The organism is Streptomyces sp. NPDC056580 (assembly GCF_042793175.1).
Classification (GTDB): Bacteria; Actinomycetota; Actinomycetes; order Streptomycetales; family Streptomycetaceae; genus Streptomyces.
This window is the reverse complement of sequence record NZ_JBHTVE010000008.1, coordinates 1-56148: the sequence shown is the minus strand read 5'-3', so window position 1 is coordinate 56148 and position 56148 is coordinate 1. Positions and strand designations below refer to the sequence as shown.

Sequence of the window (56148 nt, the reverse complement as noted above, 5' to 3'; positions counted from 1 at the left end):
AGAGCAGGAACTTCTTGAAGGCCGCCACCGGTGGCGTGTCCGGGCGGTCGGCCAGCCAGGCGACGCCGATCTCCCGGGCCGCCCTCGGCGCCGTGACCGACAGTTCCACCACACCCGGGCGCGGCACCGTGGGGGGCGGCAGCAGGGCGACCCCGAGGCCGGCCGCCACCAGGCCCCGCAGGGTCTCCGCCTCCTCGCCCTCGAAGGCGATGCGGGGCTTGAACCCGGCCTCGCGGCAGAGGTCGTCGGTGATGCGGCGCAGGCCGTAGCCCGGCTCCAGGGTGACGAACGTCTCCTCGGACGCCTCGGCCAGCCGGATGCGGCGGCGGGCGGCCAGGCGGTGGTCGGCCGGGACGACCAGGCGCAGCTTCTGCTCGTCCAGGCGGCGGGCGACGAGGTCGGGGGCGTCCGGCACCGGGGAGGTCAGGCAGAGGTCCAGTTCACCGGCGCGCAGCCGCTCCAGCATCGCCTCGCCGTAGTTCTGGACCAGGCTGAAGCGGATGCGCGGGTGGTCGGCGCGGAAGGCGTGCAGCAGGCCGGGGACGGTCTCGGCGCCCATGGTGTGCAGGAAGCCGAAGGCGACCTTGCCGGTGGCCGGGTCGGCGTCGGCGCGCACCTCCTCGGCGGCGCGCTCGACCTCGGCGAGGGCGCGTTCGACGGAGGCGAGGAAGGTGCGCCCGGCGGTGGTGAGGGAGACCGTGCGGCCGTGCCGGGCGAACAGGGTGACGCCGAGGTCCTGCTCCAGCCGGACCATGGCCCGCGAGAGCGTGGACTGGGGGACGTTCAACTCCTGCGCGGCCCGGGTGACGTGCTCGGTGCGGGCGACGCCGGCGAAGTACGCGAGGCGCGGCGCGAGCGACATCGCCATGTCTTCCATGTCACCGAACGATGACAGCCGACCCCGTGACCTCTGCTCATGCTCCACGGGAACGATTATGACGATTCCATGCATTGGACGGATCAGTGGGCCGTGCATAGCGTCGAGGCATGTCTCCCGCCAGTACCGGGGCGTCCGCCACCCTGGACGCCGTCACGCCCGTCCCCTCCCCCGACCCCGCGACCGACTCCCGGATGGCTCCGGGCGGCCCCGGCTACCGCCGGATGAGCTTCGCCCTGTTCCTCGCCGGGGTCGCGACCTTCGCCCTGCTCTACTCCACCCAGGCCCTGCTGCCGCTGATCTCCGGCGAGTTCGGGGTGGCGGCGAGCGAGGCGAGCTGGACGGTGGCGGCCGCCACCGGCGGTCTGGCCCTGTTCGTGCTGCCGATGAGCGCCCTGTCCGAGCGTTTCGGCCGCCGTACGGTGATGACGGCCTCGCTGGCGGTCGCGGTGGGCGTGGGTCTGCTGGTGCCCTTCGCGCCGTCGATCGGCGCGCTGGTCGTGCTGCGGGCGGTGCAGGGCGCGGCGCTGGCGGGTCTGCCCGCCTCGGCGACGGCGTACCTGGCCGAGGAGGTCCGGCCCAAGGCGCTGGTCACGGCGATCGGGCTGTTCGTGGCGGGCAACAGCGTGGGCGGGATGAGCGGCCGGGTGATCACCGGCTGGGTCGCGCAGGAGTGGGGCTGGCGGGTCGCCGTCGGTGTGATCGGCGCGGTCGCGGTGGCCTGCGCGGTGGCGTTCCGGCTGCTGCTGCCCGCCCCGAGGCACTTCCGCGCCGGTTCGCTGCGGCCCCGGGTGCTGCTCGGCACGGTGCGCGGTCACCTCGCCGACCCGCTGCTGCGCCGGCTGTACGCGATCGGCGCGCTGTTCATGACGGTGTTCGGCGGTGTGTACACGGTGATCGGCTACCGGCTGACGCAGGCGCCGTTCTCCCTGCCGCAGGGCATCGTCGGCTCGATCTTCCTGGTGTACCTGGTCGGCACGGTGTCGGCGTCGACGGCCGGCCGGCTGGTGGGCCGGCTGGGCCGCCGCGGCGCGCTCTACCTGGCGGGCGGTACGACGGCGGCGGGCCTGCTGCTGTCCCTGGCGCCCTCGCTGCCGCTGGTCCTGCTGGGCCTGGTGCTGATCACGGCGGGCTTCTTCGCCGGCCACGCGGTCGCCTCCTCGGCGGTCAGCAGGACGGCCGAGCACGGCCGCGCCCAGGCCTCCGCCCTGTACCAGTCCGCGTACTACATCGGCTCCAGCGTGGGCAGCACGGTGGGCGCGACGGCCTTCCACGCCGGCGGCTGGGCGGGCACGGTCGGCGTGGGCGTCCTGGCGGTCCTCGGCGTCGTGACCATCACCCTCCTGGGGTCCCGGGCGGCCCGGGTGTCGGCCCGGCGGGAGCCGGTGCCGGCGCACTGAGACGACGCGCGGGAGACCGGGCGGGCACCGGAGCCGGCGCCCGCCCGGTTCTGTGAGGGAACCGGTCCCGGCCGGGCATTTTCGTGCTCCGGGCGCCATTGTCAGTGGGCTGCGGTAGCTTCCGAAGTGCTGGGGCGCGAAGGCACGCCACGGGGACGGCCACAGGGGTGGGTGCGTGATGGGCAGCGGAACGGCGGCGACGGAACTCGACACCGCACTGGAGAAGCACCGGACCGAGCTGACCGGGTACTGCTACCGCATGCTCGGTTCCTCCTTCGAGGCCGAGGACGCGGTGCAGGACACGCTGGTGCGGGCCTGGCGGAGCTACGACAAGTTCGAGGGCCGTTCCTCCCTGCGCTCGTGGCTGTACCGGATCGCGACGAACGTGTGCCTGGACATGCTGACGGCAGGCAACAAGCGGGCCCGGCCGATGGACCTGACCGACTCGACGCCGCTCGCGCGGGCGGCGCTCTCCCCCCGCCCCGACAACACCTGGCTGGAGCCGATGCCGGACGCGCGCGTACTGCCGACGGTGGAGGACCCGGCGGAGGCGGCCGTCGCCAAGGAGTCGGTCCGGCTGGCGTTCATGGCGGCCCTGCAGCAACTGCCGCCGAAGCAGCGGGCGGTGCTGATCCTGCGCGAGGTGCTGGCCTGGCGGGCGAGTGAGGTCGCCGAGCTGCTGGGCACCACGGTCGCCTCCGTCAACAGCGCCCTGCAGCGGGCCCGGGCCACGCTCGCCGAGCGGGACTCCGAGGCCGCGGCCGGGGCAGTGTCCGACCCGCTCGACGAGGAGCAGCAAAGACTCCTCGAGCGCTATGTGAAGGCGTTCGAGGGCTACGACATGACGGCGCTCACGGCGCTGCTGCACGAGGACGCCGTCATGACGATGCCGCCGTTCGACCTGTGGCTGCGCGGCCCGCAGGACATCACCGGCTTCATGACCACCCTGGGCGCGTCCTGCGCCGGTTCCCGGCTGTTGCCGGTGCGGGCGAACGGCCTGCCGGGGTTCGCGCACTACAAGCCGGACGAGGAGAAAGGCGGCTTCACCCCCTGGGCGGTGCAGGTGCTGGAGGTGTCAGACGGCCGGATCACCGGCTTCCACTGCTTCCTGGACACCGCGCGCTGGTTCCCGCTCTTCGGTCTCCCCCTCCACCTGGAAGCGGAGTCCGACCAGGTCGAGAAGGGCGCGTAGCGCGGGGCCGGGCCCGCGCAGCCGTATCCGCCCGCCGGCCCGGCGGGCGGCGAGCTCCAGCCGGGCCAGCAGATCCACGGTCTGCAGCCCCGGCGGGCCGAGCCCGGCCACGTCGCACACCACGACCGCGGCGCCGCCGGCCTCCAGCAGCGTCCGCACATCGGCGCAGAGGCCCGGCACCTCGGCACGGGTGACGGGCCCGGGCAGTACGAGCACTGCGGGTGTCTTGGCGTCCACGTGCGGTAGACCGGTGGCACGCGCGCAACTCATCGCCGGGCCTTCGGCGGGCACGCCCGGACGGAGATCACATTGACCGGCGGTCGTGCCCCGGCGCAGGGTTGGGGCCGTGACGGGGGTGCTGAGCGGGTTCGCGGTGATCGCGGTCGTCATCGGGGTGGGCTATGTGCTCGGGTGGCGCGGCACCCTCGGTGATCCGGGCCGTGAGGTGCTGACCCGGCTGGCGTTCTCGGTGGCGGGACCGGCCCTGCTGTTCCGGACACTGGCCGGGGCCGACCTCTCCGTACTGTTCTCCAGCCGCCTGCTGGTGACGGCGCTGAGCACGGCCGCGGTCTCGGCGGCCTTCGTGGCGGTGGGCGCGCTGCGGCACTGGGGCGTGGGCCGCACGACGATCGGCGCCCTGTGCGCGGGGTACGTCAACTCGGGCAACCTCGGCATCCCGATCGCCGCCTACGTCCTGGGCGACGCGTCCCTGGTGGCCCCGGTCCTGCTGTTCCAGGTCGTCCTCGTCACGCCCGTCGCCCTGACCGTCCTGGACCTGACGGGCACCGGCGACAAGGGCACGGTGTGGCAGCGGGTTCTGACGCCGCTGCGCAATCCGATCGCGGTGGGCTCGCTGACGGGGGTGGTGGTCTCGGCGTCGGGCTGGCGGGTCCCGGGCCCCGTCATGGAGCCGGTCACCATGATCGGCGACATGTCGGTCCCGGCGGCGCTGCTGGTCTTCGGCATGTCCCTGCGCGGCAGCGCGGCTCCCGGCCGGGGACTCGACCGGCACCCGGTCCTGCTGTCGGTGGCGCTGAAGTCCCTGGGCCAGCCGCTGGTTGCCTGGGCGCTGGCCCGCGGCGTCTTCGGCCTGCACGGCGCGCCCCTGCTGGACGTCGTCGTCACCTCGGCCCTGCCGGCCGCCCAGAACCTGTTCACCTACGCCAGCCGCTACCAGGTCGCCGAATCCCTGGCCCGCGAGTCGGTCCTGCTGTCGACGGTGGTCTCGGTGCCGGTGCTGGTGGGGGTGGCGACGGTACTGGGCTGAGGGCGTGTCGGCCAGCGGGGACCCACCGGTGCCGACGGTGACGCCGGACCGTTCCGGCAGAGACGCGCCGAACGGGACCGGCGGAGGTCCACCGGTCCCGTTCACCCGAAAGAGCCGTCACGTCAGCGGTCCGCAACCGCTCGCCCTGGTCAGGCGATGCGCTCCAGCACCACAGGCGACGGCGTGAAGGCCGTGCCCGGGGCCGCGATGTCGTAGGTGCCCTCGACCGCCTGGAGCGCGTACTCGAAGCGCTCGGGGGTGTCGGTGTGCAGGGTCAGCAGCGGCTGTCCCTCGGTCACCGTGTCACCCGGCTTGGCGTGCATCTCCACGCCCGCCGCCGCCTGCACCGGGTCCTCCTTGCGGGCGCGGCCCGCGCCGAGACGCCAGGCGGCGACACCGATGCCGTAGGCGTCCAGACGGATAAGGACGCCGGAGGCGGAGGCCTTGATCACGTGCTGCTCCCTGGACGTGGGCAGCGCGGCGTCCGGGTCGCCGCCCTGGGCCGCGATCATCCGGCGCCACACGTCCATCGCCGAGCCGTCGGCCAGCGCCTTCGCCGGGTCGGCGTCCTTGATGCCGGCCGCGTCGAGCATCTCGCGGGCCAGGGCGACGGTCAGCTCGACCACGTCCGCCGGGCCGCCGCCCGCGAGGACCTCGACCGACTCGCGGACCTCGAGCGCGTTGCCGGCCGTGAGGCCGAGCGGGGTGGACATGTCGGTCAGCAGCGCGACCGTCCGCACCCCGTGGTCGGTGCCCAGGCCGACCATCGTGGAGGCCAGCTCACGGGCGTCCTCGATGGTCTTCATGAAGGCGCCGGAGCCCACCTTCACGTCCAGCACCAGGGAGCCGGTGCCCTCGGCGATCTTCTTCGACATGATGGAGGAGGCGATCAGCGGGATCGCCTCGACCGTGCCGGTCACGTCCCGCAGGGCGTACAGCTTCTTGTCGGCCGGGGCCAGTCCGTCGCCCGCCGCGCAGATCACCGCCCCGGTGGTGTCGAGGACGTGCAGCATCTCCTCGTTGGACAGCAGCGCGCGCCAGCCGGGGACCGACTCCAGCTTGTCCAGGGTGCCGCCGGTGTGGCCGAGGCCCCGGCCGGAGAGCTGCGGCACAGCCGCGCCGCAGGCCGCGACCAGCGGGGCCAGCGGGAGCGTGATCTTGTCGCCGACGCCGCCGGTGGAGTGCTTGTCGGCCGTCGGGCGGGACAGCGAGGAGAAGTCCATGCGCTCGCCGGAGGCGATCATGGCCGCGGTCCAGCGGGCGATCTCCCGGCGGTTCATCCCGTTCAGCAGGATCGCCATGGCGAGCGACGACATCTGCTCGTCGGCGACCTCGCCGCGGGTGTACGCGTCGATGACCCAGTCGATCTGCTCGTCGGTCAGCTCACCGCGGTCCCGCTTGGCGCGGATGACGGAGATGGCGTCCATGGCCATGGCTATGGCTTCCTTCCGGGGGGTGCGAAGTGCACGGCCCCCCTGAGCGGGTCAGGGGGGCCGTACGGGGAGTTACTTGGAGAGATGACCCGGGCCGAAGGCCTGGGGCAGCATCTCGGAGAGCGCCAGGACGCCCTCGGGGGTGTCCAGCAGCAGGCCGGGGCCGCCGAACTCGTACAGCAGCTGGCGGCAGCGGCCGCACGGCACCAGCAGGGCGCCCTCGCCGTCCACGCAGGTGAAGTGCGTGAGGCGCCCGCCGCCCGTGCGCTGGAGCTGCGAGACCAGCCCGCACTCGGCGCACAGGCCGAGCCCGTAGGAGGCGTTCTCCACGTTGCAGCCGGTGACCGTGCGCCCGTCGTCGACCAGCGCGGCCACTCCGACCGGATAGCCCGAGTAGGGGACGTAGGCGTGGGTCATGGCCTCCCGCGCCTCGGCGCGCAGCGGCTCCCAGTCGAAGCCGGCGTCCGGCGCGGCCGTCACTTGCCCTGCCCCTTCCGGTACCGCATGCCGTCCGCCTTGGGCATGCGCAGCCGCTGGGCGGAGAGCGAGAGCACCAGCAGCGTCACGACGTACGGCGTGGCGCCCACGAAGTCGCTCGGGACCTCGTCGGTGAGCAGGTACCACGCCAGGACCAGGCCGCCCACGAGGAGGCTGACGGCGCCCTGCCAGACGGCCGAGCGGTACAGCTTCCAGCCGGCCAGGACCACGAGCAGGACGACCAGCAGGAGCAGCAGCGCGTGCACGGTGGTGCCGCCGTTACGCAGCTGCAGCGCGTCGGAGTAGCCGAACAGGCCGGCGCCCATGGCCAGACCGCCCGGCCGCCAGTTGCCGAAGATCATCGCCGCGAGGCCGATGTAGCCGCGTCCGCCGGTCTGGCCCTCCAGGTAGGTGTGGGAGGTGACCAGGGCGAGGAACGCGCCGCCGAGCCCGGCGAGGCCGCCGGAGACGGCCACGGCCATGTACTTGTACCGGTAGACGTTGACGCCGAGCGACTCCGCGGCGACCGGGTTCTCACCGCAGGAGCGCAGCCGCAGGCCGAACGGGGTGCGCCACAGCAGCCACCAGCTGCCGGCGAACAGCAGCACGGCCAGGATCGTCACCACCGACAGGTCGGTGATCAGACCGCCGATGATGCCCGCAAGGTCGGAGACCAGGAACCAGTGGTGGTTCTGCACCGTCTGCAGGCCGTCGGACAGGCCCGGCACGGTGACGTGCGGCAGCGAGTCCACCGGCGGTGACTGCTTGGGGTTGCCGCCCGCCTCCGCCGGCTTGCCCTCGGCGAAGAAGAGCTTGGCGAGGTACTGGGTGGCGCCGAGCGCGAGCAGGTTGACCGCGACGCCGGAGACGATGTGGTCGACGCCGAAGGTGATGGTGGCGACGGCGTGCACCAGGCCGCCGAGGACACCGAAGCCGATGCCGCACAGCAGGCCCAGCCAGGGGTTGGTCTGCCAGCCGACCCAGCCGGCGCCGAAGGTGCCGAGGATCATCATGCCCTCGAGGCCGATGTTGACCACACCGGCCCGCTCGGACCACAGACCGGCGAGACCGGCGAGACCGATGGGCACGGCGAGGCCGAGGGCCGCGCCGACCTGCCCTTCGGAGGTGAGCTGGTCGGCGCCGGTGATGACGCGGACCGCGGCCACCAGCAGCAGCGCACCCGCGACGATCATGAGGATCTGGCCGAGCGACCGGCCCGAGCGCTTGCCGGCCTCGCCCTCCGCCTTGGGCGCCGCGGGCGGCGGCGCGTCGGTCATCGTGGCAGTCATCGCGCCACCTCCTGCTTCATCGTCGGGGCGGCGGCCTGGGCGGCGAGTTCGGCGCCGACCCGCTGCTGCTGGCGCTTGAGGCCGTAGCGGCGGACGACCTCGTAGGCGATCACGACGCACAGGACGATGACGCCCTGGATCACGCCGAGGATCTCCTTGTCGTAGCCCTGGAACTCCAGGTGGTTGGTGGTGCGCTCCAGGAAGCCCCACAGGAGGGCGCCGAGCGCGATGCCGATCGGGCTGTTGCGGCCGAGCAGCGCGATGGCGATGCCGGTGAAGCCGATGCCCGCCGGGAAGTCGTTGCTGAACTGGTGGCTGTCGTTGAGCAGGGTGGGCATGCCGATGAGGCCGGCCACCGCACCCGAGATGATCATGCTGGTGGCGACCATCTTCTTCACCCCGACACCGCTCGCGGCGGCGGCGGTGTCGGACTGGCCGACGGTGCGCAGGTCGAAGCCGAACCGGGTGCGGCCGAGCACGAACCAGTAGCCGATGCCGACGACCACGGCTATGACGATGAAGCCCCACAGGACGCCGGCCGGGCCGGTGTCGATGCTGAAGAAGTACGAGGACGACGGCAGCGGCTTGGTGGAGACGAGGGTGCCCGCCTGGTCGAGCTGGCCGAGCTTTCCGGGCTGCAGCAGGTAGGCGATGATCGCGGTGGCGATCGAGTTCAGCATGATCGTCGAGATGACCTCGCTGACGCCGCGGGTCACCTTGAGCACGCCGGCGATGGCCGCCCACAGGGCGCCGGTCGCCATCGCGCAGATGATGATCAGGGGGACGGCGATCCAGCCGGGGACGGTCAGCGCGCCGCCGAGGACGGCGGCGATGAACGCGGCGAGCCGGTACTGGCCGTCGACACCGATGTTGAACAGGTTCATGCGGAAGCCGACGGCCACCGCGACGCCCGCGAGGTAGTAGGTCGTCGCCTTGTTCAGGATGTAGACCTGGCTGTCGCTGGCGAAGCCGTAGGTCACCATGTCGCTGAACGCGTCGCCCGGGTTCTTGCCGGTGGCGAGGATCACCAGGGTGGTGACGACGAGCGCGGCGACGATCGCCAGCAGCGGCGCCGCGATCCCGAGGAGCAGCCGCTCCTTGTCGATCCGTGAGGTCAGCTTCTTCATCGCTCGTCGTCCTCTGTGTGCTCCAGGTGGCCGGAGGCCGCACCCGTCATGGCGGAGCCCAGCTCCTCGGGGGTGATGGTGGCGGGGTCGGCGTCGGCGACCAGACGGCCCCGGTACATCACCCGCAGGGTGTCGGAGAGCCCGATGAGCTCGTCCAGGTCGGCGGAGATCAGCAGCACGGCCAGACCCGCGCGGCGGGCCTGCCGGATGTGGTCCCAGATCGCCGCCTGCGCGCCGACGTCCACACCGCGGGTGGGGTGGGCGGCGATGAGCAGCTTGGGGTCGTGGCTCATCTCGCGGCCGACGATCAGCTTCTGCTGGTTGCCGCCGGACAGCGAGGCGGCGGTCACCTCGATGCCGGGCGTGCGGACGTCGTAGTCGCGGACGATGCGCTCGGTGTCGGTCCTGGCGGCCTTGATGTCGAGCAGTCCGCCGCGCGAGTTGGGGCGCTCGGTGACGTGGCCGAGGATGCGGTTCTCCCACAGCGGCGCCTCGAGGAGCAGGCCGTGGCGGTGGCGGTCCTCGGGGATGTAGCCGACGCCGGCCTCACGGCGGCGGCGGGTGGGGGTGTGGGAGATGTCCTCGCCGTCCAGCGTGACGACGCCGGCGTCCGGGTCCCGCATACCCATGATCGCCTCGACCAGCTCGGACTGGCCGTTGCCCTCCACGCCGGCTATGCCGAGGACCTCGCCCTTGTGGATGGTGAAGGAGATCTCGTCGAGGATGATGCGCTCGACGCCGTCCAGGTCGGTCTGGGACAGGTGCAGCTTGTCCACCGTGAGCATGGCGACGTCCGTGACGGTGGACTCCTCCGTCTCCGGGGTCGGCAGTTCGCTGCCGACCATCATCTCGGCGAGCTGCTTGGAGGTGGTGCTGCGCGGCTCGGCCGTGCCGACCGTGGTGCCGCGCCGGATGACGGTGATCTCGTCGGCGACGGAGAGCACCTCGCCCAGCTTGTGGGAGATGAAGATGACCGTGAGGCCCTCGGCCTTCAGCTCGCGGAGGTTGTCGAAGAGCGCGTCGACCTCCTGCGGCACGAGCACGGCGGTCGGCTCGTCCAGGATGAGCGTCCGGGCGCCGCGGTAGAGGACCTTGAGGATCTCCACGCGCTGGCGGTCGGCGACGCCGAGCTCCTCCACCAGGACGTCGGGCCGCACGCCCAGGCCGTACGCGTCGGAGATCTCCCGGATCTTCGTGCGCGCCTTGCCGCCGATGCCGTACAGCTTCTCCGCGCCGAGGACGACGTTCTCGAGGACGGTGAGGTTGTCGGCGAGCATGAAGTGCTGGTGGACCATGCCGATGCCGCGGGCGATGGCGTCACCGGGGTTGCCGAGGGTGACCTGTTCGCCGTTGATCTCGATGGTGCCCTCGTCCGGCTGCTGCATGCCGTAGAGGATCTTCATCAGGGTGGACTTGCCGGCGCCGTTCTCGCCGCAGAGGGCGTGTACGGTGCCCGTGCGGACCGTGATGTCGATGTCGCGGTTGGCGACGACGCCGGGGAAACGCTTGGTGATGCCGCGCAGTTCGACGGCAGCGGGAGGGCTGGACGCGTTGATGGCGCACTCTCCTCGGGGAAAGGGGCTGCGGGGGGAGGGCAGGCGTCGGCGACGCTAGCGCGGCAACTCGATGCTACACGCGTAGAGTTGACACATTGTTATGGCTCGGCGGGGGGCTGCGGAAGCCGCCCCCGCGCCGAGCCCGGGTCCCACGGGACCCGTCAGGTCACGGGGTGGTCTTGACCTTGACGGAGCCGTCGACGATCTTCTTCTTCGCCGCGTCCAGCTTGGCCTGGATGTCGTCGATGAAGCCGCCGCTGGTGGACAGCGAGACGCCGTCCTTGCTCAGCGAGTAGGTGTTGGTGCCGGTCAGCGGCTTGCCGTCGTGGACGGACTTGACGAAGTCGTACACGCCGAGGTCCACGTTCTTGACCATCGAGGTCAGGATCGAGTTCTTGTACTTGGCCAGACCCGGGATGCTGTACTGGTCGGAGTCCACGCCGATCGCCCAGGCGCCCTTGACGCCGTTGACGGCCTCGATCGCGCCGTTGCCGGAGGAGCCGGCCGCCGAGTAGACGACGTCGGCGCCGTTGTCCAGCATGCCCTGCGCGGCCTCCTTGCCCTTGTCGGGGCTGGCGAAGCCGGAGGTGTCCGAGCCGTGGCTCAGGTACTGGGTGTCGACCTTGATCTTCGGGTTGGTGTCCTTGACGCCCTGGACGTAACCCGCCTCGAACTTCTTGATCAGCGGGACGTCGACACCGCCGATGAAGCCGACGTGGTCCTTCTTGGTCTTCAGCGCGGCGGCGACGCCGGCCAGGTAGGAGCCCTGCTCCTCGGTGAAGGTGATGCTGTCGACGTTCTTGGCGTCCACCACCGAGTCGACGATGCCGAAGCTGGTCTTCGGGTACTTCGCCGCGACCTTGGTCATCGAGGCGGCGTACGCGTAGCCGACACCGATGATCGGGCTGTACCCGGCCTCGGCCATGTCGGACAGGCGCTGCTCGCGGTCGGCCTCGGTGTCCGAGGTCTTCGCGGTCAGCTCCTTGATCTCGCCGCCGAACTCCTTCTTCGCCTTGTCGGCGCCGCGCGCGGCGGAGTCGTTGAAGGAGCGGTCACCGCGGCCGCCGACGTCGAAGGCGAGACCGATCTTGACGCCCTTGCCGTCACCGGAGGAGGACTTCGAGGACTCGTTGTCGGAGGAGGTGCTGCCACACGCGGTGGCAGTGAGGGCGAGAGCTGCGGTGGCGACACACGCAGCGGAAAGCTTGGCTACCCGGCGCACGGGAAGGCTCCTTCACCTGACCTGAGCGCCTGTCGGCGCTTGATGTGAGCACCGGTTCGGTGCTCCAGCCGAGACGCCCCGACGGCGTCGGCTTCGCGGCATCGTAACGCGCGTAGATGTCGCAAAAAACCCCCTCGCGAAGCCGTTATCTATTCGAGGCAAACACCGCCTGAACTCGGCGTACCGGACCTCTCACACCCTTGTTGCGCACAGCGCACGGTTGGCTTACGAGTGTGTTGCGCCGGGGCGGCCCGGCCACCCCGGGCCCCGCCCGTCCTGAGCCCGGGCCTTCCCCTGCCGGCCCGGGGCCGCCTACATGTCGTCGAGCAGCGCGGCGGCGGTGAACATCTCCGCGCCGACCTTGATCGCGTACTCGTCGGCGTCGAAGTCTCCCTGGTGCAGGTCCCGGACGGTGCGGTCGCCGGGGGCGCGGACGCCGAGGCGGGCCATGGCGCCGGGCACGTTCTCCAGGTACCAGGAGAAGTCCTCGCCGCCGAGGCTCTGCTCCGTGCTCTCGACGGACTTCATACCGCGCCGGGCCACCATCGAACGGCGCAGCAGGTCGGCGGACTCCCGGTCGTTGACCACCGGCGGCACGCCCCGCACGTAGTTGATCTCCGACTTGGCGCGGTGCAGCGTGGCGATCTCGTCGATGGCCGCGTGCACGATGTCCGGCGCGTCCCGCCAGGCGTCCAGGTCGAGGCAGCGCACGGTGCCGGACAGCTCGGCGTGCTGCGGTACGACGTTCGGGGCATGGCCCGACTCGATCCGGCCCCAGGTCACGGCGAGACCGGCGCGGGTGTCGACACGGCGGGCGACCAGCGCGGGCACGTCGATGGCGACGCGGGCGGCCGCCGTGACCAGGTCGGTGGTCAGGTGCGGGCGGGCGGTATGCCCGCCGGGCCCGTCGAGGGCGACTTCCAGCCGGTCGCAGGCGCTGGTGATGGGCCCGTGCCGCAGTCCGATCCGGCCGGCCTCCACCCTGGGGTCGCAGTGCACGGCGAGGATCCGGCCGACGTCGTCGAGCGCACCGTCCCCGATCGCGCCGAGCGCGCCGCCGGGCAGCACCTCCTCGGCGGGCTGGAAGACCAGCCGCACCGGGCGGGACAGCAGCTTCTTGGCCGCCAGGTCGGCGAGGACGAGCCCGGCGCCGAGCACCACGGCGGTGTGCATGTCATGGCCGCAGGCGTGGGCCCGGTCCGGCACGGTGGACCGGTACGGGCAGTCGGCCTTGGTGTCCGGGATCGGGAGCGCGTCGATGTCGGCGCGCAGGGCGAGCATCGGCACGGTGGGCCGCTGCCCCTCGGCCAGACCGATGTCACAGATGAGTCCGGTTCCGGTGGCGAGGACGCGGGGCCGTAGCCCGGCCTGCTCCAGCCGCTCCTTGATCGCCGCGGTGGTGCGGAACTCCTGGTTGCCCAGCTCGGGGTGCATGTGCAGGTCACGACGGAAGGCGACCAGTTCGGCGTGCAGGGACTCGCTGAGCACGCCGGGGAGCACGTCCCCGGGCAGTTCGGCCTCGGACTCTCGGGACATCAATTGCTTCACCCTCTGAAGGGTAGGACGCCCGACCGGTCAACTGACCCCGAATCAACAAAAGTTCAGTCCGTTAGGGGAAGAAAAATCGACCGGCGGACGCATGGTGGCGGACTTCGGTGGGTAAAACCTCTGTTTCCTTCCTCCACGCATACCACGCATCACCGGCCTCACGCTCCCCCAGTCCGCTGAGCGGACGCACTCCCGGCCCGGACGGACGGGCGGTGACCGGGGGTCCTGGCGTGGACGGACGGGCGGTGACCGGCGGTCCTTGCTGCGGACGGGCCCGGCGGTCATCGGCGCCGGACGCGGGTCGGCCGATAGGGTGCGGCGCCGTGAGCGACTCGAACGCGGACTTCCTGCAGACCACCGGCTCCTCCTACGACGCGATCGCCAAGGACTACGCGTCCCGCTATCCGCACGGCCTGTCCCACCCCCTCGAACGCACGCTGATCGGTACCTTCGCCGAGCTGGTCACGGCGAACGGCCCTGCCCCCGTCGCCGACCTCGGCAGCGGGCCCGGAGGCGTCGCCGCCCTCCTGCACGGCATGGGCGTGCCGGTCTTCGGCGTGGACGTCTCCCCCGCGATGGTGTCGCTGGCCCGCGAGGCCCACCCGGAGCTGCGCTTCCACGTCGGCTCCATGACCTCCCTCGACCTCCCGGACGCGACGCTGGGCGGCATCCTGGCCCTCTACTCCACCATCCACGTCCCGGACGACCACCTCCCGGCCGCGTTCGCCGGCTTCCACCGCGCCCTGGTCCCCGGCGGCCACGTCCTGCTGGCCTTCCAGACCGGCACCGAGCCGGGCGGGCTCCACCTGACCGAACGCTTCGGCCACGAGATCGACCTGCGGTACTACTGGCGCACACCGGACCAGGTCAAGTCCCTCCTCACGGGGGCGGGCCTGGAGATGGTGGCCACGGTGGTCCGGGAGCCGCAGGAGGAGGAGACCCGGCCGCGGGCGTTCCTGCTGGCCCGCCGGCCGGGGTGATCGCGGTCCCCTAGGCGTTCTTCGGCGCGGCCTGCTGCACCACGTCGAAGGACCACAGGGTGGACCCGGAGGCGGCGGGCTTCGGCTTCTCGCCGCCCTCGCCGCCGCCCTGGTGGGCGGACTTCATCGGCCCTTCCATCCAGGCCTGGAAGGAGGCCTCGTCCCGCCAGCGGGTGTAGACGAGGTACTGGTCGGTGCCCTCGACCGGCCGCAGCAGCTCGAACCACTCGAACCCGTCGGAGTTCTCCACGGCGTGCGCCCTCGACGCGAACCGCTTCTCCAGCACCTCACGCTGCTCGGCGGGCACGGTCAGCACGTTGATTTTTACTACGCTAGGCACATGACACCTCTCGTCAAACGGGGCTCCGATTGGACCCCTAATCTGGACCATGTGCGCGCAGTGTCCTACATCCGACAGTCAAGGAAGCGTGAGGACGACTCCGCGTCGTCCCCCGAAGCGCAGCGGACCAAGTGCGAGGCGCTGATCACGGCCAAAGGCTGGGACAACGCCGGCCACTTCGCCGACGTCGGTAAATCCGGCTGGGACCCCAAGGTCGTCCGGCCGGAGTTCGAGGAGATGATGTCCGCCGTTCGCGCCGGACACGTAGACGCAGTGGTCGTGTTCTCGCTGTCCCGCCTCACTCGGCAGGGTGCCCTTGAGGCCATGCTGATCAATGAGGAGTTGGCCAAACACGGCGTGCTGCTCGTCAGCGTGGAAGAGCCCTACCTGGACACGTCCACCCCCATGGGCGTCGCGATCTTCGGCCTTATCGCCGCGCTGGCCCAGCAAGAGTCCGACATGAAGTCGGCGTACATCACGGCGACGAAAGAGACGCTGAGGGCAGCGGGTAGCCACGTGTCCGGCATGGCCCCGTACGGCTTCCAGTCGACGCGTCAGCCGCGCGGGGAACTGGTGGTGGTCAGGCTGGTCCCCGATCCCGCTGAGGCCCCGTACGTGCGCGACATGGTGTCCTGGGCACTGGGCGGCATGACCGCATCGGCCATAGCTCGCAAGCTGAACACCGAGGGCGTACCGACCAAGGCAGCGGACATGTCAGCGCGTGTGACCGCACGCCGGGCCCGAGCCGTAAGCCAGCCGCTGGAGCGTACGACGTGGGTGTCGTCCACTGTGCTCCGCATCCTCCGTGACCCCCGCCTTGCCGGCTACGCCGTCGAACGTCAGGGGACCAAGCGCGTCATCCTGCGCGACGACTCAGGGGCCCCGCTGGTGGCGCATGAGGGCATCGTTCCCGCCGATGACTGGTGGCGGCTTCAGGACGTACTCGATGGCCGTACGCCCCAGGTGATTCGCCAGGGTGGCCGTTCCGTGCCATCCCTGCTCGGTTCCGCCGGGATGCTGTTCTGCGAGGTCTGCGGTAGCTCCATGGTCACGGACAAGCGCAACGGCAAGCCGCTCTATCGCTGCAACCGGGCCCAGTCCGGCGCTGTGCCGGGACACGGTGGTCTGGCCATCAACATGGACGCAGCTGATGACGTGGTGGCCCGTACCGTGTGGTCGCGCCTGACTGCGCTGGACCCCGAAGACCCCGAAGATCTCGAATGGCTCGCTGAGGCCGCACGCCGGTTTGCAGCGCAAGCCGACACGGGCGAGCGACAGGCCGAACTAGCAGCTGCTCGGGCCGAGTTGGAGCACGTACGAGAAGCGCTTCGCACGCTGTATGTCGACCGGCAGGCAGGCTTGTACGCGGGTGCCGTGGGTGACCAGATGTTCCGTGAGTCAGTGGAACGGCTGTCAGCCCATGAGGAACGTACGGCCGGCCGCGTGGAAGAGCTGGGAACCGCTGAGGCCGGCACGGTAGCTGTCCCGTCAGAGTGGACTGCACCGGAGGGGGACCCGCTTGGCCCGGAGTCGACGTGGGCCGGTTGGGAGCTTTCTGAACGGCGGGAGTTCCTTGCGCTGTTCGTTGACCGCGTGAGCGTGACACGCAGCGTAGGCAGGGGCCGGAACGCGAACACGGCGGAGCGGGTGGCCGTGCACTGGGCGGAGGCACCAGCCACGTAGGCGCCTGAGCGCCCCTCGGGCCCCGTTCGGGCGCCCTGGCGGAATCCGGGCGGGGCTTTCTCGTGCGCGCAGACAGCCGTACAGAGCCCTGGAAGCCGTTGCGCTCCTAGAGAAGGGTAGCGCGTCGGCGCGGGCGGCCGGGGTGACGAAACGGCTTTACCCATCACCGCGCTGACCTGCGGGAATGACGAAGGTGACGTTCGGGCGTCACTTCAGCATTGCGCTACAGCGGTGGACGGTTTTTGTGCCTGTGCCCCTCTAATCACCTAATCGGCTTCTGGCCTGCAGGAACGAGGCAGGTTGATCACCCCTCTGAGTCCCGTTTGGCCCCCTGGCAAGTCACCAATCGGCTGCTCCCCTGCAAGACGGCGCCGACCAGCCACAACGACAAGGAGTTATGGGGTTGCCCATGTACCTAGATAACGCTCGCGCCCATTCCGCGCTCGCCGTCGCCGCTCAGCACGCCGACATGGCTCCTGAACCTTTGCCGTTCCTCTGGGATGGTTCCGCGTGGACGACCCCATCAGGTGAGCGGCGCGATCTCCCGCTGATTCGCAGCGGGATGGGTAAGTGGCTGGCCAGCCTCGCGGAGGTGCTTCGCTCTTGCGTCTTTGACGACCGTGCGCCCGATCCCAAGCGCGCTGCACGGCTGAGGCAGGAAGTAGAGCGACTGATGATCTCTATTGAGGCGCTGGACCTGGATGACACGGAAGCCGAGTACACGCGCACTGACGCCGCGCAGCTGGCCGCTCAAGCTGACCGGCTGGACGTGGAGGCTACCGCTGGGGAGGTGACAGCCCTCAAGGCAGTGTCCGATGAGGTCCTGGCCGCCGCCAACGGGAGGGCGACCCATCTGCTCTCGCTAGCCTCTCAGTTCGACGCCTTTCGCGCGCCGATGCGTGCCCCTGCGCAGTGGGTGAAGTATCTCGGCGACGCGCCGCGAACCGTTCACGTACGCACGTCTGCCGTGTGGGATGCGTTCTGTATGGCCGAGCCGGACGTGGTCCGCTCGCTGGGTGCGGGGGCAGGTAAGCGTGCCCTGTTCGCTGCGATGGACAAGCGATTTGGCACGCGCCGGAAGCTCTCAGGGTACGAGGGTTGGCGCGGCCTATCGCTGGACGGCTGACGACGCTTCAGAGAACGGAAGGGAGGTGCTGCGTCTACCCGTCCCGTCATGGAGTGGTGTTTCAGCGAACGCCCCAGAGGGAGCAGTCGGGGCAGGCATACTCCGATTCCGTACATCTTGCCCGTGATCACCGCCCTGCCTCTGCCTTAAGGCAACGTCGGGCAAAATGGAGGGGGATTAGAGCGTGGACGAGCACAAGAAGGCCAGAGTTGACGTCACCTACCGGCGTTACAAGCACGGGCGAGGCTTCACATGGATGGCAGTGGTCGAGTTCGGTGACGGGCATGGCGCGAGGTATCCGACCAGTGGATCGCTGGCGACCGTGAGTCGCTGGGTAACGGAGGTCATCGAGGATAGATACCTCTCTCAAGAGATCGAATGCGTCAGCAGATTCCAGATCGCCGAAGGACAGGCGAGCACGGGTGCGGGCGCTGCTGCACAGCAACGCATCGCGGACCTGGCCACGGCACATGACGAAGCAGCGCAGGAAGAAGCGGCATCAGCGCTGCGAGCCCTTGGCCTTGCACGATTGGATGTTGACTATGTCGTGGGGGTAACGGGTCGGCGAGTAGGGGCTACCGCTGATCTCAACAAGCATGGCGGGGCAGACGTCGTCGGACGGCCGTGGCTCGGGTCGCTCACTGGGCGAGTGATGGAAAAGTGGCGGACGTCTGAAGCGCCGTAGTCGTGCAGACATTGCTGTCGGTGACGTTCAGTCGACGTCTCAGAATCGATGGTTATTGAGACGCCGAGGGACGATAGGGGAAACGGGGCATCGGATTGTTCAAAACCCGTCTCAAAACATGCCCGGAACCCCTGGCGTTGTGAGACGAGTTTTGAGACGATCAGGTCATGGCGACGAACACGGGCACGCTGATCGGTTACCAGCGAGTGAGCACCAACGCGCAGGATGCGCAGCTTCAGGCGGACGCACTGAGCGAGGCAGGGTGCGCCCGCATCTTCGAGGACAAGGCGTCGGGCAGGAACGCCGACGGCGCCGGGCTGCTCGCTGCTCTCGACTACTTGCGGGAGGGCGACACCCTCACCGTGTGGAAGCTGGACCAGTTGGGCCGTTCCACGAAGGACGTGCTCACGATCGCCGAGGATCTGCATGCCCGGGGGATCTCGCTGCGGATTCTGACGGGCACACTAGCCGGTAGCTACTCCCCGAAGGGTGAGGGCAAGTTCTTCTTCACGATGATGGTTGCCTTTGCTGAGCTTGAGCGAGACATGATCATCGAGCGGACCCGCGCCGGGCTGGACGCTGCTAAGGCTCAGGGTCGGACCGGCGGTCGTCCCACTGTCATGAGCACCGACAAGCTCGCTGCGGCCAAGGCGCGTAGGACCAAGGGAGAGAGCGTCACGGCCATTGCCAAGGCGCTCAATGTGTCCCGCGCGACGCTGTATCGGACTCTTGCCGACACCGAGTGACCCGGCCCATTCGAGAGACCGTCTGCCCCTCGTGGTGGACGGTCTTTCGCACGTCTGGGCGTGGGGGGTGGGGCAATCTCTGGACGAGCCCGCCCCACGGACCCGGCCCCAAGACCCGCGCACGTTCCCGCGAAATTACAGCCCCGGGGTCTGTGTGAAAGCCCGCCAGCAGCCGCCACGGTCGCCGTAGCCTCGCTCGAGCGATGAAGGCAAGTCCAACGTTCCGCAGCGGGGTTCATGTGCGTAGCTTGATAGATTCATGATCTTCACTACGCTCATGCCCCCGTGCCCGCGCCGCCCGCTCACTCCCCGTCGAACAGCTCCGACGCGTCCCCGGCATGCATCGCCCGCTGGGCCCAGACTTCGAGATGGTTCAGGTCGGTGCAGGCGTTCACCCGGTCACGAACGGCCTCGGGCACCTCGATGCCGCGCCGTTCCAAGATGTGCAGGACCATCTCGGCCTTGGCCTCCACCCCGCCTTCCTCGCGCACCTGTCGCACGCGGGGCTGGTGGGAGGAGTACCGGGAGCGGCTGCCCACCCCGTTCCTCGATCTCGCCGAGCTGGAACACCACGCCACCTCCCTCCGCGAGGTGCAGTGCCTCTTCGTTCCCGGCCTTCTCCAGACAGCGGCCTACGCTCGCGCGGTCTTCTCCTACCGGGTTCCTGAGCTTCCGGCCGAGGACGTCGAGCTACGCGTCCGGCACCGGATGCGGCGTGCGGCCACCATCGCGGAAACGCCCTACGAAGCGGTCGTGCACGAGGCGGCACTGCGCGTCATGGTCGGCGACCGCGCCTCCGCGCGGGCCCAACTTGCCCACATTTTGGAATTCTCGGCAGACATGCGCGTCACCGTACGCGTCATCCCGATGCACCTGGAGGGTTCGCCGGCGCCGCGAGCGCCATGACGTACGCGGCTGGCGCAGTGCCCAAGCTGGACACCGTCGTTCGTGACGGCCCGCACGGAGCGGCGTTCATCGACTCCGAGGCGCAACTGAACGCGTTCCGCACGCTCTTCCATAAGGTGGAGGACGCGTCGCTCGACCCCGAGCGCTCGCGCAACCTCATCCACGGGCTGGCGAAAGAGCTGTGAGGCACCCCATGGAGACCCCGAGCAACTGGCGGAAGTCGTCCTACTCGGGCAGCGGTGACGGCAACGCATGCGTCGAGATAGCGGACTCCCCCACCCGCATAGCCGTCCGCGACTCCAAGGACCCTGCGGCCGGCACCCTCGTCTTCCCGCCGGCGGCCTTCGCCCCCTTCGTCGAGAGTCTGAAGGGGCGCCGCCCGGCCGCCTCTTGACCCTCACGCCGTGTCAGGCGGTCGACTCGGAGACCTCATGTTCACCATCGGAGACTTCGCCCGGCACGGCCGCGTCTCGGTCCGGATGCTGCGTCACTACGACGCGACCGGACTGCTGCGCCCGGCCCATGTCGACCCCGCCACCGGCTACCGCTACTACACCGCAGCCCAACTGGCGCGCCTGAACCGTGTCATCGCGCTCAAGGAGCTCGGGCTCACCCTTCAGCAGGTCGGGGAGATCCTCGACGAGAAGGTGGGCGCCGAGGGACTGCGCGCGATGCTGCGGCTGCGGCAGGCGGAGCTGGAGGCCGCCATGACCGCCGCGGCGGCCCGGCTGGTCCAGGTCGAGGCGAGGCTCCGGGCCATCGAGAGCGAGGGGCACATGCCCGAGAACGACGTCGTCATCAAGAGCCTCCCGGCCGTGCGGGTCGCGGAGCTCACCGCGGTCGCGGCGAGTTTCCAGCCCGAGGACATCGGTCCCGTCATCGCGCCGCTGTACGAGGAGCTGTTCCGCCGCCTGGACGCGGCGGGCGTCAGACCGGCCGGACCCGGTGTCGCGTACTACGAGGACGCGCCGGAGGGCGAGGGCAGGATCACCGTGCACGCCGCCGTGCAGGTGTCAGCCCCGCTCCAGGAGGGCGCCCTGCGGATCGTCGACCTGCCCGCCGTCGGCCTGGCGGCGACCATCGTCCACCGCGGCTCCATGGACACCGTCCTCCCCACGGCACAGACCCTGGCCCGCTGGATCGACGCGGGTGGCTACCGGTCGACCGGGTACCCCCGCGAGATCAACCTGGAGTGCCCGGAGAACCGCGACGACTGGGTGACGGAACTCCAGGCACCGGTGATCCGGGACTGACGGGCGCGGGGACCGGCATCGGGCTACTCCACGTCGATGCCGAAGTCCCGCACGAGTTCCTCCAGGCCGCCGGTGTAGCCCTTGCCGCCCGGGACGAAGTCCCAGTCACCGGTGGACCTGCGGCGGAACGAGCCGAGGACCAGGGCGGTCTCGTGCGGCCGGCCGTCCGAGACCTCCAGGCACCCCAGCTCGGCCATCCCCGGGTCGAGGAGCCTGATGCGGGCCTCGGTGAAGCCGGTGAGGTCGGCGGCCGGGTTCGCCTCCGGGTCGACGGCGGCCACGAGTACGAGCCGGTCGGCCCCGGGCGGCAGTGCGTCGAAGGAGACGCAGATCGCGGCCTTGTCGGGTGCGGTGGCGGGGAGGGTGCGTACCGTGCCGTCCGGGGTCCGGGGGTTGTTGTAGAAGACGAAGTGGTCGTCGCTGAGGACGCTGTTGCCGCGGCAGACGAGAGCGCACACGTCCAGGGCGACGTTCCCGGTCCACGACATGCCGAGGACGTTGTAGTCGTCGGGCAGCCGGGTGTCCGGCCCGTCGGACGCCGGCTGTCCCGCGGTCCGCCGGCCGCCGTCGCCCAGCCGCCCGCCCAGGCCGTGGCGGTGCAGCAGGTCGACGAGTTCGGGGCCCGAGACGAGCTCCAGCGGCTTGCCGTTGGCGAAGGTGTGCGAGCCCGGGCCGAACCTGGACGTCGTCACGAGGACACCTTTGTTGGCGCCGGTGTCCTGCACGGTTCCGTACAGATCCCGCACGGCGGTGGGCGGCACCGTGTTCCGGTAGCGCTTCACCTGCACGACGATCTTGCCGCCGCGGATCGGTGCCGGGTCCAGCGCGTCGACGTCGACGCCGCCGTCGTTGGAGCGCTGGGTGGTGACGGCCTGCATCCCCATGGCCCGGAAGAGGTCCGCCACGAGATTCTCGAAGGCGATGGGGTCCATGGTGAACAGGTCGGGCTCCTCTCCGCCGCCGTGCGCGACCACACGGTTCCCGACGTCCTGCGGCCGTCTGCCCGGCCGTACCGCCGCCAGCTGGTCCGGCCGGGCGGAGAGCTGTCCGTGCAGTGCGTCGGCCAGGCAAGTGCACGCGTCCACCTGCGCCAGGTGCAGCTCACGGAACGAGGAGCGGGAAGCCATGACGGTGGCGAGGAAGATCTGGCCCGGCCTGCCCGTCGTGGGGTCGTGCCCGTCGACGAAGCCGTTCAGGGCGACCGACTCGAGCGCCCCCGGCTCGTCAGCGGCGAACAGTTCGTGCAGTACGAGCAGCATGCACTGGGCGAGCACCTCCCGGTACAGGGCACGGCGCTGGCTCACCGGACGGGGCGTCTCCTTGTCCTGGTCGGCCCCGGACATGTACCGGACCGCCTTGACCTCCGGCACGATGCCGTAGGCGGGCAGCTCCCAGTCCAGCACGAGCTGCCGCGCTGCCGCGTCGTAGGCCGCCGCCACCTGGCGCGGGAGGTCTTCCGGCCATGCCGTCGAGGCGTAGAGGGCGGCGGAGAAGTACTCGATCACGGCGTCGGGATCGTGGCGTCGCACCCCTTCGGTCAGCGCGACGACACCGGCGTTGTGCCTGCGCACGTCGGCGAGCTGGGCATCCGCCCACTGCTGGTACTCGCGCTGGTACGACGCGAGCTGTCGCTGCCGCTGAGCCTCCGCCGTCTGGGCGGCGTGCCAGTCGCGTTCGAAGCGTGCCCGGGCTTCGGCCTGCGCCTGGGCACGGCGGCCCGCCGTCCAGCCGCTCTGCGTCTCGTAGTGCCTGAAGTCCGGCATCGGCACCGGCTGTGCCAGGGGACCCGGAGCGAAGGGCTGCACCTCCTCGGGCCGCATGAGGGAGGAGGCCCGGAAGGCCGGTGCCCGGCAGCCCGTGGCGAGAAGGCCCTGCAGCGACGCGACCTGCGCGTCCAGTTCCTCCGTCCGCCGGAGGGCCTCCGCCTGCCGGTACTCGCGGTGACTCTGGGCGGCTCGCCGCTGATAGGCCCGTGCCTGCTGTTCCTGCTGTCTGCGCCGCCGGGCTTCGGCCTCCATTTGGCGCTGCTGCTGACGCTGCATCTCGGCCCAGGCGCCGGCGAAACCAGTAGAGCGACGACTCATGCGCTGCGAACCCTCCCCAGGACCCCGGCAGCCGAAAGGCAAGCCTGGCCGCCCCCACGACCAGATGTGACGAGAAGACTTTAGTGCCGCGTCAGGAGGCCTTCGTCCAGCCGTGATCGGTCGGTGACACACACGGCGGCGGGGCGGGGCGCGCCCCGTGCTCAGACCAGCTGCACCGCCGCCAGCCGGTGGACGTCCCGCGCCGTGCCCGTGACGCCCGACAGGAAGCCCTGGGCACGGGGGGAGGCCGATTCGGTGAGCCAGGTCGGGTCGATGTCGCAGACCGCCACGCGGACGCCGGTGCCGGCCAGGGCCAGCGGGAGGGTGTGGACGACGGTGGAGGGGAAGCTGAGGACGGTGCGGCCGATGGGACCACGGCGGGCGATGAGTTCCAGGGGGAGGTCGGGGCGGACGATCTCCAGGCCCGTCTCCGTGGCCAGGCGGTGGAGCTTGTCGGTGCTCTCGCGGCGGTGGGCGAAGTAGCGGGTGGCTCCGTGGGCCTTGGCCAGGTTCTGGACGGCGGCCAGGTAGCGGTCGCCGTCGACCACGCCGGTCTCCACCAGGGAGGTGCCGACCATGTCGGCGCTCGTGGTGATCCGCGGGGGGCCGAAGCGGGCGCGGGTCCAGGCGAAGTCGTTGGCGGTGACCGTGACGCCGTCCGGGGTCTCGGTCACCGGCATCGAGGAGAAGACCTCGACGCGGCGGCCCTCGCTCGGGGTGAGGCGGCGGCGCGCCGAGGAGGAGACCGGGGCGAAGAGCAGGTCGCGGGGGCCGGGCCGGCCGCCCTTGCGGTGCCAGCGCACCAGGCGTTCGCCGCGCGCGAGCTGGGCGACGAACTCCATCGTCGCCGTGCCGTCGTCCACGACCACCAGGTCGCGGGCGCGGGTGATGGTCAGCAGCAGTTGCACGTAGCGGGAGAACGGGTCCCCCATGACGACGCGGTCGGCCCGGCGGAGCGGGCCGGCCAGGCCGCCGATGGTGTGGAAGGGCGCGGTCGTGCCGCCCCGCGCCTCCTCCCAGCGCACCCGGTACCCCTCGTCGCGGGCCAGGTCGGCCATGCGGCGGAGCTGGCCCCGGGTCATGGGGTCGGTCGGGGACAGCACGACGAGCGTGAGCTCCGCGCCGGCCGGTGGCGTGGCGCCGGCCGGCGTCCGCCGTTTCTGGGCGGGCACGGACGGCAGGGCGTCCCGCTGCGCGCCCTGCAGGCCGTGCAGGTGCGCCCACTCCAGTACGTTCAGCAGCTGTACCGGGCTCTCCACGAAGGCGAGCGTGCGGGCAGGGTGGCCGGGGTGACCGGCGCGGGGGCTCATCGCGTGCGACCGTCCCGTCTCAGGGCAACCGTTGGGCGACCGGGGTGCTCAGACCGCGACCGGCTCGCCCGCGGCCGCGGCGATCTCCGCCTCGGCGACGACGCCGGTGACACGGCGCAGCTTCTTCATCGGGCCCAGCTCGGAGTCGTAGACCTTCTTGACGCCGTCACCGAGGGAGGCCTCGATGGTGCGGATGTCGCGGACGAGGCGGGTCAGGCCCTGCGGCTCGACGGAGGCGGCCTGGTCGGAGCCCCACATGGCGCGGTCGAGGGTGATGTGCCGCTCGACGAAGGTGGCGCCGAGGGCGACGGCGGCCAGCGTGGTCTGCAGGCCGGTCTCGTGGCCGGAGTAGCCGATCGGGACGTTCGGGTACTCGTCCTGCAGGGTGTTGATGACGCGGAGGTTGAGCTCCTCGGCCTTCGCCGGGTACGTCGAGGTGGCGTGGCAGAGCAGGATGTTGTCGCTGCCCAGGACCTCGACCGCGTGGCGGATCTGCTTCGGGGTCGACATGCCGGAGGAGAGGATGACCGTGCGGCCGGTGGCGCGCAGGGCGCGCAGCAGCTCGTCGTCGGTGAGGGAGGCGGAGGCCACCTTGTGGGCGGGGACGTCGAACTTCTCCAGGAAGGCGACGGCCTCGGTGTCCCACGGGGAGGCGAACCAGTCGATGCCCTTGGTCTTGCAGTACTCGTCGATCTGGCGGTACTCGTCCTCGCCGAACTCGACCCGGTGGCGGTAGTCGATGTAGGTCATCCGGCCCCACGGGGTGTCGCGCTCGATGTCCCACTGGTCGCGCGGGGTGCAGATCTCGGGGGTGCGCTTCTGGAACTTCACGGCGTCGCAGCCGGCGTCGGCGGCCACGTCGATGAGCTTGAAGGCGTTCTCCAGCTCACCGTTGTGGTTGATGCCGATCTCACCGCAGATGTAGACGGGTCGGCCCGGGCCGGCCTCGCGCGTACCGAACGTGCGGATGCGGGAGTTGGTGCTCATGACGGGAGGTGTCCTTACTTGGGGAGGGAATCGAGAGAGGGGCCGAGGATCCAGCTGGCGATCTCTCGGATCGCGCCGTCGCCGCCGGGGACGGTGGTGACCGCGCGTGCGGCGCCGCGTACGACGTCGTGGGCGCTCGCGACCGCCACGGGCCAGCCCACGAGGGCGAAGCACGGGAGGTCGTTGACGTCGTTGCCGACGTAGAGCACGCGCTCCGGCGCGATGCCCTGCTCCTCGCACCACTGCTTGAGGGCGAGGTCCTTGCGGTCGATGCCGTGCAGCACCGGGAGCCTGAGCTTCCGGGCGCGGGCGGCGACCACCGGGTTCTGTTCCGTGGACAGGATCAGCATCTTCAGGCCGCTCCGGCGGAGGGCCGCGATGCCGAGTCCGTCGCCGCGGTGCACGGAGACGAACTCCCGTCCGTCGGAGTCGATCAGCACCCGGTCGTCGGTCTGGGTGCCGTCGAAGTCGAGGACTACGGCGTCGATGTCGTCGTAGGCGGGCAGGGCGCCGATGGGGGTCCCCCCGCTCGAACGGAGTTGAGAGTGGGGGAGGTCCGCGTCGAAGAGCGGGGCGAGGGCCCGGGCGCGGGCCAGGTCGTGCGGGTCGTCGATCTCCAGCACCCGGGCCGGGTCGGTGCGGACCAGCTCGGTGTGGCCGAAGAAGCGGTGCCGGTGCTCGCGGAAGCCGGCCGCGGTCATCGCGTAGGCGGCGCCGGTCTCCAGCAGGTCCTGGGGGCGGTCCTGGCGGCGGGGGCGGAAGGACTTGTCGTGGTTGACGCCGTAGCCGCCGGTCGCGGTCCTGGCGCCGGGGACCGTCCTGGTGTCGACGGCCGTCAGGGTGCCGACGGCGGCGGGGTCCGTGCCGGCCGTCACCGGGTCGTCGGCCGCGTCCCGCCAGACGAAGCCGTGGAACGCGGCGACGGTCACGGCGGTGTCGGCGCCGTTCTCGACGACGGCGGCAGCGACCGAGTCCACGTCCTCGCGGACCAGGAACGGGCTGGTGCACTGCACGAGCAGGACGACGTCGACGGGGGCGCCGTGCAGGGCCTCGTGCGCGTCCATGGCGTGCAGGACCGCGGCCTCGGAGGTCGCGGTGTCCCCGGCTATGGCGGCGGGGCGGAGCACGACCTCGGCGCCGGCCTGGCGGGCCGCGGCGGCGATGGCCTGGTCGTCGGTGGAGACCACCACGTCGGTGACCAGCCGGGCCGCCCGGCACTCGCGCACCGCGCGGGTGACCAGCGGGATGCCGCCGACCGGAGCGAGGTTCTTCGCGGGCACGCCCTTGGAGCCGCCGCGGGCGGGGATCACCGCGAGCACCCGGGTCACCGGGGCGCCCTGTTCCGCTTCCGAGTGGGGCATGGGGTTCTCTCCTTGACGTGGGATCCGGCCGCTCACAGCTCGCCCATCCGCCGGATCACGGGGGCCACCCGCTGCACGCCGTGGCGGTAGGCGCCGCGCGCGGCGCGGCGCACGATCTGGCGGACGGGGCCGGGCTCCCTGTCGGCGGCGGGCGCGCCGGGCAGCGGGGCGCCGTCGGGGCCGAGGTGGTGGCGGGCGAGGATGCCGGGCAGGTAGCCGGGCGCGGTCTCGGGCGTGTAGTAGGGGTTCAGCGGCGGCAGGTGGCCGGGCCGGTCCAGCAGCCCGGCGATGCGCTCGCGGGCGGCGTCGAAGGCGGTTTCGTAGGAGGCGCCCCCGGCGCACACGCCCTGCCGGGCCAGCCACCGCGGGTCGGCGGCCGGGCGGTGGCCGGCGTCGAGCCGGTCCCAGGAGGCGAGGCAGCCCGAGCCGGTGAAGTGGTGGTTGCCGAGCACCTCGCGCACGCCCAGGTCGGTCAGGACGACCGTGGGGATGCGCCGGTGCAGGGCTTCGAGGGCGGCCGTGGAGCTGACCGTGACCAGCAGGTCGGTGCGGTCCAGCACCTCGCCCATGTGCCCGTACACCAGGCGGAAGTTGGCGGGCGGGTTCATGCCCTGGACCAGCTTCTGGTAGGGCAGTTCCTCGATGTGGGTGGTGTGTTCGCCGGGCTTCGAGCGCAGCTTCAGCAGCACCTCGCGCTCGGGGTGCAGGCGGGCGTGCCCGATGAGCCGGTTCAGCAGGTAGGCACGGTCCCGGCGGTTGTCCGGGACGGAGGGCTGGGCCGCGAACACCACGGTGTACGGGTCGTGTTCGCCGGCGTAGGGCTCCCCGCCGAGGAACGGCAGCGCGACCTCGGTGACCGCGGAGGCGTCGGCGCCGACCCCTTCGTAGACGGCCCGGAACCGGTCCGCGTCGTCGGCCGAGTTGGCGAGGACGAGGTCGGCTCCGTGGCGCAGCAGCAGACCGTCGGCGAGCTTCTCGTAGACGACGCCGACGTAGCCGGTGACGACGACGGGGCGGCTGCCGGAGCCCCAGGCGTTGCGCAGCCCGTGCAGCATGGCCTGCACACCGCCGCCGACCAGGGCGAGGACGAGGATGTCGTACGGTTCCCGCGTGCTGTCGCCCATCGCGCGCAGGAACTGGACGCCGGTGACCTCGCTGAGGGAGTCGGCGCGGACGCCGACCTCCTGGAGCTGACGGGCGGTGGGGGTGGCTCGTCCACGCAGGAGGTAGCCGTCGAGCCGGACGCCGGCACCGGCGGGGGTCAGGCGCTGCGCGGTGAGCGCGCCCCACTTCCACCGGGTGTCGGAGTCGGCCAGGACGGCGACCCGCAGGGACTTCGTTGCACTTGCTGGCACGCCGAAGACGCTAGGAAGGCATTCCGAGGTTCCGCCCAACCCGAATGCAACAAACGGTTAACAGCACATCGCCGAATGGCGAATCGGGCCGTGATCGGCACCGGAAAAGACCCGGTTCACAGCTTCGCCACGCGTCGTTCACCCGGCATCAAGCCGCCGGTCAAGACGAATGACGGGCCTCGCCCTAACGTCCGTGACGTGGTCAAGCTCTCCGTCATCGTCCCGTTCTACAACGTGCAGCAATACGCGCCAGACACTCTGAGGAGCCTTGGTGCGAACGCGCGTGAGGACTTCGAATTCATTCTCGTCGACGACTGTTCCCGCGACGGGACACCAGAGATCCTCGCGCGTGCGGAGCGCGAGCTGCCGGGCGCGGTCCTCGTCCGGCACGAGCGGAACGGAGGGCTCGCGACCGCCCGCAACACCGGCATCGACCGGGCGCGCGGCGAGTACCTGACCTTCCTGGACGGGGACGACTGGCTCGCGCCCGGTCACTACCCGAAACTGGTCGCCGCCATCGAGGAACTGGGCTGCGACTTCCTGCGGACCGACCATGTGCAGTGCACGGCGCGGGCCCGCACCGTGCACCGGGTCCCGGTCGGGCGGCGCGACGTGGTGCTGGACCCGCGCGCGGCGATCCTGCCCGCCGACCGGTCGACCTCCGTGGACTACGCCTACGCCTGGGCGGGCGTCTACCACCGCCGGCTGGCGGACAAGGGACTGCTGCACTTCACCGACGGGCTGCGCACGGCCGAGGACCGGCCGTGGATCTGGAAGCTGCACCGGGAGGCGAAGTCCTTCGCCGCGGTCGGCCTGCTCGGGGTTTTCTACCGGCGCGGGGTCGCCTCCTCCCTCACCCAGATCGGCGACGTCCGTCAGCTCGATTTCATTCGCGCTTTCGATCAGGTCGTCGCGGAAACCGCCGAGGACCCGGAAGCCGCCGCGCTGCTGCCGAAGGCCGTCCGTACGTATTGCGCCATCATTTCCCATCACCTGGGATCCATCGAGAGGTTCGAGCCGTCGGTGGCGAAGAAACTGAAATCGCTGAGTTCCGCGGCGTTGCGGCGCATGCCGCAGGACGTCCTAGACGACGCGCTGGACTCCATGGACCTCCAGCGCGCCACCAAGCTGCGCCGGCTGCGCCGCCGCCCCGCCCCCGCGGGAGCCGCCGCGTGACCACCCAGATCTTCCAGGCGTCGACGCTGTACGGCACGGCGACGCTCGCCGCCGCCCTGGACTCCGGCTGCTTCCGCCCGGCCGACCGGCGGATCCTGCTGGTCTGCAACAACGCGGCCACGCCCGAGACCACGCCGGCACCGGACCGGATGCCCGGCTTCGAACGGCTGCGCGAGCGCTTCGACGACGTGCTGTCGTACAACGAGGCGATCTACCCCTTCCACCCGGGCGGCTGGGCGCCCCGGCCGGAGGACCTGCCGCTGTGGGAACGGTATCTGCGCCACGAGTGGCGGCTGGGCGACGAGGACGTCGAGCTGGCCGTGGAGTCGATCCAGGTCAACCCGTCGCTGTCGCTCGCCCAGATCTTCACCGGCTGCCCGGTCACCGTCTACGCCGACGGCCTGATGAGCTACGGCCCCACCCGGAACAAGATCGACCCGCTGGTCGGCACCCGGGTGGACCGGGTGCTCCACCTCGACCTCGTGCCGGGCCTCGAACCGCTGCTGCTCACCGAGTTCGGCGTGCCGGCGGAGATCGTGCCGACGCCCGCCTTCACCAAGGTCCTGGCCGAACTCGCACCGTCGGCCGAGGAGCTGCCCGGGGTGGAGGAGCCCGCGCTGCTGCTCGGCCAGTACCTGTCGGCGCTGGGCATCCTCACCGCCACGCAGGAGGAGGACCTGCACGTGCGGATGCTGAAGGGGGTGCACCGGCTCGGGCACACGAAGGTGGTGTTCAAGCCGCATCCCACCGCCCCCGCGCGCTTCACGCGCACCCTGGAGGAGGAGGCGGAGCGGCTCGGGGTCGACCTCACCGTGCTGGACACGCCGGTCCTCGCCGAGGTGCTGTACCAGCGGATGCGGCCCGCGCTGGTCGTCGGCTGCTTCTCCACCGCCCTGCTCACCGCATCCGCGCTGTACGGCCTGCCGGTGGCCCGGATCGGCACGGAGACGCTGCTGGAGCGGCTGACGCCGTTCGAGAACAGCAACCGGATCCCGGTCACCGTGGTCGACGCGCTGCTGCCGGAGCTGGGCGACGGCGCCGCGGTGGGCGAGCGGCGGCCCGGCATGGACGTGGCGGCGCTGGGCGCGCTGGTCCGCGCGGTGGGCTTCGCCATGCAGCCGAAGATCCTGCCGGGGCTGCGCGGCGAGACCGAGCGGTACCTCGCGGGCAACCTGAACGCCTCGACCCTGCGCTACTTCAAGCGCAAGCGGCTGACCTCGCTGGCGCTGCCCGGCGGGGTGCCGGCCCAGCTCGCGTTCCTGCCGCGCAACGCCACGGTGCGCCGGATGGCCCGCAAGGCGCGCGGCCTGCGCCGGGCCATACGGCGCTGACCTGGTCTCCTTCCGTCAGGGCGGGCCCCTTTCCGGGCCCGCCCTTGCGGCGTTCCAGGCGTCTCAGCGTCCCAGGACCGTCCGGATCCGGGCCGCGTTCTCCTGGGTGGACTTCCACAGCAGTTCCTGCCGGTCGTGCACGTCGGCGACGGTCCGGTCGTGGTGGTCCAGGATGTCGAGGGCCCGCTCGGTGAGCACCTCGCCCAGGTTCCGCTCGTGCACCGAGACCCCCCATTCCGGGCGCTCGATGTCCTTGAGGAAGTACGCCATCTTCGGGTGCGAGATCAGGCTGACGATGGGAGTGCCGACCCCGAAGGGGATCATCCCGGCGTGCCCGCGCATGCCGATGACCAGTCTGGTCTTGGCGTACGTCTCGCGGATGGCGTCGTTGTCGAAGTCGTACATCGGGATCACCGGCAGCGAGATCCCGTGCTCGCGGCGCAGGTCGAAGGCGATGCGCTCGTCGTCCAGGGAGTGGGCGACGCAGCGGACCTCGGTGTGGGCGCCGATCGCGCGCACGGCCTTGGCCAGCTCCGCGAGGAAGTGCCCGTAGTCGTGCCCGAAGCGCAGGCCCGCACGGTCGTAGGCGGCGTTCAGCAGGACGGTGTCCTCGCGGTACGCCGGGTCGGTCCAGCCGGCCACCAGCCGGCGCATGACCGTGGTCGGACAGGGCTGGAAGACGACCCGGTCGTGCAGCTCGGACGGGAGCAGGGAGCGGACCCGGTCGATGGAGCCGTGGTTGCGCAGCCCGAAGAAGGCGGACTTCTCCACCAGCAGCCGCAGGCTCTCGTTGAACCGCCGGGCGCGGTAGGACTGCCCGTCGAAGGCGTTGAAGCCGACCGCGAAGACCATGACCGGCACGTCGACGCCGCGCAGGTGCTCGTCCGGGACGTTCCACTGCCAGGCGCTGTTGCCGTTGGGCATGGTGTCGGGGATGAACAGTCCGCCGCCGCCGATGACCAGTCCGCGCCGGGCGTTGACCCGTTCCAGCGCGGCCCTGTCGAACAGCCGGTGTGCGTGCACGGAATGCCAGCGGCGGGAGGTGGTGTCGGGGCCGAAGGCGAGCCGGACGGTCTCGGGCAGCAGCTTGTCGCCCGCGTTGCCCTGCCGGTCCATGTAGAAGGCGACGTGCGCGAGCTGGTCCTCGGCGGCGCCCTGCTCCTGGGCCGGTACGGCCGCGGCGCGCTGCGCCCAGAGCCGGCTGGAGCGGTGCGTGGGGTCGACGGTGAGGCCGGCGGTGGCGTACTTGAGCGCCTCGGCGTTGTCCCCGTGCACCCAGGCCATCTGGGCGAGGCGGGCGTAGGCGGTGGCCGCCCGGTTGGGGGCGGCGGTGGCCAGCAGGAGCTGGGTCTTCGCCTCCGGGTAGCGCGAGACGCTCATCAGGGCGTGCCCGAAGACCTCGTGCGGCCAGGCCTCGTCCAGCGGGATGCGCACGCCGGCCATGAGGTCGACGGCGTCCTGGTACTCGCCGGCCGCGATGTGCGCGGCGGCGACCTTGCGGGCGGCCTCCACGTCGCCGGTGCGCCGCACGTGCGGGGTGCCGTAGTGCACCAGCAGGTCGTGGTGGAGGGCGCCGCCGCGGGCCAGGTAGGCCGCGTGGAACTCGGCGTCGCTCAGCTCGAACTCCCGCCAGCGCTCCTCGGCCTGCTGGTATCCGGCCTCGCCGCCCTGCCAGGGCTTGTGCCGGCCGGTGAAGTGCAGGATCGCGGTGCCGTCCGGGACCGGCAGGTCGCCGGAGAGGCGCCGCTTGACGAAGTTGTAGCGGGTGTCCAGGCGGACGAAGTCGCCGTCGAGCACTGCGTTGAGGATGCCCTGGTCGTGCTTGTCCAGCTCGTAGCCGCCGCTGCGCCCGACCTCGTCGAGCCGCGCGCAGAACGCGTCGGAGAGGTACTCGCGCTGGATGACCAGCAGTCCGGAGTTGAGCTTGTGCTGCCCGTAGAAGAACTGCGGGACGGCCGCGAGCCCCTCGCGCAGCGCGAGCAGTTCGCCCAGGTCGCCCAGGACGACCATGTCGGTGTCCAGGGTGATGACCGTGTCGTAGTCGCGCAGCCGGAAGACGTCGAGGATGAAGTACGCCTTGCGGACGAGGTAGTTGTCCTGGTCGCCCTTGACGTAGGAGTCGTAGTGGCCGGCGTCGACGCGGCGCAGCACGACCCTCGGGTGCAGCGCGCGGATGCGGGCGACGGAGGAGGGCTTCAGGTCGTCGTGCAGGACGACGAAGTCCTCGCAGACGCCCGGGTTGGACAGGGCAAGGCTGCGCAGCAGGACGAGGAACCCGGGCAGGTAGTTCTCGTCGACGAAGCTCGCGAAGGCGATGCGCCGCTTGTTGGTCAGGGCGTGCGCGGAGGTCTCCGGTGTTACCGGGGTGGCGGTGGTCATCGCAGGGATATCCTCATGTCGGTCACGCTCTGGGCCCGCTCCATGACCCATGCCTTCTCGCTGGTGTATTCGTGCACGGACGTGATCGCGAGCTTCATGGCCTCGGGCACGCGGTAGGCGCCGCTCTCGTAGAAGTCGAAGCCGATCAGGTCGAGGGTGGGGCTGACGTCCAGGAAGTCCAGCAGCCACAGCATGTTGAAGCCGGTGGTGGGGATGCCGGACCAGACGTCGTTGCCGAGCCGGCCGATGTTGCGCACGGGCCAGCGAAGCGACTCGTCGCCGAGGTACCGCTGGGCGCCGGGCACCAGGCGGTTGCGCAGCGAGTGCTTCCAGTCGCCGGAGATCCCGCCGAAGACGAGCCGGGTGGTCACCGGCTTGTCCCAGTTGAAGCCGTGCTTGTGGATGGTGGCGTGGATGTCGGTGCGGCTGCCGGTGTGCTTCGGGTCGATCCGGTAGGAGTTGAAGCGCACGACGAGGTCGTAGTCGTCGATCCGGCCGCCCAGGCCGCTCTCGCCCACGCGGCCGGAGTTGGCGATCAGGCACACGGACTTGCCGGTGATCAGGTTGCGGAACTCGCCGAGCCCGATCCAGTGCACTCCGCCGACGGTGGGGTCGGCGACCGGGCCGCGCATGCGGACGCGGCGCTGTTCGGCGTAGAGGGCGACGGCTTCGGTGAGGTCGTCGCCTGGGACGCCGGTGCGCAGTTCGAGGTACTGGCCGAGCAGCTCCTGCCGGTCGGCGACCGGGGCCTGCTCGGCGGCGAGCGCCAGCAGGGCGCCGACCAGGCGGGGTTCGGCCGCCTCCCGGTCACCGCGGGCGTGCAGGGCGAGGCCCTCGGCCCACACGTCGGTGGCGGGCCCCTCGGCGAAGCCGGCGGCGCGCGGGCACTGGCGCTCCAGCAGGGCGAGCAGCTCGCGCTCGCACTCGGCGCCCCGGCGCAGTCCGGCGATCCGGGCGGCGACGCCGAACCCGTCCTCCTGGGTCAGCTCCAGGTACCGCTCGTACGCCTCGACGGCCTCCCGCTCCTCGCCGAGCGCCTCCAGGACGCGGGCGCGCAGCCGCCAGCCGGCCCGGGAGTTGCGGCGCTGCTCCACGACGGTGTCGCTGATCCGCAGGGCGAGGTGCAGTTCGTCGTCGTAGCCGCACTCGAGGGCCTTGCCCGCGACGGCCAGCAGGGCGTCCAGAAGTTCGTCCGTGAGGCGGCCGGCGGGTGCGGCGGCGCCCTTGACGGCCCGCTTGAGCAACGCGGTCGCGCTGCCGGCCGGGGCGGGCGCGGGGGCGGGGGCGCCGTGGGTGCCGACCACCACGAGCAGCCTGCGAAGCTGCTCGGCCAGTTCCGTGCGCCGGCGGTCGAGGCTGCCCACGAGTTTGCCGCTGTGTACGGCACAGGCGCGCAGACAGTCCTCCAGCCCCCCTCCACGAGCAGGCGTCCGCCGGTTCTGGACCCTCGTCATAGCTCTCCTGATGTGTGCCAAGCAAAGACTGTGTATACGGCGGCATGCCTTGCGTTTGCCGAATCGTGGGGGTTGATGGAGAAACTAGGAAGCCAAAACGACGTCACGGTTAACGATCCGGGACGGCGAGGCGAATGGTTGGGCTGTCAACCAAGCCGTTTCCGTGATTCGGCCAGGGAGTGTCGATCCCATGGCGCGGCAACGGGGACTTTCACAAAAGGGATCGCGATTATCAGCGGTTTATCGACTAGGTTCTGGGGCACCATGCCTGCTTCTTCGTCTTCCCTTGCCGCCGTTCCCGCTCCCGCGGTGCCCGAGGCGGGCTCCGCCCCCTCCGCCCGCACCGCCCGGCGGGGCCGGCTGCACGCCCTCGACGGTCTGCGGCTCGTGGCCGCGCTGATGGTCTGCCTCTACCACTACGCCGGACGCGGCGGGACGGTCTCGGCGTCCTGGCACCAGAGCCCGTCGCGCGTCTTCCCGACCCTGTCCCAGGTGGCGACGTACGGCTGCCTCGGCGTCCAGTTCTTCTTCGTGATCAGCGGCTTCGTCATCTGCATGAGCAGTTGGGGCCGCAGCCTCGGCGACTTCTTCCGGTCCCGGGTCGCCCGCCTCTACCCCGCCTACTGGGTCGCCCTGGTGCTGGTGACCGGCGCCGCACTGGTGCTGCCGGCCGTGGTGCACGCGGTCCGGCCCGACGAGTTCCTGGTCAACCTGACGATGCTGCAGCAGCCGATGGGCGTGCCGCGGGTGCTGGGCGTGTGCTGGACGCTCTGGGCCGAGGTGCGCTTCTACGCGCTGTTCGCCCTGTTCGTGGTCCTGCGCGGGGTCACCTACCGCCGGGTGGTGCTGTTCGCCTGCGTGTGGACACTGACGGCGGTGGTGTGCCGCACCAGCGGCAACGAGCTGGCGGACCAGCTGGTCATGCCGGAGTACGCGCCCTTCTTCGTCGGCGGTCTCGCCCTCTACCTGATCCACCGCTTCGGCGGCGACCTGCTGCTGTGGGGCATCGTGGCCGTCTCGTGGCTGCTCGGCCAGGAGACGGCCACGCAGGCGCTGTGGCACCCGGGCGCGCACGGCGACTTCGTCCGCAGCCCGCTGGTGGTCCTGCTGGTCGTCACCCTGGCCTTCGCCGCCGTGGCGGCCGTGGCGCTGGGCTGGACCGGCCGGGCGAACTGGCCCTGGCTGGCCACGGCCGGCGCGCTGACCTACCCGTTCTACCTGGTCCACGAGCACCTGGGCTGGTTCGTCATCCGGGTGCTGCACCGGGGGCTCGGACTGCCCGTCTATCCGACGCTCGCGGCGACGGTGCTGGGCATGCTGGTGCTGGCGTGGCTGATGCACCGGTTCGTGGAGAAACCGTTCGGCCCCCGGTTGAAAAGGGCTCTCAAGAAATCCCGTACACCCGCGATTTCAGCGTCGTTCACCTTGCCGAAACAGTAAAAGGGAAAAGGCCGGTCCGGCGGGAGATCCGGACGTTGGTCATCCGTTCACCTTTCCTTGGCTTCCGCACCGCGCCCTGGGGCAGACACCGTTATGCCTGCCGCCTGCCCTCACAGGATTGCGCAGGCATCTCACAGGCTTTCGCAGGGATCTCACAGACTGCCTGTCGAGGGAGTGCCCCGCCCCGATGAAAGGGCCGGAGTTCCCTCTCCCGGCACGGCAGGGCAGCCGCCCCGGTGACGCCCGGGCCCTCGGCGCCGGCGCCCGCGGTGCCGGCCGCCTGCCGCGGCGACCGGGCCCGCCGGGTCGCCGTCGACCTGCTGCCGCCCGTCCTCACCCGGGCGAACCGCAAGGCGCGCGCCGCCGGAAGGTGACCGGCCGTCCGGCCCCGGCGCCCTCCGGGGCCGCCCGGACGGCGGGCAGGCCCGCCCTTAGGCGCTGGCCAGCGACAGCTTGACCGCGAAGCCGAGGAACAGCGCGCCCGCCGCCGAAGTGGCCGTGGCCGACAGCCGCTTGCGGCGGCGGAAGGCGGCGGCGAGACGGGTGCCGCCGAATATCAGCGCGCTCAGATAGAGGAAGCTGGCCGCCTGCGCGAACGCGCCGAGGACGACGAAGGAGAGGGCCGGGTAGGCGTAGCCCGGGTCCACGAACTGCACGAAGAAGGCGACGAAGAACAGGATCGCCTTGGGGTTGAAGAGGCTGACCACCAGGGCGCGGCGGAAGGGCCGCTCCTCGGCCGCGACGGCGGGGGCGGCGTCCTCGGCGGCCTGCTCCCGCCGGGTCCGCCACATCTGCCACGCGGACCGCATCATCCCGATCGCCAGCCAGGTCAGATAGCCGGCGCCGGCGTACTTCACGATGCCGAACAGCACGGCGTTGGCCTGCAGCAGCGAGGCCACACCGGCGGCGGACAGCGTCATCAGCACGGTGTCCCCGCACCACACGCCGGCGGCGGCGGTGTAACCGGACCGGACGCCGCGCCGGGCGGCGACGGAGAGGACGTAGAGCGAGTTGGGACCGGGCAGCAGGACGATGAGGACGAGTCCTGCCAGGTAGGTGGGGAGATCGATGACGCCGAACATGGAAAGGAGTGTCGCACGCGGGTACGACAGTGCGGCCGGGGATTTCGGAGGCCGAGACCGGCCGGGATCAGAACGCGTCCGAGGGCACGTGGCTCCCCCAGACCGACCGGAGGGCGTCGCACACCTCGCCCACCGTCGCCCGCGCCCGCAGCGCCTCCTTCATCGGGTAAAGGACGTTGTCCTCGCCCGCCGCGGCCTTCTTCAGCGCGGTCAGCGCCGCGTCCACCGCGCCGCCGTCCCGCTCGGCCCGCAGCCGGGCCAGCCGCTCCGCCTGCCGGGCCTCGATGGCCGGGTCCACGCGCAGCGGCTCGTACGGCTCCTCCTCGTCGAGCCGGAAGCGGTTCAGGCCGACCACCACGCGCTCACCGGAGTCGGTCTCCTGGGCGATGCGGTAGGCGTTCCGCTCGATCTCGGCCTTCTGGAAGCCCCGTTCGATGGCCGCCTCGGCACCGCCCAGGTCCTCCACCCGGCGCATCAGGTCCAGCGCGGCCGCCTCCACGTCGTCGGTCATCCGCTCCACCGCGTAGGAGCCGGCGAAGGGGTCGACCGTCGCCGTCACGTCGGTCTCGTGCGCCAGCACCTGCTGGGTGCGCAGGGCCAGGCGCGCGCTCTTGTCCGTCGGCAGCGCGATCGCCTCGTCGAAGGAGTTGGTGTGCAGGGACTGGGTGCCGCCGAGGACGGCGCCGAGGGCCTGCACCGCGACCCGGACCAGGTTCACCTCCGGCTGCTGGGCCGTGAGCTGGACGCCCGCCGTCTGGGTGTGGAAGCGCAGCATCATGGACTTCGGGTCGCGCGCGCCGAAGTCCTCCCGCATGACCCGCGCCCAGATCCGGCGCGCCGCACGGAACTTGGCGACCTCCTCCAGCAGCGTCGTGCGGGCCACGAAGAAGAAGGACAGGCGGGGCGCGAAGTCGTCCACGTCCATGCCCGCCGCCACGGCCGTGCGGACGTACTCGATGCCGTCCGCGAGCGTGAAGGCGATCTCCTGCGCGGGCGAGGCGCCCGCCTCGGCCATGTGGTAGCCGGAGATGGAGATGGTGTTCCACCGGGGGATCTCGGCGCCGCAGTACTTGAAGATGTCCGCCGTCAGGCGCAGTGAGGGCTTCGGCGGGAAGATGTACGTCCCGCGCGCGATGTACTCCTTCAGTACGTCGTTCTGCACGGTGCCGGTCAGCCGGTCCGCCGGTACGCCCTGCTCCTCCGCCACGAGCTGGTAGAGCAGCAGCAGGAGGGCCGCCGGGGCGTTGATCGTCATCGACGTGGAGACCTGGTCCAGCGGGATGCCGTCGAACAGCACCCGCATGTCCTCGATCGAGTCGATGGCCACGCCGACCTTGCCGACCTCGCCGTGCGCGAGGGGCGCGTCGGAGTCGTGGCCCATCTGGGTGGGCAGGTCGAAGGCGACGGAGAGGCCGGTGGTGCCGTGGGCGATGAGCTGCCGGTAGCGGGCGTTGGACTCCGCCGCCGTGCCGAACCCGGCGTACTGGCGCATGGTCCAGGGGCGGCCGGTGTACATCGTCGGGTACACCCCGCGCGTGTAGGGGTATCCGCCCGGTTCGCCGAGCTTCCCGGCCGGGTCCCAGCCGGCCAGGTCGCCGGGTCCGTAGACCGGCTCGATCGGCAGTCCCGACTCCGACTCACGTGCCATGGATGCCTCCGCAGTACGTTTCCGACACCACCTCACCATGCCCCGTAGTTCGGCGGCGGTCACGCGGGGAAGCATCTCCGGCATGAGGATCCCGGGGAGATCTGCCGCCGTGCTCGCCGCACTCGTCTCGACCGCCGCCCTCGCCGTGCTCAGCGGCTGCACCGTGCAGCCCGGGGACGCCGACGGCAAGCACCACCTGCCGGTGCGCATCCAGCTTCCGTCCAGCCACGCTCCCGCCGTCACCCGGTCGGCCGCGTCCGGCGGGCAGGCCCCGTCCGGCGGGCAGGCCTCGCCGGCCTCCTCGGCTCCCGCCACAAGGAGCGCCGGGCCCGCGCCCCGGGTGCTGTGGTCGCGCGGCGACAGCGGTAGCGGGGTGCGCGAACTGCAGGCACGGCTGCGCCAGACCGACTGGCTGTTCGACGGGCCGACCGGGACGTACGACGATCTCACCGAGCGGGCCGTCAGCGGCTTCCAGGGCAAGCGCGGGCTGCCGCGGACCGGCGAGCTGGACACCGTCACCTGGCAGCGGCTGCTGGCCATGACCCACCGGCCGGGCAAGTGGGAGCTGTACCTGATGGGCGGTCAGCCGGCCGACGCGCCCGACCCGCGCTGTCTGACCGGGCGGGTGCTGTGCATCAGCAAGACCAGCCGGACCCTGCGCTGGATGGTCGACGGGCGCACGCTCCAGACGATGTCCGTCCGGTTCGGCAGCCAGTACACCCCGACCCGCGAGGGCGTGTTCCACGTCTACTGGAAGTCGCGGCACCATGTGTCGACGCTCTACGACTCCCCCATGCCGTACGCGCTGTTCTTCAGCGGCGGCCAGGCGGTGCACTACTCCTACGACTTCGCGGCCCGGGGCTACGCCGGCGGCTCGCACGGATGCGTCAACGTGCGGGACGAGGCGGCGATCGCCGCGCTCTTCGCCCAGGCGAGGGTGGGCGACAAGGTCGTCGTCCACTGGTGAGGGATTCGGGGCGCGGGCGGGACCGGGGGAACGTGCCCCGCCCGCGCCATATGCACGAGCCGTAGGTACGGGGGGAACCCCGGCTCAGTGCGACGGCCGATGACCAGTCGGCTCACTCAGTACTGCGTCGCGGGGGCCAGAAACGTCACACATCTCGCGAGAAAAGTTTCGCGGATGACAGAACCGCAGGTCAGAGGGTGGAGCCCGTGGGGCTCGGCGAGGCGGCGGGACCGGAGCCGGGCCGGCCGGGGGCCAGAGGCGTGCCGGTGGACGCGGAGGGGGTCACCACCACGCCGCGGTGGCCGCCGGCATGCCCGTGCCCTCGGCCGTCCTCGTCGCCGCCCTGGCCGTTCTCGTCACCGTTGCCGGTGCCGCCCTTGCCCTTGCCCTTGCCCTTGCCGTTCCCGTTGCCCTTGCCGTTGCCGTTGCCGTTCGCCTGGCCGCCGTTCTCCCCGTTGCCCGAGTCGTCACCCGAACCGTTGCCGGCCTTGTCGTCCCCGCCGGAGGAGGTACGGCCCGCCAGGACGGACTCGCAGTACTTGGCGACCCGCGCGGCGCCGCCCGCCAGGCCCTCCAGGGCCCGCTTGCGGCTGTTGCCCAGCTCCTTGCCGTCGCGGATGTCACGGCAGGCCGAACTGGCGTCCCGCCACCAGCTTCCGCCGGTCCCGCCGGGGCCGCCCTGGCCGGTGCCGTCGGTGGCGCCGGCCGAGGGCGCGCCGCCGGCGGACGCACCGGGGCCGCCGCCGGGGGTGCCCGTGCCGTCGCCGGGGCCCAGCGGCGCCCGCGCGGAGGGCGAGACGCGCGGCCGTCCGTGCGTCTCGTCCGCGGAGACGGAGGCGGCGGGAGCCGGGCGGTCCTGCTGGAACGGGATGGGCAGCACTCCGCTGCCGGCGGCCACGGCGACCCCGCCGAGCGTGCCGGCGGCAACCGCCGCGGCGAGCGTCAGCCGGACCGGCCGGGCCCAGCGCGGGCGCCGGGAGCGGCTTCCGGAACGAGCCGGGGCGCCGATGCGCGCCCGGCCTTCGCGGGTGCCGCCCGCGAGCGGCGCGGCGCCCCTGCCGGGGCCGCCGTCGGCGAAGGCCGCGGCGGTGCGCTCGGCCTCAGCGGCCTCGCGGACCTTGCGGAACGCGGCCAACGCGGCTTCCTCGCCCCGCAGTTCGCCGCTCGCGTCGGGGGCCGGGACGGAGAGTGCGCTCAGCGTTTCGGCGAGCCGTTCGGCCTGGTCACGGGCCGCGGGGTCGAGGAACTCGAGCGACTCGCCGCGCAGCAGACGTTCCGCCGTTTCCCCGGTGAGCCAGTCGCCCAGGGCCCGGTGGTCCTCCCCCGGGGAATCAGAGCGCTCGTCGGCCATCACATGTCCTTCTGCGTCCGCGGACGCGTATGCGTCACAGTGGCGGACGTCACCGCGCCGGCACGCGGTTCTCGCTGGGGCGGCAGCGCGTCGAGCGCACCCGCCGATTCCGGATCGGCGCCGAGCAGTTCCGCGAGCCGTTTCAGACCCCGGTGCGCGGCGGTTCGTACGGCGCCCGCGCGCTTGCCGAGCGTCTCGGCGGCGGACTTGGCGTCGAGGCCCATCACCACGCGCAGGACGACCGCTTCGGCCTGGTCCTGCGGGAGGCGCGCGATGAGCGAGAGGGTGCTGTCGGTGGCCAGGGCCTCCAGTGCCTCGCCGGCCGTGTCGGAGTCGGCGGCCCGGCCGGTCAGCTCCGTCTCGTCGCCGCCGATGGCGGGGCGGCGGCCGCGCATCCGTATGTGGTCCAGCGCCCGGTTGCGGGCGATGCGGGCGGCCCAGCCGCGGAAGCGGTCGGCGTCGCCGCTGAACCGGTCGAGGTCCCGGGATATCTGCAGCCACGCCTCGGAGGCCACGTCCTCCGCGTCCGGATCGCCGACCAGCGTGCGTACGTAACCCAGCAGTCTCGGCTGCACCGCGCGGTACACCGTCCGGAACGCGGTCTCGTCCCCGTCCTGTGCCGCACGCACCGCGGCGGTCAGCTCCGCGTCGTCCCCCAGCACCGCACTCCCTTTACGCCATGTCTTCGGTCCGGCGCGAATGGCACGTTACGGCGTGAAACCTCTGCTCGTCCATGTCTGTAGAAGATGCAACTAACTCGTGACACGTCGGGGAGCGACGGGGTGTGACAGAAAACGCACTCTTGGCGCTGAAGGAAGTACGGGCCGCCGCGCGGTCCGTGAAGCGCGACGGCCGGGGCCTCTCCTGTGGGGGGTGGCGGCCCCGGCCGTTGCCCTGGCCCCCGGAACCTCGCCCGGGTGGGGCCCCTTCTCCTGGCTCGGCCTACTTGGGGCCGGCCGCCTTCTTGCCCGTGCTGCCGCCGTTGCGCGCGCTGTTGTCCGCGCCGTTACCCGTGCCGTTGTTCGCGCCGGTGTCCGCGCCGTTGTTCGCGCCGTTGTTCGCGCCGTTGTTCGCGCCGTTGTCCGGGTGGCTCGTCCGCGCGGGGGAGGGCGTCCGCGCCGGGCTCGCGAGCTGCGCCGCGCAGTAGTCGGCGACGCCGTCCTCGCCGCCCGCGGCGAGGACGAGCCGCTGCCAGGCCGTGGAGTCCAGCGCCTTGCCCCGGCCCCGGACCTGCTCGTAGGCGCGGCAGTGGGCGCGCGTGTCCTGGGCGTTCGCGGGGTGGCCCGGGCGGGCCGAGGGGGCCGCGGACACGGTGCCGTCCGGCGCGGCGGTCCGGTGGCGGGCCGTCGTGCCCGCCGTGTTCTGCGCGCTCACCGGCGGCCGCGTACGGCGCGGACCGGTGCCGCCGTCGTCGTGCCCGGCGAGCCCGGGAGAGCCCATCGCCGCGAAGGCGACGCCGCCCAGCGTGAGACTGGCGAGGACCACGGAGAGCGTGGTCCGCAGCGAGAGCCTCGCGCGGTGCGGCCGGCCGGGCCGCCAGTCGTCCCGGCGCCTGGTCCGCGCCCGCCGCCCGGAGTCCCGGGCGGTGCGGAAGGCGGCGACGGCGCGCCGCTCCGCCTCGGGGTCGAGGCCGTCCGCGCCGTCCCCGCGGAGGGCGGCGGCGATGCGGGCCTCGAACCCGGTGTCCGGACCGGCCGTCGCGGAGCCGAGGACGGTGCCACCCGGGTGCCCGCGCCGGCGGGCGGGCAGCCCCTCGCCGCTCAGCCGTTCACCCATGCCTGTTCCCGTCCCTGGTGCGGCCCGCCCGGCCCGCCGGACCGCCCGGGGAGCCTCGTGCCACTGCTGTTGCCGATGGTGCCGCTTCTACCTGATCCATACGGACGTGGGCCGCCGCCGTTCATTTCGACTCCCCCAGCGTCCGGGGGCCGCCATCCGTCACACCCTCGTCCGCGCCCGGACCGCCCAGTTGACGGGCGAGCCGCTTGAGCCCGCGGTAAGCGGCGGTGCGGACCGCGCCGGGGCGCTTGCCGAGCACCCGTGCCACGGAGGGGCCGTCGAGGCCGACGACGACCCGGAGCAGCACGGCCTCGGCCTGGTCGCGGGGCAGGGTGCGGACCAGTTCCAGGGCCCGCTGGGTGGAGATGGACTCCAGCGCCTGGTCGTGCGTGCTGTGCGGTCCGGGCAGGTCCAGCACGTCCTGTTCGAGCACCGCGGCCGTCCGGGGCCGTACCCGCTGTCTGCGCAGGTGGTCCAGTGCCCGGTGGCGGGCGATGGTGGCGGTCCAGCCGCGGAACCCGGCGCCGTCGCCCTTGAACCGTCCGAGGTCGCGGGCTATCTCGAGCCAGGCGTCGGAGGCCACGTCCTCGGCGTCCTCGCCGACCAGGCCGCGCAGATAGCCGAGCAGGCCCGGCTGCACGATCCGGTACGCCACCGCGAACGCGGTCTCGTCCCCGTCCTGGGCCCGCGCGACGGCAGCGCCCAGTTCCCCGTCGTACGCCTGTACGCGGCGGGGTTCGCCTCCCTGGCCCAAGAACCGTCCGTCCTCGTCCGTACCGGGCCCGGTCCGTCCCCGCGCCCCTAGGTGATCAGCGCCGCAGCTCACAGTTTTGTCACAGCGCCGCGCCCGCCGACGCGGGACGACGGCGTTCAGTGCGCCGGCGGTACCGGGTCGACGCAGTCCACGAGCACCGCACGGTGGACCGTGTCGACGAGGAAGGAACCGCTGCAGCGCCCCTGCGACACGGACCGGTCGAGCCGGTCGCTCCGTCGCCATCCGGCCCCGCGGGGAAGGAACTCCACGATCTCCTCGGGCAGCCCCTCCGGGGCCGCCGCGACCGGGTTCGGCCCCAGGTCCCGCACGACCCGGGCGAAGGCCCCGGACGCGAGCACGACGACGCCGGTGAGCCGTACGTCCGTCGGCCCGGGCACGCGGGCGTCGCCGGCGCCGAGGACCACACCGCACCAGTGCGCCCGCTCCGGCTTCCCGAAGACCGGGAAGCGCTTCTCAAGCGGCGCGCGGTCGGTACGCACCGAACACCGGCCGGAGGCGTTCGCGCCGTCGTCCGGCGAGGCGCACGAGGTGAGCGGGGCGAGCGAGGCGAACGCCGCCAGGCCCGCGGCGAGTACGCGTGTGTGTCCCACTGCCGACCGCCCGGTCCCCTCGTCGATGCCGGGCCCGTCGTGCCACCGGGTGGCCGGGCGTCCGTCCGTCCGTGCCGACCGTACCGCGGGGGCCGTGGCGCGACCGGCCCTTCCACGGCGGGCGGTTCGGGCGCCGGGGCGGGTGACGTTCCGCGGTGTCCCCGCGCTGAGAGGGTGTCACCTGTGTGACAGGTGAGGTCACCGTGTTCATTTTCTAGGGGTGGGACAGTTGAGTCCTCGCAGGACCCATGCGTACAGACCGCTCAGTCTCAAGCGCCGGGCGTGGCTGACGCTCGGCGCCGTGGTGCTGGGCGGTGCCGGGGCCGTCACCTACGCGGTCGCGGACCCGGGTGCGCACGACGACGGCAAAGGCGCGGGCCGCGGGCCGTCCGTGCACACAGTGAAACTGGCGGACCAGGGCAGGGGCCGCCGGGGGCTCGGCAAGCAGGACACCGCGCGGTTCAGCGCCGCCCTGCTCACCTGGGACAACGAGCGGGCCGAGCTGAAGGGCACCCCGGAGCTGCGCTACCGCTCGCGGGAGACCGGTCAGTGGTCGGACTGGGCGAAGCTGCCCGACGACCCGTTCTCCGCAGACGGGGCCGAGGGCGCGCGAGCCAAGGCGCGCGGCGGCACCGGGTCCATGTGGACGGGTGACGCGGACGGCGTCGCGGTCCGGGTGGTGAACGCCGACGGCACCACGACGTCCGGGCTCCCGGCCGGGATGGACGTCAAGCTGCTCGACCCGGGTACGGACCCGGCGGGCAGCCCGCAGCCGGCCGCGTTCGCCGCGGACACCACCACGTCACCGGAGCCGTCCGACCCGGCGTCGTCCGACCCGGCGTCACCGGCGGACTCCCCCGCCCCCAGCGACTCGGTCACGGCCCCGGAGACGGCCTCGCCCTCGCCCTCGGTGTCCGACTCGAGCGGCGCGTCCGCCTCGCCGTCGGTCTCCGACTCCGTATCGCCGTCCCCGTCGAGCACGGTCCCGGCGCCGCGCCCCTCCACGGTGGTCAAGCCGCCGGTCATCACCCAGGCCGAGTGGGGCGCGTCCACCGACTACGACGGCACGCCGAGCTACGGCACGGAGATCAAGGCCGCCGTCATCCACCACACCGGCGTCGACAGCGACAACACGGTGTCCTGCGCCGACTCGCGGGCCCGGATGCGTACGATCCAGCAGGAGCACTTCTCCCGCGGCTACTTCGACATCGGCTACAACTTCGTCGTCGACCGCTGCGGCCAGATCTTCGAGGGCCGCAGCGGCGGCATGGACCTGCCGGTGGTGGGCGCGCACGACATCGGGTTCAACACGAACACGGTCGGCATCTCCTACATCGGCAACTACATGACCGCGAAGCCGTCCCGGGCCGCGCTGGACTCGATCGCGCGGATCGTGGCGTGGAAGTTCGGCATGTACGGCGTCGACCCGACCGGCAAGGTGACGCTGACCTCCGGCAGCCCCAAGGGCCAGGACGGCAACCTGGTCGACAAGGGCCAGGCCGTCACCCTGCCCCGGGTCTTCGGGCACCGGGACACCAACGCCACCGCCTGCCCCGGCGACAACCTCTACAAGAAGCTGTCCCTGATCGCCACGCTCGCCAAGACCCCGGGCGTCTCGCACGCGCTGCCCACCTCCGACCGGGACCGGGACGGTCTGCCCGACCTGGCCGCGGGCACCCCGAAGGCGAACTCGGTGACGGTCGTGCCGGGCGGGGTGGACGGGCCGGTCTCCGCGAAGAAGCTCACCCTCACCCAGAACAGCCCGGGCGTCCCCGGCAGTTCGGAGTCCGGTGACAGCTTCGGCGCCTCGACCGCCTGGGGCGACGTCAACGGCGACGGCTACGCCGACCTCGCGATCGGCGTGCCCGGCGAGGACGACACCAGCGGCCACGCCGACCGTGGCGCGGTCACCGTCATGTACGGACCCGGCCTGAACTCCGGCTTCTCCTACACCACGTCGGGCAGCGTCACGGCGACCGGCGCCAAGCTCGGCTCCGCCGTCGCCGTCGGCGACTTCAACGCCGACGGCAAGGCCGACGTGTTCTCGGCCGGCGCCGGCAAGGGCGGCAACTGGAACGTGCGGCTGACCGGCGGCGCCACCAGCTCCGGCACGCTGACCACCGCCACCGGCTCCGTCGCCTACCTGGACGCGGCGACCGGCGACTTCAACCGGGACGGCTACGCCGACGTCGCGCTCAACTACCGAGACGCGGGCGGCATCGGCCGTGTCGTGCGGTTCGCGGGCTCGGCGACGGGCCTGACCAAGGCCGGCGTCATCTCGGTCAGGGGCGGCCGGTCGATCGCCGCCGGCGACGTGAACGGCAACAGCTACGACGACATCGTCATCGGCCAGCCGTACGCGAGCGAGTCCGGGGGCAAGTCGGGCGGCCAGGTCACCCTGGTGCCGGGCTCCTCGACCGGGTTCACCACCACCGGCATGGTCACGGTCCACCAGGACACCGCGGGCGTCCCCGGCGCCAACGAGTCCGGCGACGCGATGGGCGCCTCCGTCTCGGTCGGCGACTACGACGCCGACGGCTACCCGGACGTGCTGACCGGCCTGCCCGGCGAGGACATCACACGCGGCGGCGTCAACCGGGCCGACGCGGGCTCGGCTCTGCTCATCAAGGGCGGCGCCTTCGGCCTGACCGGCTCCGGCGCGGTCGCGGTGTCGCAGGACACCTCCGGCGTTCCCGACAGCACCGAGAGCGGCGACAAGGTCGGCTCGTCGGTGTCCCTGGCCGACCTGTCCGGGTACGGCCGCGCCGACCTGACGCTCGGTGTGGCGGGCGAGGACAGCGGCAACGGCATCCTGATGTACCTGCCGAGCAACAGCTCCGGTCTCGGCTACGGCCAGACGGTCGTCCTCGGCAGGACGGCGCTGGGCACCCCGGCGGGCGCCGGGCTGGGCGTGACGATCACCCCCTGACACCCGCGCGCGGCACCGGCCGGGACTCCGCCACGCGGCGGGTCCCGGCCGGTGCGCGTCCGGGGCCGGTCCGTGCCGCCGGGCCTCCGGTACCGGGCGCCGGTGTCAGCCGGCCGGTGCGCTCGTGGCGTCCCGGCACAGCAGGCGCAGCGAGCCGTGGCCGGCATAGGCGCGGCGGGCCTCGTCGATGGGGTCCCACAGCCGGCCGTCGGGCGTGCGGACCCAGTACTCGCCGCCGGACGACCACCACTCGGCGCCGGTCCGGCGGACGACGACCTCGCCGGCGTAGGCGCCGAAGCCGCGCAACGCGTGCTCGACCGCCGCGTACGGCGGCCCCTCGCGGCGGATGCCGTCGATCATCCGGTCCAGCCGCCACAGGCTCTGCACCGAGTAGTCGAGCCTGAGCCGCGCGCCCTCACGCATGGCGGCCACCGTGTCCGCGGCCCAGCGTGCGGGCTTGGCCGCGGCGTGCGGCCGGGTCTCCTGCTGTGCTGTCACGTAGTGCGCTGTCACATAGGGAAGAGCGGGCCGCCCACGGCATCCGTCACAGCGATCCGGCCGGTCCCCGCAACCGGCGCAGGACCACCCCACCACCGCCCCAGGACGGACACAGCACTCCCCCAGGCACGAGGTTTGCGACCCGCATGCCCGGAATGGGCGGACCGGCGCGGCCCACGGGGGCGCCGGCCGGCATCGTGCGGCCGGGGCGGGACGGCCGGTCCCCGGGACCGGACGGCGGGACGGCGGGACGGCGGGACGGCGGGACGGCGGGACGGCGGGACGGCGGGACGATCGGCCCCGGGCGGGACGGAAGCCGGGGCCGGCCGGGCGGTCCCAAGCGGGACTGGATCGTCAGCCGCGGCTGCGGGCCCGGCGGGAGACCACCGCGCTGAGCACCCGGCGGCCCTCGACGGAGACGTCCAGAGCCCGGCGCAGGCCGTTCGCACCGTGTTCGGCGAGGAGTTCCAGGACGACGGTCTGGCGGCGCAGTTCCGCGGCGACGAGCGGGGGCAGGCCCTCCACGTCGCCGGTGCGGCCGGCCTCGACGTCGCCGGCGCCGTCCGCGCCGTCGGCCGCCGGGTCGAGGAGCCGGTGGACGCGCAGGGAGGCGACGGAGCAGGCGTCCGCCCAGGCCCGTAGCGCCTCGGTGGTGCGCTCGGCCGGGGCCTCGTCCAGCATGCGGTGGGCGAGCCGGGCGGCCTCGTCCTCGTCGGATTCCTCCGGTCCCAGCGCGCCGCGCGCCTTCTCCAGGCCCACGCCCCAGTCCGAGCCCTCGGCGACGCTGGCCCACAGCGGGCGCAGCACCTCGTCGTCGCCGCCCAGCAGGGGCACACAGCGATCCAAACAAGCCAGACCGCTCACGGCCAGCCCCCGCTCGCCGGCCTGCGCGATCAGTTCCACCAGGCTCATGGAAGCCTCCCTCGCCAGGGCGCCGCTTATACGGAGCCCACACTTCCCCTTACTGCGTGCAACGGGCCGAGGGTGTCACAGTCGAAGGTTTTCAGCCAAGAGCCGGGACGAAGGCGGGTCCCGCGAGGATCCTCTCCTGCTGCATGCGGGTCAGCCGCAGGACGAGCCGGGCCGCGAGGACGGCGGCCACGATGTCGACGGCGTCCGCGGCCATCACCTGCAGCGCGGCGTTGCGGAACTCGGGGGTCGTGACCGCCGAGTCGTAGAGGTCCGCCATGAGCCAGCCCACGCCCGTGGAGACGAGCCAGAGCGCCCACCAGAGGTTGACCAGCGCGTGGCGCGGGGGCGCGCCGTGGGGGCCGCTGGAGTCCCAGACGTCCAGGACGACGCGCCGGGGGAACCAGAAGTTCGCCAGCGGCACCACCCAGCCGGCGATCACCCACGCCCGCGCCTTGCTGTGCCCGTCCGGGCGGAACACCTCGGCGTTGACCCGCGCCCGGTACAGCCAGACCAGGAACACCGCCGCGCAGACCAGCCAGGTCACCGTCTGGAGCACTCCGGCCGCCGCGTACAGGTGGTCAGCGCGCACCGCGCGGGGGGAGGGCGTGGCGCCGATGCCGGTGCCCGCCGCCAGGTCGCCGGCCTCGCGGTAGACGTGGTAACCGGCTACGACGGCGAGCAGGTCGGTGACGGCGACCAGCGCCAGCAGCGCGCAGGCGAGCCGCCCGAGCGTGCGCGGTGGGCGCAAGCGCGTACCGGACATGACATATCCCCCCGAGGTGTCCTCCGCGTGCCTTGCGCACGGCACGCGGAAGATACCGTGCCCGGCGGGCGCTCAGCCCAGCCGGTCCGCCAGGGCCCTGAACTCGGCCCAGGTCAGCGCCGGCTTCCCCGGGTCCCAGAGCTTCTGCACGGTGGCCCTGAGCGGCATCCGGATTCCCGCGGCGACCTGCGCCTCCGTCTGGGCGCCCGGGATGTCGCTCCACACGGCGAACGAGCCGCCGGGGATCTGCCCGTCGTAGCTGGACGGGACGGCGGTGGTGCCGCGCAGCACGAGCGGATTCCACTGCTCGTAGATCCGCTGCCCGGTCGGGTAGACGAAGGTCTGCGGCTGGCCGAGGACGTAGTACATGAACTCGTCGTTGTAGTTGAGGACCTTGCGGCCGTCGCGCAGGTACTCCACCGGCTGCCGGGCGCCGATCTCCTTGCCGGTCCAGTAGGCGACCTGGAGGTCCTTGGCGGGCTGCACGGAGGTGTTCCGGAAGAAGCCGTCGTTCCAGGCCCGCATGGTGCGGTGGTGGGCGCGCACGGTGGCCGCGCGGTCGTTGAGCCAGCCGGTGGCGAGGTCGGCGACGGTCGCCCCGGAGCCGTACTTCTGCCGGGCCGCGGCCGCGAGCTGCGGGTAGGAGGCCTGCGGGTCCGACACCGTCAGCGCCTGGTACTCGTCGCCGCCGAGGTGCCACTGGTTGCCCGGGAAGACCCCGGCGTACTCGTTGAGCAGGTCGTCGACGATCTTCGCGGAGCCGGGCTTGGAGATGTCGATCGCGCCGCGGGTGGCGACGCCGTTCGCGTTGCGCAGTTGCAGGTCGGGGTGGGCGGCTATGACCGCGCCGAGGTGGCCGGGCGAGTCGATCTCGGGCACCACGGTGATGTGCCGGCTGTTCGCCAGGTCCACGATCCGCTTGACCTGCGCCTTGGTCAGATGGTCCTTGGAGACGATCTCGGGGTGGCTGCCGGACTCGATCCGGAAGGCCTGGTCGTCGGAGAAGTGCAGCCCCAGCTCGTTGAACTTCAGGTCGCCCAGCTCGCGTATCCGGTCCTCGATCCAGGACGCGCTGTACGGCTTGCGGGCGATGTCCAGGTTGAAGCCGCGCACCGGCTTGGCGGGCTGGTCGCGCACGACGCCCTCCGGCGCCGCGCCGCCGCCGTGGACCTCCTGCTTGAGGGTGCGGGTGCCGTAGAAGACACCGGCCTCGGCCGGCCCGCTTATGTCGACCCGGCCGTCGCGGACGGTCATGGTGTACGACTCCGGGTTGCCGCCGCCGCTGCCGCGCGTGAGCCGGACGTCCCCGGCCCGCTTGTCGTTCTTCTCCCCCGCGTACGTCAGGCCCAGCTCACCGGCGGTCAGCCGGCCCTCGTCGGCCAGCGACGGGTCGCCGATCACCAGCCGGTCGCCCTTCGCCGGGCGCCAGCCGGGGCCGTGCGCGGCGGTGTGCGATCTGACCGCGGGTATGGTCTGCGGCGCCTGGGAGAGCGGATAGGAGCGGCTGGGCGACGGACTGCTCGGCGCCCGGCCCGACGGGGCCTGCGCCACGTCCTCCGCCGGTCTTCCGCCGCTGTCCGCCGAGGCCCACACGCCGACGCCCACACCGAGCGCGACGGTCCCCGCGAAAGCCGCGGCCACCGCCGCCCGCTTCCGCCTCACCTGCTGCGCCGACGCCCGGCGCCTGTGCTGGGTCACTCAGCCAACGTACGACCGATCGGCCCGCGACCCGTCATCGAGGCGTTCCGAAACTCTTCCGTACGGGTGAAATTCAGATACCCGTCGGACACACTGTGACCACTCTCGATAACGTAGTGACACAGCCTTCACAAGATCCCCTGCCACACCACATGTGACGCGAGGTCCCACGCTGCCTGCGCATCGTCTCCCGTACCTCCCCACGCCGCTGGACGCCTTCAACGCCGCCCCCGCCGACGAGGCGGGCGCGATGCTGCTGCGCTGCCTGCGCGATCCGCGCTGGTCCGGGCGGGTCGCCGAGCACCGCCCCTACCCCGACCTGGACGCCCTGCTGGCCGCGTCGGACGAGGCGGTCTACGACCTGTCCGCGGCCGAACTCGCCGGGGCGCTGGCGGGCGAGCCGCTGCCCGAGCTGCCGGCGGACACCTACTCGGCGGCGCACATGGCGCTGAGCGCGGCACACGCGGCCTACGAGGCGAGATTCGGACACACGTTCGTCATCTATCTCGGAGACACTCCGGAGTACGAGGTCATCGACCGCATCCTCGAGGGCATCCGGTCACGATTGGCGAACGATCCGGAAGAGGAACGCGTCATCGCGGCGGAGGAGCTGCGGCGCCTGGCCAAGCACCGGCTGGCGACGTACCTGGCGCGCCCGGCGCCGGGCGCGCCCGCGGGCCCGCCGACCGGCGCGACCAGCCACAACACGCCCGCTTCCGGGATATGAACGCACCTTCCACCCGAATGCCGCACCCCTAGCCCGTCCGGTGCCACTTTGATCACACAAGTAGGCCCCCCGTAAGCCACGCCGCGGCGCATGGATACGATGCTGAGGGCCGGTGGACCGTACCCGGCCGGGCCCGACCGACCGTGAAGCCGGCGCGGCCCTAGTCCCCGCTCCCGGAGGGTTCTTCCGTGCCGGCTGGAACGCTGTACCGCGGACGGGAAGGAATGTGGTCCTGGGTGGCTCACCGAGTCACCGGCGTCCTCATCTTCTTCTTCCTGTTCGTGCATGTGCTGGACACCGCACTCGTCCGTGTCTCCCCCGAGGCCTACGACAAGGTCGTGGCGACGTACAAGACGCCGATCGTCGCGCTGCTGGAGTACGGCCTCGTCGCCGCCATCCTGTTCCACGCGCTCAACGGCCTGCGCGTCATCGCCGTCGACTTCTGGTCGAAGGGCCCGCGCTACCAGAAGCAGATGTTCTGGACCGTGATGGGCGTCTGGATCGTCCTGATGGCCGGCGCGATCTACCCGGTCCTCGGCCACGCCGCTCGTGCCCTGTTCGGGAGCTGACACTCATGTCCACGACTGAAACCCCCGCGTCCGGAGTCGGCCCCGTCGAGAGCACCCCGGTGTACTCCGTCGACAACCCGGCCCCCCTGATCGAGGCGCCGCGCAAGCGCACCAAGAAGTCCCCCAAGTCCACCCGGGGCAACTTCGAGCTGGCCGCCTGGCTGTTCATGCGCCTGTCCGGCGTCGTGCTCGTCGTCCTCGTGATCGGCCACCTGCTGATCCAGCTCGTGCTGGACGGCGGTGTCTCCAAGATCGGCTTCGCCTTCGTGGCCGGCCGCTGGGCCTCACCCTGGTGGCAGGTCTGGGACCTGCTGATGCTGTGGCTGGCGATGCTGCACGGCGCCAACGGCCTGCGCACGGTCATCAACGACTACGCCGAGCGGCCTGCCTCTCGCATGTGGCTGAAGGCCCTGCTGTACACCGCGACGGTGTGGACCATCGTGCTGGGCACGCTGGTGATCTTCACCTTCGACCCGAACATCCGCTAGGCACGGGGCTGCGAGAATCATGAAGATCCACAAGTACGACACAGTCATCGTCGGCGCCGGCGGCGCCGGCATGCGCGCGGCCATCGAGTCGACGAAGCGCAGCCGCACCGCCGTGCTGACCAAGCTCTACCCCACCCGCTCCCACACGGGCGCCGCGCAGGGCGGCATGGCCGCCGCGCTGGCCAACGTGGAGGAGGACAACTGGGAGTGGCACACCTTCGACACCGTCAAGGGCGGTGACTACCTGGTCGACCAGGACGCCGCCGAGATCCTGGCGAAGGAGGCCATCGACGCCGTCCTCGACCTGGAGAAGATGGGCCTGCCGTTCAACCGGACGCCCGACGGGACGATCGACCAGCGCCGCTTCGGCGGCCACTCCCGCAACCACGGCGAGGCCCCGGTCCGCCGGTCCTGCTACGCCGCGGACCGCACCGGCCACATGATCCTCCAGACGCTGTACCAGAACTGCGTCAAGGAGGGCGTGGAGTTCTTCAACGAGTTCTACGTCCTGGACCAGCTGATCACCGAGGTCGACGGCGTCAAGAAGTCGGCCGGCGTCGTCGCCTACGAGCTGGCGACCGGCGAGATCCACATCTTCCAGGCGAAGGCCGTCATCTACGCCTCCGGCGGCTGCGGCAAGTTCTTCAAGGTGACCTCCAACGCGCACACCCTCACCGGTGACGGCCAGGCCGCCGTCTACCGCCGGGGCCTGCCGCTGGAGGACATGGAGTTCTTCCAGTTCCACCCGACCGGCATCTGGCGCATGGGCATCCTGCTGACGGAGGGCGCCCGCGGTGAGGGCGGCATTCTCCGCAACAAGGACGGCGAGCGCTTCATGGAGAAGTACGCGCCGGTCATGAAGGACCTCGCGTCCCGTGACGTCGTCTCCCGCTCCATCTACACGGAGATCCGTGAGGGCCGCGGCTGCGGTCCCGAGGGCGACCACGTCTACCTGGACCTCACGCACCTCCCGCCGGAGCAGCTCGACGCCAAGCTGCCGGACATCACCGAGTTCGCGCGGACCTACCTCGGCATCGAGCCCTACACGGACCCGATCCCGATCCAGCCGACCGCGCACTACGCGATGGGCGGCATCCCCACCAACGTCGAGGGTGAGGTCCTGGCGGACAACACCACCGTCGTCCCGGGTCTGTACGCGGCCGGCGAGGTCGCCTGCGTGTCGGTGCACGGCGCCAACCGCCTGGGCACCAACTCGCTGCTGGACATCAACGTCTTCGGCCGCCGCGCGGGCATCGCCGCCGCCGAGTACTCCCACAAGGCGGACTTCGTCGAGCTGCCGGAGAACCCGGAGTCGTTCGTCGTCGAGCAGCTCGAGCGGCTGCGCAACTCCACCGGCAACGAGCGGGTGGCCACCATCCGCCGCGAGCTGCAGGAGACCATGGACGCCAACGTCATGGTGTTCCGCACCGAGCAGACGATCAAGACGGCCGTCGAGAAGATCGCCGAGCTGCGCGAGCGCTACAAGAACGTGGCGATCCAGGACAAGGGCAAGCGGTTCAACACCGACCTCCTCGAGGCGATCGAGCTGGGCAACCTGCTCGAACTGGCCGAGGTCATGGCGGTCTCGGCCCTCGCCCGCAAGGAGTCCCGCGGCGGTCACTACCGCGAGGACTACCCGAACCGCGACGACGTCAACTTCATGCGGCACACGATGGCGTACCGCGAGGTCGGCGCGGACGGCTCGGAAACCGTCCGTCTCGACTACAAGCCGGTCGTCCAGACCCGCTACCAGCCGATGGAGCGTAAGTACTGATGGCTACCCCTGTTCTGGACAAGGCGGACGCGGCCGGCCAGCCCGAGCCCGGCTTCGCCGACTCCCCCTACATCACCGTCACCTTCCGGATCCGCCGCTTCAACCCGGAGGTCTCGGCCGAGGCGACCTGGGAAGACTTCCAGCTGGAGATCGACCCCAAGGAGCGCGTCCTCGACGGTCTGCACAAGATCAAGTGGGACATCGACGGCACCCTGACCTTCCGCCGTTCCTGCGCCCACGGCATCTGCGGCTCCGACGCCATGCGGATCAACGGCAAGAACCGCCTGGCGTGCAAGACGCTGATCAAGGACATCAACCCCGAGAAGCCGATCACGGTCGAGCCCATAAAGGGCCTCACGGTCCTGAAGGACCTGGTCGTGGACATGGAGCCGTTCTTCCAGGCGTACCGGGACGTCATGCCGTTCCTGATCACCAAGGAGACGAACGAGCCGACGCGCGAGCGTCTGCAGTCCGCCGAGGACCGCGCGCGCTTCGACGACACCACCAAGTGCATCCTCTGCGCCGCGTGCACGTCGTCCTGCCCGGTGTTCTGGAACGACGGCCAGTACTTCGGCCCGGCCGCGATCGTGAACGCCCACCGTTTCATCTTCGACAGCCGTGACGAGGCGGGCGAGCAGCGCCTGGAGATCCTCAACGACCGCGACGGCGTGTGGCGCTGCCGCACGACCTTCAACTGCACGGACGCCTGCCCGCGCGGTATCGAGGTCACCAAGGCGATCCAGGAAGTGAAGCGCGCGCTGATCACGCGTCGCTACTGAGTCCCCTCCGCGTCCCGCGAGTCGGGCCCCGTTTCCGGTCATGCGCCGGAGGCGGGGCCCTTCGCCGTTCCGGGGGCGGCCGGCGGCGGGGGCGGCGGATGGCAGGATGATCACTCGATCCGACGAAGCGGCCATCAGGGGGACGCCAGCATGACCGAGCCGAATCCGCAGACCGGCGCGAACCACAAGTGGGGCCCGGGGCACCCTCCGGCGGCGTCCGCGCCGCCCTCGGGCGTCACCGCGCACCCCCCGGCCGGGCCCGGCTACGGCTACCCGGCGCCCGCGCCGCAGCCCGGGTACGGGTTCCCGCAGCAGCCGGCCGCTCCGGGCGGGCCGGCCGCTCCCGTGCCCATGGGCGGCGCCGTACTGCTGTCGATCGGCGACATCATGGTGACGGGCGATCAGATCGTCACCCCGGCCGGACGAGTGCCGCTGCGCGGCGCGGTCTGGAACGCCACCGACATGTCGCACACCGAGGAGCGGATCCCGTCGCACGCCATCGTCCTCGCCGTGGTCTTCTTCCTGTTCTGCCTGCTCGGCCTGCTCTTCCTGCTGATGAAGGAGAAGCGGACCACGGGCTACATCCAGGTCACCGTGACCAGCGCGGGCCGGCACCACGCCACGATGGTCCCGGCGCGGGGTCCGGCCACCTTCCCGGCCGTCATGGGGCAGATCAACTACGCCCGGTCGCTGAGCAGCATGTAGGCGCCTCTCGCGGCCCCGTGAGAAGCCCCGCCGGACGTGGGCGGATTCCAGTGGTCGTCGCAACACGTGATCACTGACGTGTGGCGGCGAGCAGTTTAGACAGACGCTCGGCTGGGGTTTCCCAGCCGAGCGT

50 protein-coding genes and 1 pseudogene (1 of these 51 only partly in view) are annotated in these 56148 nt (G+C 71.6%); 22 read left to right on the top strand and 29 right to left on the bottom strand.

Going from position 1 to position 56148, the window contains the following annotated elements:
- A protein-coding gene (locus tag ACFQ9Z_RS18995; RefSeq protein ID WP_383019873.1) for a LysR family transcriptional regulator crosses the window boundary here: on the bottom strand, positions 1-868 show its 5' portion. 26 nt of this gene lie to the left of the window's left edge; the window shows 868 of its 894 coding nt (coding positions 1-868); the start codon lies at positions 866-868; the stop codon falls past the left edge of the window.
- A gap of 119 nt (positions 869-987) precedes the next feature.
- Between ACFQ9Z_RS18995 and ACFQ9Z_RS18990 the strand changes: the two genes are divergently transcribed.
- A complete protein-coding gene (locus tag ACFQ9Z_RS18990; protein ID WP_383018626.1) occupies positions 988-2277 on the top strand; it encodes an MFS transporter in 1290 nt (429 codons plus the stop codon).
- A 178-nt stretch (positions 2278-2455) separates the two neighbouring features.
- Positions 2456-3469, top strand: coding sequence for a sigma-70 family RNA polymerase sigma factor (locus ACFQ9Z_RS18985; RefSeq protein ID WP_383018623.1), 1014 nt, complete (start codon positions 2456-2458; stop codon positions 3467-3469).
- Here ACFQ9Z_RS18985 and ACFQ9Z_RS18980 read toward each other — a convergent pair.
- Entirely contained in the window at positions 3353-3739 is a 387-nt protein-coding gene (locus ACFQ9Z_RS18980) for an STAS domain-containing protein (RefSeq protein ID WP_383018620.1), read from the bottom strand. The genes ACFQ9Z_RS18985 and ACFQ9Z_RS18980 overlap by 117 nt on opposite strands.
- Positions 3740-3815: 76 nt before the next feature.
- On the opposite strand from ACFQ9Z_RS18980, the gene ACFQ9Z_RS18975 reads away from it, so the two are divergent.
- On the top strand, positions 3816-4736 hold the full coding sequence (locus ACFQ9Z_RS18975) for an AEC family transporter (protein ID WP_383018617.1): 921 nt from the start codon (positions 3816-3818) through the stop codon (positions 4734-4736).
- 149 nt (positions 4737-4885) lie between these two features.
- Here the strand turns inward: ACFQ9Z_RS18975 and ACFQ9Z_RS18970 are convergent, their stop codons facing one another.
- From ACFQ9Z_RS18970 to ACFQ9Z_RS18940, 7 genes are all read right to left on the bottom strand, one after another.
- Positions 4886-6169 (bottom strand): thymidine phosphorylase, encoded by a 1284-nt coding sequence (locus ACFQ9Z_RS18970; protein ID WP_383018614.1) that lies wholly within the window; start codon positions 6167-6169, stop codon positions 4886-4888.
- 72 nt (positions 6170-6241) lie between these two features.
- Positions 6242-6649, bottom strand: coding sequence for a cytidine deaminase (locus ACFQ9Z_RS18965; RefSeq protein WP_383018611.1), 408 nt, complete (start codon positions 6647-6649; stop codon positions 6242-6244).
- A complete protein-coding gene (locus ACFQ9Z_RS18960; RefSeq protein WP_383018607.1) occupies positions 6646-7935 on the bottom strand; it encodes an ABC transporter permease in 1290 nt (429 codons plus the stop codon). The genes ACFQ9Z_RS18965 and ACFQ9Z_RS18960 overlap by 4 nt, the downstream gene beginning before the upstream one ends.
- The gene (locus tag ACFQ9Z_RS18955) at positions 7932-9062 is read right to left on the bottom strand and encodes an ABC transporter permease (RefSeq protein ID WP_383018604.1); all 1131 of its coding nucleotides are present in this window, start codon (positions 9060-9062) and stop codon (positions 7932-7934) included. Before ACFQ9Z_RS18955 ends, ACFQ9Z_RS18960 begins: the two co-directional genes overlap by 4 nt.
- On the bottom strand, positions 9059-10585 hold the full coding sequence (locus ACFQ9Z_RS18950) for an ABC transporter ATP-binding protein (RefSeq protein WP_383019869.1): 1527 nt from the start codon (positions 10583-10585) through the stop codon (positions 9059-9061). The genes ACFQ9Z_RS18955 and ACFQ9Z_RS18950 overlap by 4 nt, the downstream gene beginning before the upstream one ends.
- 199 nt (positions 10586-10784) lie before the next feature.
- Positions 10785-11840: a BMP family protein gene (locus ACFQ9Z_RS18945; RefSeq protein WP_383018601.1), complete on the bottom strand. Its 1056-nt coding sequence runs from the start codon at positions 11838-11840 to the stop codon at positions 10785-10787.
- A 312-nt stretch (positions 11841-12152) separates the two neighbouring features.
- Entirely contained in the window at positions 12153-13376 is a 1224-nt protein-coding gene (locus ACFQ9Z_RS18940) for an amidohydrolase (protein WP_383018598.1), read from the bottom strand.
- Between the two features lie 335 nt (positions 13377-13711).
- Between ACFQ9Z_RS18940 and ACFQ9Z_RS18935 the strand changes: the two genes are divergently transcribed.
- On the top strand, positions 13712-14368 hold the full coding sequence (locus ACFQ9Z_RS18935; protein WP_383018595.1) for a class I SAM-dependent DNA methyltransferase: 657 nt from the start codon (positions 13712-13714) through the stop codon (positions 14366-14368).
- Between the two features lie 10 nt (positions 14369-14378).
- On the opposite strand, the gene ACFQ9Z_RS18930 is transcribed toward ACFQ9Z_RS18935, so the two are convergent.
- Positions 14379-14708, bottom strand: a complete 330-nt coding sequence (locus tag ACFQ9Z_RS18930; protein WP_383018592.1) for an antibiotic biosynthesis monooxygenase family protein — start codon at positions 14706-14708, stop codon at positions 14379-14381.
- Here ACFQ9Z_RS18930 and ACFQ9Z_RS18925 point away from each other — a divergent pair, their 5' ends adjacent.
- From ACFQ9Z_RS18925 to ACFQ9Z_RS18910, 4 genes are all read left to right on the top strand, one after another.
- Positions 14709-16391 carry a recombinase family protein gene (locus tag ACFQ9Z_RS18925; RefSeq protein WP_383018589.1) on the top strand — a complete coding sequence of 561 codons (1683 nt, stop codon included), beginning with the start codon at positions 14709-14711 and terminating at the stop codon, positions 16389-16391.
- Between the two features lie 403 nt (positions 16392-16794).
- Complete coding sequence (locus ACFQ9Z_RS18920) at positions 16795-17517, top strand: hypothetical protein (RefSeq protein ID WP_383018586.1); 723 nt, start codon at positions 16795-16797, stop codon at positions 17515-17517.
- A gap of 184 nt (positions 17518-17701) precedes the next feature.
- Positions 17702-18202: a hypothetical protein gene (locus ACFQ9Z_RS18915; protein ID WP_383018583.1), complete on the top strand. Its 501-nt coding sequence runs from the start codon at positions 17702-17704 to the stop codon at positions 18200-18202.
- Positions 18203-18369: 167 nt separating this feature from the next.
- Positions 18370-18948, top strand: a complete 579-nt coding sequence (locus ACFQ9Z_RS18910) for a recombinase family protein (protein WP_383018580.1) — start codon at positions 18370-18372, stop codon at positions 18946-18948.
- 302 nt (positions 18949-19250) lie between these two features.
- On the opposite strand, the gene ACFQ9Z_RS18905 is transcribed toward ACFQ9Z_RS18910, so the two are convergent.
- Positions 19251-19421: a hypothetical protein gene (locus tag ACFQ9Z_RS18905; RefSeq protein WP_383018576.1), complete on the bottom strand. Its 171-nt coding sequence runs from the start codon at positions 19419-19421 to the stop codon at positions 19251-19253.
- Between ACFQ9Z_RS18905 and ACFQ9Z_RS18900 the strand changes: the two are divergent.
- From ACFQ9Z_RS18900 to ACFQ9Z_RS18890, 3 genes and pseudogenes are all read left to right on the top strand, one after another.
- Positions 19390-20039: pseudogene (locus tag ACFQ9Z_RS18900) on the top strand (DUF5753 domain-containing protein). The gene ACFQ9Z_RS18905 and the pseudogene ACFQ9Z_RS18900 sit on opposite strands and share 32 nt — an antisense overlap.
- An 8-nt stretch (positions 20040-20047) precedes the next feature.
- The gene (locus tag ACFQ9Z_RS18895) at positions 20048-20248 is read left to right on the top strand and encodes a DUF397 domain-containing protein (RefSeq protein WP_383018573.1); all 201 of its coding nucleotides are present in this window, start codon (positions 20048-20050) and stop codon (positions 20246-20248) included.
- Between the two features lie 37 nt (positions 20249-20285).
- Positions 20286-21107, top strand: a complete 822-nt coding sequence (locus tag ACFQ9Z_RS18890; protein ID WP_383018570.1) for a MerR family transcriptional regulator — start codon at positions 20286-20288, stop codon at positions 21105-21107.
- Between the two features lie 23 nt (positions 21108-21130).
- Here ACFQ9Z_RS18890 and ACFQ9Z_RS18885 read toward each other — a convergent pair whose 3' ends face one another.
- The 5 genes from ACFQ9Z_RS18885 to ACFQ9Z_RS18865 form a co-directional block, all read right to left on the bottom strand.
- Complete coding sequence (locus ACFQ9Z_RS18885; protein WP_383018567.1) at positions 21131-23191, bottom strand: restriction endonuclease; 2061 nt, start codon at positions 23189-23191, stop codon at positions 21131-21133.
- A 161-nt stretch (positions 23192-23352) separates the two neighbouring features.
- Positions 23353-24501 (bottom strand): hypothetical protein, encoded by a 1149-nt coding sequence (locus tag ACFQ9Z_RS18880; protein ID WP_383018564.1) that lies wholly within the window; start codon positions 24499-24501, stop codon positions 23353-23355.
- Positions 24502-24549: 48 nt separating this feature from the next.
- Positions 24550-25488, bottom strand: a complete 939-nt coding sequence (locus ACFQ9Z_RS18875) for an N-acetylneuraminate synthase family protein (RefSeq protein ID WP_383018562.1) — start codon at positions 25486-25488, stop codon at positions 24550-24552.
- A gap of 14 nt (positions 25489-25502) precedes the next feature.
- Positions 25503-26849 (bottom strand): cytidylyltransferase domain-containing protein, encoded by a 1347-nt coding sequence (locus ACFQ9Z_RS18870; protein ID WP_383018559.1) that lies wholly within the window; start codon positions 26847-26849, stop codon positions 25503-25505.
- Positions 26850-26881: 32 nt separating this feature from the next.
- Positions 26882-28204 (bottom strand): DUF6716 putative glycosyltransferase, encoded by a 1323-nt coding sequence (locus ACFQ9Z_RS18865; protein WP_383018556.1) that lies wholly within the window; start codon positions 28202-28204, stop codon positions 26882-26884.
- Between the two features lie 198 nt (positions 28205-28402).
- Here ACFQ9Z_RS18865 and ACFQ9Z_RS18860 point away from each other — a divergent pair, with 198 nt between their 5' ends.
- Together ACFQ9Z_RS18860 and ACFQ9Z_RS18855 are read left to right on the top strand one after the other, a co-directional pair.
- Positions 28403-29380, top strand: a complete 978-nt coding sequence (locus ACFQ9Z_RS18860) for a glycosyltransferase family 2 protein (protein WP_383018553.1) — start codon at positions 28403-28405, stop codon at positions 29378-29380.
- Positions 29377-30711: a polysialyltransferase family glycosyltransferase gene (locus ACFQ9Z_RS18855; protein WP_383018550.1), complete on the top strand. Its 1335-nt coding sequence runs from the start codon at positions 29377-29379 to the stop codon at positions 30709-30711. Before ACFQ9Z_RS18860 ends, ACFQ9Z_RS18855 begins: the two co-directional genes overlap by 4 nt.
- A gap of 63 nt (positions 30712-30774) precedes the next feature.
- Here the strand turns inward: ACFQ9Z_RS18855 and ACFQ9Z_RS18850 are convergent, their stop codons facing one another.
- Positions 30775-33090, bottom strand: coding sequence for a glycosyltransferase (locus ACFQ9Z_RS18850; protein WP_383018547.1), 2316 nt, complete (start codon positions 33088-33090; stop codon positions 30775-30777).
- The gene (locus ACFQ9Z_RS18845; RefSeq protein WP_383018544.1) at positions 33087-34544 is read right to left on the bottom strand and encodes a hypothetical protein; all 1458 of its coding nucleotides are present in this window, start codon (positions 34542-34544) and stop codon (positions 33087-33089) included. Before ACFQ9Z_RS18845 ends, ACFQ9Z_RS18850 begins: the two co-directional genes overlap by 4 nt.
- 264 nt (positions 34545-34808) lie before the next feature.
- Between ACFQ9Z_RS18845 and ACFQ9Z_RS18840 the strand changes: the two genes are divergently transcribed.
- Positions 34809-35984 carry an acyltransferase family protein gene (locus tag ACFQ9Z_RS18840; RefSeq protein ID WP_383018541.1) on the top strand — a complete coding sequence of 392 codons (1176 nt, stop codon included), beginning with the start codon at positions 34809-34811 and terminating at the stop codon, positions 35982-35984.
- A 431-nt stretch (positions 35985-36415) separates the two neighbouring features.
- Here the strand turns inward: ACFQ9Z_RS18840 and leuE are convergent, their stop codons facing one another.
- Together leuE and ACFQ9Z_RS18830 are read right to left on the bottom strand one after the other, a co-directional pair.
- Entirely contained in the window at positions 36416-37066 is a 651-nt protein-coding gene (gene leuE / locus ACFQ9Z_RS18835; protein ID WP_383018538.1) for a leucine efflux protein LeuE, read from the bottom strand.
- A gap of 67 nt (positions 37067-37133) precedes the next feature.
- A complete protein-coding gene (locus ACFQ9Z_RS18830; RefSeq protein ID WP_383018535.1) occupies positions 37134-38714 on the bottom strand; it encodes a methylmalonyl-CoA mutase in 1581 nt (526 codons plus the stop codon).
- 82 nt (positions 38715-38796) lie between these two features.
- Between ACFQ9Z_RS18830 and ACFQ9Z_RS18825 the strand changes: the two genes are divergently transcribed.
- Positions 38797-39681 (top strand): L,D-transpeptidase family protein, encoded by an 885-nt coding sequence (locus tag ACFQ9Z_RS18825; protein WP_383018532.1) that lies wholly within the window; start codon positions 38797-38799, stop codon positions 39679-39681.
- Between the two features lie 190 nt (positions 39682-39871).
- Here the strand turns inward: ACFQ9Z_RS18825 and ACFQ9Z_RS18820 are convergent, their stop codons facing one another.
- The 5 genes from ACFQ9Z_RS18820 to ACFQ9Z_RS18800 all read right to left on the bottom strand — a co-directional run bounded on the left by ACFQ9Z_RS18820 (position 39872) and on the right by ACFQ9Z_RS18800 (position 44173).
- Positions 39872-41032, bottom strand: a complete 1161-nt coding sequence (locus ACFQ9Z_RS18820; RefSeq protein WP_383018529.1) for a hypothetical protein — start codon at positions 41030-41032, stop codon at positions 39872-39874.
- Positions 41032-41694, bottom strand: a complete 663-nt coding sequence (locus ACFQ9Z_RS18815; RefSeq protein ID WP_383018526.1) for an RNA polymerase sigma factor — start codon at positions 41692-41694, stop codon at positions 41032-41034. The genes ACFQ9Z_RS18820 and ACFQ9Z_RS18815 overlap by 1 nt, the downstream gene beginning before the upstream one ends.
- A gap of 280 nt (positions 41695-41974) precedes the next feature.
- Positions 41975-42808, bottom strand: coding sequence for a hypothetical protein (locus ACFQ9Z_RS18810; RefSeq protein ID WP_383018523.1), 834 nt, complete (start codon positions 42806-42808; stop codon positions 41975-41977).
- Between the two features lie 121 nt (positions 42809-42929).
- Positions 42930-43562 carry an RNA polymerase sigma factor gene (locus ACFQ9Z_RS18805; protein ID WP_383018521.1) on the bottom strand — a complete coding sequence of 211 codons (633 nt, stop codon included), beginning with the start codon at positions 43560-43562 and terminating at the stop codon, positions 42930-42932.
- Positions 43563-43678: 116 nt separating this feature from the next.
- Positions 43679-44173, bottom strand: coding sequence for a hypothetical protein (locus tag ACFQ9Z_RS18800; RefSeq protein WP_383018519.1), 495 nt, complete (start codon positions 44171-44173; stop codon positions 43679-43681).
- A gap of 229 nt (positions 44174-44402) precedes the next feature.
- Here ACFQ9Z_RS18800 and ACFQ9Z_RS18795 point away from each other — a divergent pair, with 229 nt between their 5' ends.
- Complete coding sequence (locus tag ACFQ9Z_RS18795) at positions 44403-47102, top strand: N-acetylmuramoyl-L-alanine amidase (protein WP_383018516.1); 2700 nt, start codon at positions 44403-44405, stop codon at positions 47100-47102.
- 105 nt (positions 47103-47207) lie between these two features.
- Here ACFQ9Z_RS18795 and ACFQ9Z_RS18790 read toward each other — a convergent pair whose 3' ends face one another.
- From ACFQ9Z_RS18790 to ACFQ9Z_RS18775, 4 genes are all read right to left on the bottom strand, one after another.
- Positions 47208-47600, bottom strand: a complete 393-nt coding sequence (locus ACFQ9Z_RS18790) for a hypothetical protein (RefSeq protein WP_383018513.1) — start codon at positions 47598-47600, stop codon at positions 47208-47210.
- Between the two features lie 354 nt (positions 47601-47954).
- The gene (locus ACFQ9Z_RS18785) at positions 47955-48512 is read right to left on the bottom strand and encodes a hypothetical protein (RefSeq protein ID WP_383018510.1); all 558 of its coding nucleotides are present in this window, start codon (positions 48510-48512) and stop codon (positions 47955-47957) included.
- 91 nt (positions 48513-48603) lie between these two features.
- Positions 48604-49275: a DUF4328 domain-containing protein gene (locus tag ACFQ9Z_RS18780; protein ID WP_383018508.1), complete on the bottom strand. Its 672-nt coding sequence runs from the start codon at positions 49273-49275 to the stop codon at positions 48604-48606.
- Between the two features lie 72 nt (positions 49276-49347).
- A complete protein-coding gene (locus ACFQ9Z_RS18775) occupies positions 49348-50973 on the bottom strand; it encodes a glycoside hydrolase family 20 protein (protein WP_383018505.1) in 1626 nt (541 codons plus the stop codon).
- Positions 50974-51127: 154 nt separating this feature from the next.
- Here ACFQ9Z_RS18775 and ACFQ9Z_RS18770 point away from each other — a divergent pair, with 154 nt between their 5' ends.
- From ACFQ9Z_RS18770 to ACFQ9Z_RS18745, 6 genes are all read left to right on the top strand, one after another.
- Positions 51128-51700, top strand: coding sequence for a 2-oxo-4-hydroxy-4-carboxy-5-ureidoimidazoline decarboxylase (locus tag ACFQ9Z_RS18770; protein ID WP_383018502.1), 573 nt, complete (start codon positions 51128-51130; stop codon positions 51698-51700).
- A gap of 188 nt (positions 51701-51888) precedes the next feature.
- Positions 51889-52269 carry a succinate dehydrogenase, cytochrome b556 subunit gene (gene sdhC, locus ACFQ9Z_RS18765; RefSeq protein WP_383018499.1) on the top strand — a complete coding sequence of 127 codons (381 nt, stop codon included), beginning with the start codon at positions 51889-51891 and terminating at the stop codon, positions 52267-52269.
- 5 nt (positions 52270-52274) lie between these two features.
- Positions 52275-52757, top strand: coding sequence for a succinate dehydrogenase hydrophobic membrane anchor subunit (locus ACFQ9Z_RS18760; protein WP_383018496.1), 483 nt, complete (start codon positions 52275-52277; stop codon positions 52755-52757).
- 19 nt (positions 52758-52776) lie between these two features.
- Positions 52777-54531, top strand: coding sequence for a succinate dehydrogenase flavoprotein subunit (gene sdhA, locus ACFQ9Z_RS18755; protein WP_383018493.1), 1755 nt, complete (start codon positions 52777-52779; stop codon positions 54529-54531).
- Positions 54531-55310, top strand: a complete 780-nt coding sequence (locus tag ACFQ9Z_RS18750; protein WP_383018490.1) for a succinate dehydrogenase iron-sulfur subunit — start codon at positions 54531-54533, stop codon at positions 55308-55310. The genes sdhA and ACFQ9Z_RS18750 overlap by 1 nt, the downstream gene beginning before the upstream one ends.
- 150 nt (positions 55311-55460) lie before the next feature.
- Positions 55461-56015, top strand: a complete 555-nt coding sequence (locus ACFQ9Z_RS18745; RefSeq protein WP_383018487.1) for a hypothetical protein — start codon at positions 55461-55463, stop codon at positions 56013-56015.
- Positions 56016-56148: the final 133 nt, after the last annotated feature.

What these genes read in the sequence shown, in the direction of transcription:
- ACFQ9Z_RS18970 (WP_383018614.1), bottom strand. Translation starts at nt 6,169, where the DNA reads ATGGCCATGGACGCCATCTCCGTCATCCGCGCCAAGCGGGACCGCGGT.
- ACFQ9Z_RS18980 (WP_383018620.1), bottom strand. Translation starts at nt 3,739, where the DNA reads ATGAGTTGCGCGCGTGCCACCGGTCTACCGCACGTGGACGCCAAGACA.
- ACFQ9Z_RS18895 (WP_383018573.1), top strand. Translation starts at nt 20,048, where the DNA reads ATGGAGACCCCGAGCAACTGGCGGAAGTCGTCCTACTCGGGCAGCGGT.
- ACFQ9Z_RS18820 (WP_383018529.1), bottom strand. Translation starts at nt 41,032, where the DNA reads ATGGCCGACGAGCGCTCTGATTCCCCGGGGGAGGACCACCGGGCCCTG.
- ACFQ9Z_RS18825 (WP_383018532.1), top strand. Translation starts at nt 38,797, where the DNA reads ATGAGGATCCCGGGGAGATCTGCCGCCGTGCTCGCCGCACTCGTCTCG.
- ACFQ9Z_RS18985 (WP_383018623.1), top strand. Translation starts at nt 2,456, where the DNA reads ATGGGCAGCGGAACGGCGGCGACGGAACTCGACACCGCACTGGAGAAG.
- ACFQ9Z_RS18955 (WP_383018604.1), bottom strand. Translation starts at nt 9,062, where the DNA reads ATGAAGAAGCTGACCTCACGGATCGACAAGGAGCGGCTGCTCCTCGGG.
- ACFQ9Z_RS18750 (WP_383018490.1), top strand. Translation starts at nt 54,531, where the DNA reads ATGGCTACCCCTGTTCTGGACAAGGCGGACGCGGCCGGCCAGCCCGAG.
- ACFQ9Z_RS18830 (WP_383018535.1), bottom strand. Translation starts at nt 38,714, where the DNA reads ATGGCACGTGAGTCGGAGTCGGGACTGCCGATCGAGCCGGTCTACGGA.
- ACFQ9Z_RS18780 (WP_383018508.1), bottom strand. Translation starts at nt 49,275, where the DNA reads ATGTCCGGTACGCGCTTGCGCCCACCGCGCACGCTCGGGCGGCTCGCC.
- ACFQ9Z_RS18925 (WP_383018589.1), top strand. Translation starts at nt 14,709, where the DNA reads ATGACACCTCTCGTCAAACGGGGCTCCGATTGGACCCCTAATCTGGAC.
- ACFQ9Z_RS18785 (WP_383018510.1), bottom strand. Translation starts at nt 48,512, where the DNA reads ATGAGCCTGGTGGAACTGATCGCGCAGGCCGGCGAGCGGGGGCTGGCC.
- ACFQ9Z_RS18880 (WP_383018564.1), bottom strand. Translation starts at nt 24,501, where the DNA reads ATGAGCCCCCGCGCCGGTCACCCCGGCCACCCTGCCCGCACGCTCGCC.
- ACFQ9Z_RS18760 (WP_383018496.1), top strand. Translation starts at nt 52,275, where the DNA reads ATGTCCACGACTGAAACCCCCGCGTCCGGAGTCGGCCCCGTCGAGAGC.
- ACFQ9Z_RS18875 (WP_383018562.1), bottom strand. Translation starts at nt 25,488, where the DNA reads ATGAGCACCAACTCCCGCATCCGCACGTTCGGTACGCGCGAGGCCGGC.
- ACFQ9Z_RS18910 (WP_383018580.1), top strand. Translation starts at nt 18,370, where the DNA reads ATGGCGACGAACACGGGCACGCTGATCGGTTACCAGCGAGTGAGCACC.
- ACFQ9Z_RS18870 (WP_383018559.1), bottom strand. Translation starts at nt 26,849, where the DNA reads ATGCCCCACTCGGAAGCGGAACAGGGCGCCCCGGTGACCCGGGTGCTC.
- ACFQ9Z_RS18890 (WP_383018570.1), top strand. Translation starts at nt 20,286, where the DNA reads ATGTTCACCATCGGAGACTTCGCCCGGCACGGCCGCGTCTCGGTCCGG.
- ACFQ9Z_RS18990 (WP_383018626.1), top strand. Translation starts at nt 988, where the DNA reads ATGTCTCCCGCCAGTACCGGGGCGTCCGCCACCCTGGACGCCGTCACG.
- ACFQ9Z_RS18810 (WP_383018523.1), bottom strand. Translation starts at nt 42,808, where the DNA reads ATGGGTGAACGGCTGAGCGGCGAGGGGCTGCCCGCCCGCCGGCGCGGG.
- sdhA (WP_383018493.1), top strand. Translation starts at nt 52,777, where the DNA reads ATGAAGATCCACAAGTACGACACAGTCATCGTCGGCGCCGGCGGCGCC.
- ACFQ9Z_RS18845 (WP_383018544.1), bottom strand. Translation starts at nt 34,544, where the DNA reads ATGACGAGGGTCCAGAACCGGCGGACGCCTGCTCGTGGAGGGGGGCTG.
- ACFQ9Z_RS18745 (WP_383018487.1), top strand. Translation starts at nt 55,461, where the DNA reads ATGACCGAGCCGAATCCGCAGACCGGCGCGAACCACAAGTGGGGCCCG.
- ACFQ9Z_RS18940 (WP_383018598.1), bottom strand. Translation starts at nt 13,376, where the DNA reads ATGTCCCGAGAGTCCGAGGCCGAACTGCCCGGGGACGTGCTCCCCGGC.
- ACFQ9Z_RS18885 (WP_383018567.1), bottom strand. Translation starts at nt 23,191, where the DNA reads ATGAGTCGTCGCTCTACTGGTTTCGCCGGCGCCTGGGCCGAGATGCAG.
- leuE (WP_383018538.1), bottom strand. Translation starts at nt 37,066, where the DNA reads ATGTTCGGCGTCATCGATCTCCCCACCTACCTGGCAGGACTCGTCCTC.
- ACFQ9Z_RS18850 (WP_383018547.1), bottom strand. Translation starts at nt 33,090, where the DNA reads ATGACCACCGCCACCCCGGTAACACCGGAGACCTCCGCGCACGCCCTG.
- ACFQ9Z_RS18960 (WP_383018607.1), bottom strand. Translation starts at nt 7,935, where the DNA reads ATGACTGCCACGATGACCGACGCGCCGCCGCCCGCGGCGCCCAAGGCG.
- ACFQ9Z_RS18840 (WP_383018541.1), top strand. Translation starts at nt 34,809, where the DNA reads ATGCCTGCTTCTTCGTCTTCCCTTGCCGCCGTTCCCGCTCCCGCGGTG.